This is a genomic window from Bacillus sp. CCNWLW194, from assembly GCF_037120585.1.
GTDB lineage: Bacteria > Bacillota > Bacilli > Bacillales > Bacillaceae_G > Bacillus_A > Bacillus_A basilensis.
Genome location: NZ_JBBBBL010000010.1, coordinates 1 through 57,671, shown reverse-complemented (window position 1 = coordinate 57,671; position 57,671 = coordinate 1). Strand labels below are relative to the sequence as shown.

The following is a 57,671-nucleotide window of genomic DNA, read 5'->3' as shown; positions in this document are numbered from 1 at the left end:
AGACGAACCAGTTACCGGTAATTGAGCTAGAGGTTGAAAAAGGGCAATGTATTGTTTTGCAATGTAATAATCATACAGCTAAAGTGTTGCACCGCATCATTATTGGTGAGGAAGAAGCTTCAACTGGAAATGTGCTATTTGAAGGTGAAGCGATTGGAAAGAAACATTATTCCCACATCGGCTTTTGTTTCTTGAAAGATGAGGCATATGATCGTTTGAAGGTAAAGGAATACTTCAAGTTCTTAATAGGACTGTATGAATCAAATATGAGCACAGAAGAAGTAGTGCAATATGTCGGTCTCTTAGATAAGCTAAACGTTAAAATAGAAAAATTATCATTTTCAGAGAAACGCCGTCTTCATATCGGGCGTGTTATGATTCATAATCCAGATTTAGTTGTTTTGGAAGAGCCAGAGCAAAATGTAGATATAGAGAGTACGATTATTATTCGAAAAGCAATTATGAAAATGAAAGAGCAAGGAAAGGCAATCTTTATCACGTCATCATTTCTATCGGATGCCCTTTCATTAACAGAAGATGTATACATATTAAACAATAATGGTGTGAAAAAAGTAGAAATTGAACAAGAGGAAGCAGAAGAAGTCGATGAAGAGAAGGTCGTTCAAATGATTCCGCAAATGAAGTTAGAAAGAATACCAGCGAAAGTGAACGATAAAATCATTTTACTTGATCCAATGGAAATTCATTTCATTGAAACGCAAAATGGAGTGACACATATTCACGTTCGTGAAGGGGATTTCGTATGCGCATTAACATTAAGCGAACTAGAAGCAAGGTTAACAGGTTTTGGTTTCTTTAGATGTCATCGTTCTTACCTTGTGAATTTACAAAGGGTTCGAGAAGTGATTACTTGGACTCGTAATAGTTTTAGTTTAATTTTGGATGACGAAAGAAAAAGTTCAATCCCGCTATCGAAAGGACGAATGGATGAATTAAAAGGTGTGATTGGGCTATAAAAGGTGCTCCAATAAGCTCAAAATACGATTCATTCACTGTTGAAAATACTCCTTTTACCGGTATTTTACTGCGCCTACCCTTTGTTTTTCATATGATTGAGTCAAGAAAAGCAAAACAAAAAACGAAAAGAGCTAAAGCGACTTTCATTTATAAAAGAGAAAAACAAAGGGGATGACGAGATGACATTGGCAATTGAAATGAAAGATGTAATGAAAAGCTTCAATGAAAAGACGGCACTTCGAAATGTAAATATTGAGGTGAAGCAAGGCGAAATTTTCGGATTCCTCGGACCGAGTGGATCTGGTAAAACGACAACAGTAAAGATTTTAACTTCTCAATTACTGCATAGCGTTGGAACGGTAAGAGTATTAGGGAAAGATATTACAGGGCCAAGCAACATCGATTACAAACGAATTGGTATTTTAACAGACAACAGTGGCTTATATGAAAGACTTAGCATTTATGATAACTTACTATTATTTTGTGACTTATACGATTGTAAAAAAGAACGAATCGATGAAGTGCTAGCGCAAGTGAATCTATTAGATGATAAAAAAACATTAGTAAAGAAATTATCAAAAGGAATGAAGCAGCGCGTTACACTAGCAAGAGCAATTCTTCATAAACCAGATATTCTCTTCTTAGACGAGCCAACATCAGCACTCGATCCAGTTAACGTACAAAACATTCATAAAATCTTAAAAGACTTAAATAAAGAAGGAACGACGATTTTCTTAACGACGCACAACATGGAAGAAGCAGAGACGCTTTGTAATCGTATCGCCTTTCTATGTGGCGGAGAAATTGTAGCACTTGATACGCCAGAGAACCTGCGCTTGCAATACGCTAAGGATCAAATACAAGTCGTATTAAAAGATAAACAAAAAGAAGTAGTGCAAAAAGACGAATTAGGCGCAAAACGTATTTCAGAATGGATGAAAAAGGGCGAATTACTATCTATTCATTCACACGAACCAACGCTAGGCGATATCTTTATTGAAGTTACTGGGAGGGGATTATAATGACATTTTCAATGAGACGATTTTCAGCTATTTTTCGGAAAGAGGTACAGGATATTAAAGCAAATGCATCTGTACTCGTAATGGCAGCACTGCCACTTGTATTTTCTTTTGTTTATCAACAGATGGATGGACCGAAAGAACAAATCGCTAATATGGTAACTTTAATGGCCTTAACAATGGTAGGAAGCTTTGTTCAAGCGGCTTTAATTGCGGAAGAAAAAGAAAAGCACACACTACGTGTAATGATGTTATCACCAGCATCATCGTTAGAAGTATTATTAGGGAAAAGTGCATTAACAGCTCTTATTACATTTGTAATTTGTATTAGTAACTTTGCTATTTTAGGTGTAATGAAGGGGAATATGGTTTTAATCACTCTATTTTTACTTGTTAGTATATTTTTCTTCCTTATGTTAGGTACGGCGATTGGATTAATAGCTAAAACAACGGCGTCAACATCAGTAGTAGGTATGCCGATTCTATTTGTTTTTCTTTTAGCTCCAATGTTCGGGCAATTTATTAAAAGTGATTTTGTAAAAAAAGCAATCGATTTTCTTCCAACGAAACATCTTGCGGATGCAATGCCAAAGCTGCTAGCTGGAAAAGGTTTTTCAACTGTTAGTGGTGATTTAATAAATATTATAATTTGGTGTGTGCTTTCAATTATTCTTTGTATTGTAATCTACAAAAAGAAACAAATGGACTAAAAACTGAGCTGAAACGCTCAGTTTTTTCTTTTTTCTATCATTTCCTCGGAAATTTTACAATTCTCATACATATTTTTACATATTTTGTCGAAAAGTAATTAGTTATACGTTGTATAGGATACGTGAATATTGTTCAAAATGATTGCTGAGGTGATGATGGAATGCGAGGAAGAAATAATAAAAAGTCGCAAAAGGTAGTACATTTATTTCAAAAAAGATGGGTGTTTCCGGCACTATACATTGCTTGTGCAGCAGTAATTTTAATGGTTGCGCTATGGTTCCAAGGAGCTAATCCGAAGAAGACTCCGAACCAAGATCAAGCAACACCGTATACACAATCGGAAGATCCAGCAGTACCAGTAACGAAATCTTCAGAAGTAGTGAAAATGCCAGCTGCCGCTAATGCGGAAGTAGTCGTGCAGAAGAAGTTCTATGAAGATGCAGCAACTGAGGCGGAACAAGAAAAAGCACTTGTCTTTTATAACAACACATATTCCCCAAACAAAGGAATCGACATTGCTGCGAAGAATGGAAAAGAATTTAATGTAGCTGCTGCTTTAAGCGGTACAGTAACGAAGGCTGAAAAAGATTCACTTCTTGGTTATGTTGTAACAGTTGATAGTGGAAATGGTGTAGCAGCTTCTTATCAAAGCTTAGGTAGTGTGAAAGTAGAAAAAGGTGCACGAGTTGTACAAGGTGAAGTATTAGGAACATCCGGTCTAAGTGCAATGAATAAAGAAGCAGGTTCTCACGTTCACTTTGAAGTACGTAAAGACAATGTGGCTGTGAACCCTGAGCGCTACTTAAATAAATCAGTAGCAGAAATTAAAGCCGATGCAGGTGCTGCAAAGGCAACGAATGCTTCTGGTAAAAAAGCTGATGACAAATCTCAAAAAGAAGAAAAGTCAACAAGCACGACACCAGAAAGTAAAACAGAAGACAAGTCTCAAAAAGAAGAGAAATCAACTAGCGGTTCGACTAGTGACAAAAAAGAAGAACCGAAGAAAGAAGAAAAATCAACAAATGGTTCTACAGAATCATCTAACAGTTCTTCTTCACAAGAATAAAAAAGTGAAAAAATCAGCTCTCCTAGGAGAGCTGATTTTTTCATTTTTATATAAAAATACTCGATTTCGAGAAAAAAGTTGCAATAACAAGGAAAAATGACGAGATTCTCGAATATATATTACAAAAAGGAGGGGATACTGTGTCATTTTTATTTGTTCTGTCGATTGCTATTATTTTATTGTTTGTTTTATTCACCTTATATTATTATATTGCCGGTAAGAAAGAGGTTCCCCACCATCAATTGTTAGAAGAAGAGTTGGAAAGAGAAGAATGACACTCTAAGAAAGAGTGTCTTTTTCTTTTTGTACACCTATTGGAATTTTTAAAGCTAGGCCGTATAATACTAATTGTGATTTTTTTACATAGGAAAACGATATTTGAGTACAGTAGGAATCTAAAATACTGTGTTTTTTTGTTGTGGTTGAGGGGGAAGTTTAATGAAATCTAGAGAGCGCAAAGGTTTTAACAAGGTTTTTATTTTCATCGCTATAGCAATTGTGTTAATTGGTACGATTGGGTTTGTTATTTTTAGTAAGGTTAGTAAAGATAGTAAAGAAAAAAAAATTCCAGTTTTGACTTATTATTATTTAGCAAAAGATAAGGATAAAAAGGTAAGTGCGGAGTTGAAAAATCGAAACACGGTTTTATCTGTTGAAGAGTTTGAAAAACAAATGAAGTATTTAGCTGATAATCAGTATCGTACTCTTACATTAAAGGAATTTAATGAATTTATAAAAGAAAAAAAGAAATTACCTGAAAAAAGTGTGTTAATCTCGTTTGATAATTCTTCAAAATCGAATTATTTATATGCATATCCTATTTTGAAAAAATATAAGATGCATGCAGTTTCATTTGCAGTTACTTCTAAAATTGTAGGTAAAGAACAAAATTTGGATGTTCAAAAAGTTCAGCCATTAAGTGAAGTAGAGATGGATAAAATGAAAGATGTTTTTGAATTTGGAAGTCATACACATAATCTTCGTGATGGCGCTGATGGTTCGGTGGCTTTAATAAGTAAATCAAAGGATGAAGTTAAAAAGGATGTAGCAAAGAGTCAACAAATTTTAAAAACAAAATATATGTCATACCCATTAGGGAAGTACAATAAAGAGACTATTGAAGTGTTAAATGAATTGAATATGTCTTTAGCATTTACTAGCTTACAAGGTTATGCAACATCAGAACAGAATCCATTAGAAATCAAGCGTTGGTCTATTTCTACAGATACTACAATGAATCAATTCTCTGAAATTGTTTCTGGGAAATACAAGGTTAATAAAAAATAAAATTTAGTCGATTTTAAAATTATATAGTTTACAGCTGGAAAACATATTTGAATTCTTTTGAATTCAAATATGTTTTTTTGTTATTTATAACAATAAAAATATTAGAAACATGGAATGTTCGCGATTTTTCACATAAGAAGTTTAAGTTTCTTAAAGTTAGTCTGCAAAAATACTGAACATGTAGCATATATCAGTAGTGCGGGCAATACAATGGTATAAACCAAAGCAAAGAGAGTGTTTGAGGTGAGAAATCGTGAATCATTTCATTATAAATCCAAGAATGTTTAACGCTTACAAACAGCACTCACACTTACTTCTTAGTCGTATGCAGCGAGGCTCATTTCACACTTCTCACATCCAATTTAGGGAGGCGAGTGGTGTGCACGATTACATCAAAGAGAGAACTATCAAGATTGGTAAGTATATCGTGGAGACAAGAAAGACAGTGCGTGTCATTGCAAAGGAATTTGGGGTATCAAAGAGTACAGTCCATAAAGATTTAACGGAACGTCTACCAGAAATTAATCCAGAGCTCGCAAATGAAGTGAAAGAAATTCTTGATTATCATAAGTCTATTCGTCATTTAAGAGGCGGAGAAGCAACAAAACAAAAGTATAGAAAAGAAGATGTAGAAAAGCCGGTACGTCAATAAAGGTACAATCGTGAACATTCCGTTTCAATTCGGTAATATTTTTCAGAAGAATTCTTTTTGCGAATATTACGTTTCTGTTAAATTTATGATAAAATCAGAAATTAGGTGTAAAAGAATTCGGGTGTAACCTGATTTTGAATATCGAGGAGGAAAAAACGGGAATGTTTGCGCGAGATATCGGAATTGACCTAGGTACGGCTAACGTATTAATCCATGTTAAAGGTAAGGGTATTGTATTAAATGAGCCATCTGTTGTTGCTATTGATCGTAACACAGGTAAAGTATTAGCAGTAGGTGAAGAAGCAAGAAGTATGGTGGGACGTACGCCTGGTAATATTGTAGCAATTCGTCCACTAAAAGATGGTGTAATCGCAGATTTCGAAATTACAGAAGCAATGTTAAAGTATTTCATTAACAAATTGGACGTAAAGAGCTTCTTTTCAAAACCTCGCATTTTAATTTGTTGTCCAACAAATATCACATCAGTAGAACAAAAAGCAATTCGTGAGGCTGCTGAACGTTCAGGTGGTAAAACAGTATTTTTAGAAGAAGAACCAAAAGTAGCCGCAGTTGGTGCTGGTATGGAAATCTTCCAACCAAGCGGTAACATGGTTGTTGATATTGGTGGGGGTACAACGGATATCGCTGTACTATCTATGGGTGATATTGTTACCTCTTCCTCTATCAAAATGGCTGGCGATAAGTTTGATATGGAGATCTTAAACTACGTTAAACGTAAGTATAAGCTATTAATTGGAGAACGTACTTCAGAAAATATTAAAATTAAAGTTGGTACAGTATTCCCAGGTGCACGCAGTGAAGAGCTTGAAATTCGCGGACGTGACATGGTAACTGGTTTACCACGTACAATTACAGTATGCTCTGAAGAAATTACAGAAGCACTAAAAGAAGACGCAGCTGTCATTGTACAAGCTGCAAAAGGCGTACTAGAGCGCACACCACCAGAATTATCGGCTGACATCATCGATCGCGGTGTTATTCTAACAGGCGGTGGAGCTTTACTACACGGTATCGACATGCTTCTAGCAGAAGAACTAAAAGTACCAGTATTAATTGCTGAAAACCCAATGCACTGCGTTGCGGTTGGTACAGGTATTATGTTAGAAAATATTGATAAATTACCACGTCGTGCTTTGAGATAAAAAATAAATTCAATTGTAAATAAAAAACCAGAAAGAAGCAATTCTTTTCTGGTTTTTTTATTTAATAAAATATATTGGAAAAACACTTACAAATTAGTATTGTTAGCGCTTTCTTTATGTATATATTACATAAAATGCATATTAATTGTAATAGTTGGTCAATAAAAATTATGTTATAATCGCTAGTGTGAATTTCGTGTGAACTTGATGTAAATAATTTGTAAATCTCGGTGATTTACATAGGGCTTTGTTATTTGAATAATGATGCGAGGAAGGTCCTATTGTTTTTTTTTATTTTTTAGAAAAATTTGCAGGGGGACAATTAAATTATGAAAAAGGTAATTACATATGGTACGTTTGATTTACTACATTGGGGACATATTAATTTATTGAAGAGAGCAAAGGGTTTAGGAGATTATTTAATTGTGGCTGTGTCTTCTGATGAATTTAATAAAATAAAAAATAAAAAATCTTATCATAGTTATGAAAATCGAAAAATGATGCTAGAAGCGATTCGTTATGTAGATGAGGTAATTCCAGAGTGTGATTGGGAGCAAAAAGTAAAAAATATCCAAGAACACGATGTTGATGTATTTGTTATGGGGGATGATTGGAAAGGCAAGTTTGACTTTTTAAAAAGCTACTGTGAGATTGTTTACTTGCCAAGAACGATAGGTATTTCTTCAAGTAAAATTAAACAAGAATTAATGTTAATTGCTAGGTAAGGTATGTTAAGAGAAATTATTGTAGCAATATACCTAGTTGTATTCAAAATTATATTTAGCATAGCAAACATAGCGCCACTTAAAAATAAAGTTACCTTTATTATGTCATATGGTGAAAATCTTATTTTTATTTATGAAGAAATGAAAAAGCAAAACGTAGATTGTGAGGTTGTTTTTTTATATAAATCAACTTGTAAGTATGAAGTGAAGAATTATCCAGATGTAAAGGCAGTGGCATTTGAAACAAAGGATATTATACAAACAATAAAAGCAATATATCATTTAGCAACATCTCGGTATGTTATTATTGATAATTATTTTGGATCATTATCTACGATACGTTTCAAAAAGAAGGTCGAATGTATTCAAATTTGGCATGCAGCAGGAGCACTTAAAAAGTTCGGGTTGTTAGCACCTGCCTTTAAAAAGCGATCCAAATATGCTCAGGCTAGGTTTTTAAGAGTATACAAAAATTTCCATAAAATTGTTGTAGGATCGGACGCATTGGCTGAAATTTATAAGCAGTCGTTTGGAGTGAAAGAAGAAAGTATATTAAAAACAGGTATCCCACGTACGGATTTATTTTTTTATGAAAATGACCAAAAAGTTATTATTAATAATCTGGTAAGTAGCAATCCAAACTTAACTAAGAAAAAAGTGATTTTATATGCCCCTACTTTTAGAGATAAAGAGCTAGAGGATTTTGATTTGGGTTTAAATATTGATGCAATGTATGAAGCGTTAAAGGATGAATATATTTTTATCATTAAACTACATCCTGCTATTAGAAATAACTTGAAACACAAGGAAACGTATAAAGGCTTTTTGTATGATTATTCTTTATATCCTAATATAAATGATTTGTTTTTGGTGACAGATATTTTAATAACAGATTACTCTTCTGTGCCTTTTGAATTCTGTCTGCTAAATAAGCCAATGATATTTTTTGCGTATGATTTAAATAAGTATGCGAAAAAAAGAGGGCTTATTGGAGATTTTGTATCAAATGTGCCAGGGCCAGTTGTGTATAGTTCGACTGAGATTATTAAGGAGATACAAACTCAGTCGTTTGATTTTAGAAAAATTGAGCGGTTTAATGCACAATGGAGCCAATATTCAAATGGGAATTCCAGTAGGGATTTAGTGCATTACTTATTTAACGATAATAATAGCAAGCTTTAAGTTAATTATAATTTATGAAAATCACTTAGTCTTCCGTTTGTGCGAGTGTTTCGAAGGGCTTTATTAAAAAGACATTTGATATGAAAAAGTAAATAGATAGCTACATGATTTTGTAAAATGGTTAAGCATAGTTAGAGGGTGTACGAATAATATGAATGTCATCAAAAGGATAAAAAATCATCGGTTGGTAAAAGGTTGTTGCAAAGTAATATTTATTGCTTGTAGCTACTTACCTGTTCGAAAGAAATTAGTTGTTTTTGAAAGTTTTTCCGGCAAACAGTATAGCTGTAATCCACGGGCTGTATACGAGTATATGGAAAAACAAAATTTAGGGTTTCATATGGTTTGGAGTGTGAATAACAGTTGCACAGCACATTTTGAAAAAGAAAACATTCCATATGTTAAACGTTTTTCATTTCGCTGGTTTATTTTAATGGCACGTGCTCAATATTGGGTTACAAATAGCCGAATGCCTTTATGGCTTCCGAAACCGAGGCATACAACTTATGTACAAACTTGGCATGGTACACCGCTAAAGAAACTGGCTTTGGACATGAAAGAAGTTTACATGCCAGGGACAACCACAGAAAAGTATAAGATGAATTTTCAAAGAGAGGTAAGAAATTGGGATTATTTATTGTCTCCTAATACGTACTCAACAAAGGTTTTTCAAAGAGCGTTCCAATTCGAAAAACATGTAGTTGAGTCTGGATATCCTCGGAATGATTTCTTATATGTAAATAATAATTGTAAGAAGATTGATGAATTAAAGAAAAAGAATGGCTTACCGCTAGATAAAAAAATCATTTTATATGCTCCAACATGGAGAGATGACCAATTTTATATTAAAGGACGTTATAAATTAGACTTGCAATTAGACTTAAATCTGTTACAAAAAAAATTGGGTTCTGATTACATTATTTTATTAAGAATGCATTATCTAATAGCAGAACAGTTCGATTTAGAACCGTATTTAGGGTTTGTTTATGATTTTTCTCATTATAGTGATATTAATGAACTATATATATTAGCTGATTTATTAATAACAGATTATTCTTCTGTCTTTTTTGATTACGCAAACTTGAAAAGGCCTATTATTTTTTATACGTATGATATGGATTCGTATCGTGATAAGCTGAGAGGCTTTTATTTTGATTTAGAGAAAGAAGCTCCAGGGCCGGTTGTCTTAACAACAGAAGGTGTACTAGAAGAAATTATGAAGTTTGCAAGACATGGATTAGGGGAGTTTGAAAAAAAATATGATGCTTTCTATGATAACTACTGTTACTTGGAAGATGGTTTTGCATCTAAGCGTGTGGTAGAGAAGGTGTTTTTTGGAGAGGCGCAATAAAATGAATGCAATGATTAAGGTATTAAAAGAACAGATAAATAGTCTTTATTTAATTAAACGTCTATCTATTTATCAAGTTAAAAGTTCAAATAAAGATAACTATCTGGGCATTGTTTGGGAAATGTTAAACCCTTTAATTCAAATGAGTATTTACTGGTTCGTCTTCGGAATTGCAATAAGAGGTGGTTCAGGTGTTGATGGTGTTCCATTTGTATATTGGTTAATCTCTGGTATAGCAGTATGGTTCTTCATTAACCCTGCAACTTTGCAAGCTTCTAAATCTATTTATACAAGATTAAATATGATTTCAAAAATGAGCTTTCCAATGAGTGTTATTCCTAGTTATGTAATTATGTCTAACTTATATCAACATCTAATATTAATAGGTATTGTTACTTTTATATTTTTAGTAGGAGGCCAAGGGATTTCACTTCACTATATTCAATTAATTTATTATATGTTTGCTACAGTTATGCTTGTTTTTGCATTTTCTTTAATAACCTCTACTTTATCTACAATTGTACGTGATGTACAAATGATCGTACAATCTTTAATGAGGATGTTACTCTATTTAACACCAATTTTGTGGACTCCTGAGAAGTTACCACATGCACTACAAAAAATTATGCAACTTAATCCATTATGCTACATTGTTGAAGGTTACCGAAAGTCCTTTTTGGGGACAGGTTGGTTTTATGAAGATATAAAGTATGCCCTCTATTTCTGGGGGGTTGTGTTTGTTATGCTATTGATTGGTACATCAATACATGTGAAATTTAAAAAACATTTTGTAGACTATCTATAATGAGGGTTATAAAAAATGAATTATTCAGTGAAGTTTCATAATGTAACAAAAAAATATAAAATGCATAGTAAAAACTCTGATAAGTTAAAGGATATTATATATCCTGGCGGATTTGGTGAAGACTTTTATGCGTTAAGAAATTTAAGTTTTGAAGCACAAAAAGGTGATGTAATAGGGATTATTGGTGTAAATGGATCAGGTAAATCAACAATGTCTAATTTAATTGCCGGTATTACACCCCCTACAGCAGGAACTATTGATATAAAAGGCAATATAGCGCTTATTGCTATATCTGCTGGGCTTAATAATCAATTAACAGGTCGTGAAAATATTGAGTTGAAATGTTTGATGATGGGATTGAGTAAAGAAAAGATTCAAAGTTTAACACCAAAAATCATCGATTTTGCAGATATCGGTAAATTTATTGATATGCCCGTTAAAAAATATTCTAGCGGCATGAAGTCCCGTCTTGGCTTTGCAATTTCGGTAAATATTGATCCGGATGTTTTAGTTATTGATGAAGCATTATCTGTAGGGGATCAAACATTTACAGATAAATGTTTGAAGCGAATGAATGAATTTAAAGAGCAGGGAAAAACGATTTTTTTTGTAAGTCATTCATTAGGGCAAGTGAAGCAGTTTTGTACAAAAGCATTATGGCTAGAGTATGGTGAAATAAAGGATTATGGACTTATGCAAGATGTGATGCCTAAATATGAACAGTTTCTAAAACAATATCGTGCTATGAGTAAAGAGGAACAACAAAAGTTTAAAGAAGAGGCACAGCGAAAACAGGCTGGCGAAGCGTTTCACAAAGAAGACAATATAAATATTACACCACCTATATATGGATATGCTTCACTAAGACGAAAAAAAGATAATAAAATGAAAAAAGTGATGATTGCTGCGACTGGATTAGCTTTATGCATCGGATTAGGAAGTGCATTTTACTTGAAAAAAGACTTAATATTGAATTCATCGCAAGTAGAAGTAGTAAATAAAAAGACAACAGCATCTAGTGAAAAGAAAAAGAATCCATTGGTGGACTTAGATGTGAGGTATGTAAAATCAGCAAAAGCACGTATTAGAGATATGCCAAATTTAAATGGAAAACCAATAAATTTGATGGAGTTTGGTACGCCATTTATTGTCAGAGCGCAGCAAAAAGATGAAAAGGACGATATAAATTGGTTAAAACTTGTATATGAAGATGGAACAGAAGGCTGGATCAGTGAGAGTGTGTCTAGTATCATTCCTTTTAACTCAGCTTTACAGTATGAGGCGATCTCTAACAAGTTAGAGGAGCTATCAGGCTCAAATCAAGATTTTAAGAGTGGTATATCTCTATTAGGGAAAAATCAACAAGATGTACAAAGTATAATAGGGAAGCCTAACAACATAGAAAATCTATTAGAAGGTACATTAAATAGTTATAAGAATATCAATGTCTTATACAACCATCAGTCCACTGTAAAACAGGTTATAATAAAAAATATATCTATTCCTAAAGAGGCGATGTTAGAGAAATTAGGTCAAGCACACTTAATAAGTGAAGATGGAGCGTCATTTATATACCGATCTGATAAATATGATTTTAAATTTTCATCTGTAGATGGTATAACTATTAATCGGATATCTGTATTTTTACATATTAATTAAATTGATGAAGTGTTTGCATGATTACGGTGGGGTTAAAACCTTCGTATATCGCTCATAGTTGAGTTACATCATACAATTTGCTTAGAAATCTAAGGTGCGTGGCGTGTATTTAACTATATGAATTTAATTCATTGAAATGCTGAAGAGAGTGTGAAACGAATGGTAGAATCCCCCGGAAAATTAATTAATAAAATACGAATAACATCGTTCAAGAAAAGAAAAGGAAAGTGGCAGTTTACTATAAGAGTAAACTGTAGAGACAAATGTACGATCCAAGGTATAACTTTAAAAAAAAGGAACGGAGATAAAGTTTATCAAATCCCATATCAGGAAAGTAACGTAAATGAAGTTGAAAAAAAAATTGTCTTTGAAGTAGAACTGAGTCAAATTGAGCTAGGTCCGTTTTTCTGGGATTTCTATGTGCATCTGAAATCTGATGAACTTAAAAGCTATCGAATTAAGCATCCGAGTTATATGGTTAATAGAAAAATAAACAATCGTTTACAGCATGACCATACTGAAGGTGAGTACGTAGTATATCCATATGTGACCGTCAAAGGTGGGCTCAGTTTACATTATCGAAAAAAGGGAACTTATGACCAGTTAAAATATGCCTTGAAAGAAAAGCTATCGTTAATTATATACTATACATTTAAATGGTATTGGGATCGAAAAGGTGTTGTATTAGTATATGAGAAATTTAGCCAAACAGCACAAGATAATTCTTATTATTTCTTTAAGTATTGCTATGATCATAAGAAAATTCCAAACCTATATTATGTAATTAATAAAAAGTCTAAAGACTATAAGATGCTTGATCAATATGAGGATAAAGTTATCGATTTTATGAGCGTTAAGCATATGATTTATCTTCTTGCTAGTACATTTATGATATCTTCCGAGTCAAAAGCACACTGTTATATATGGAAGGAAAACAGAGGGACGTTCAAGAAAGTTATACATGCTAAAAATCACGTTTTTTTACAACACGGTGTACTAGGATTAAAAAGGGTAGATTCAATTTTTAAAAAAGGTAGTCCGAATGGAACGAATCTATTTTGTGTATCTTCGGAATACGAAAAAGAAATCGTAAAACAATTTTTTAATTATAGGGAAGATGAAATAATTGTAAGTGGATTAGCACGGTGGGATTATTTGCAAAATGAAAGCGGGGAGAAAAAACAAATTTTATTACTACCGACATGGCGAGAATGGCTAGATGAGATATCAGAGGAAGAATTTTTAAATAGTCAATTTTATAGGCAATATGAAAGGTTATTAAACGATACAAATCTTATTGAACAATTAAAGAAACATAACGTTATATTAAAGTTTTTTATGCATCCAAGAATTCGTAATTCTATTCATTATTTCCAGCGCCATACTCCGAATATAAAGTTTGTTAAAGACGGAGATACAAAAATTAATGAGTTGATAATGGAATCTTCATTGCTTATAACAGATTATTCTAGTGTTTCTTGGGATATGTATTATTTAAAAAAACCAATTATTTTTTTCCAATTTGATGAAACAATGGATGGTTATTTGGATGTAGAGCATAAATTATTTGGAGATGCATGTACACATGTAGATGAACTAGTCCAATTATTAACCTTTTATATAAATAATGGTTTTAAGGAAAAGGAAAAGTACGGATTGCTAAGAAATCGTTTGTTTTCATATGTTGATCAAAATAATGTGAAGAGAATTGTTGAAGGCATTCGTTCAAAGGAAAAACAATTAAAAAACTAACACTTCTTTTTTTATTACTTGAGGATATTTTATTATATTGCCAATTAAGTAAATAGGTATACTGTGTTTGTCGTATTTAAATGTAATCAGGGTCTTGTTTCTTAATTACGACAGGTATAATAGTTTTTTATATAAGAAACACAACATCACTTGTAAATAAAAGAATGGATATAGTAGTAGGGGTAGTGAAGCTAACTGTTAACAGAGGAAAGGTGAGGTCGAATTGAAAGTAAAAATATTACTGGAAGAAATGAAGATTACTCAAAATAAAAATATTGAATTTGAAATCTCTATACAAACAGATGGAAATACTAAAGCTGTTTGTGAGAGAGTAAAGGGATTATATATTCATAAAGGAAATTCTAAAAAACAGTTATCACTATCTAGTATGAAAATCCATAATGATAGGATTATATTTGTTCTTCCGATTTCAGAGCTTTCTCAAATAATGAATTACGGAAAATTAAAAGTTTCCTTACAAATAGATAAAGACATTATTTTGCTCCATGTATATAACAATTTGAAAAAGAGTTTCTTTATATGTCCTGACAATACAAGTTTTCAAGTGACTGCGAGTAATTCAGTTGAAAAACTTGCTGAATTTAGTAGAAAAGATTCTGTAAGTATTGCTGTATCCACAAATAAAATTTTTGAAAATAAAGAGAAGGATTTTATTATACAAGGAAGATTCTCTCCAGAGTTTAAACGGAAGGAAGTACGTTTAAAAGAATTTTTCTTGAAAAATAATCTTACAAAAGAAGTTAGAAAACTAACAGATTTAAAAGTGAATGAGAGCATAAATGAATATCAAGTAATACTGAAATTAAATGGAAACCCTTTATATGAAGGGAATTGGGAACTATTTTGTGCAGGAATGCTTAATGGGAAACCTGTATTGGTAAAAGTTAGAAATAAACAAGAAAGAAAAGTAGTTGGAAGTTATTTTAGTTATTATGATCAATTACATTACCATATGTTTTCTCGTAATGATAAACATGAGCTCGTTATGAATATTAAAAGGAATACAGAGCGAATGGCCTCTACTAAAGTTGAAAATGTAAGTTTAGATCAGAATAAGCTTACTATCGAAGGCTCAGTTCAATTTAATTATTTGGTAGACATGAAAAACCAAATGGTAGAGCTACTATTTATTCAAAGAGATACAAAAAGGGAACAATCTCACCCTATCAGTATAACGAATGATTTGTTTAAAAAGACCATTGTTTTTGAAGAAGGCGACTTCTTTGAAGAAAAAGGAATTTGGGATGTATTCGTAAGCTTTAAAGTGCAAGGAATCAGAAATAAGATTCCATTAAATCTAGGTTCTAATCCGGATTCAAAAGCAGATTTTTTAATTATACCTAAGACATTTTATAACAAATCAGGTGCTATAAAGAGAATTCGTCCATACGTAACTCTAGATAATAATTTAGCAGTATTAATTAGAAATGAAGGAGTATACTGTGATGTTATTAGAGTTGACTATGAAGCGAGTAAGTTAATTGTAAAAGGTTTTGTAAGGATCTCAGATATCAATTATGTTTTAAAAGATGTGTATCTTTATGAAGAATCCTTAAATTTGAAAATGAAGTGTACAAATAAATTTTCAAAAGGAGATGGTGGCTACTATTTTAGTAGCTCATATGACTGGGATTCATTTGATATTGCTAAAATTGGTGAAGTGAATTTTAAATTTATGGTTCAGGTTGAGAGTAATGGTAATAACATTGAATTTAAATTAGCCTCTAATTTAAATGACATTAAAAATAAATCAAAGATAATGATTTATCCACCATTAAACAAAGACGCTAATGGATATCCAATACAAATTCGACCTTACTATACAAATAAAAATGAACTGTCTATTTCAATACGAAATTCTCTTCAAGCACATTGTATCATGATGGATGTAAAGAAAAGGCATGTGAAATTTACAATTCAGCTAACAATACAAGACCATTTTGTATTGCAAGGCGCAGAATTAGTCTTGAAGCATAGTCAAACACAAGAAATCGTAAAACAGCAGCTTCAGTCGAATAGTGAAAATGAATATGTATGTAGTATGGATCAAGCATTTATCAAATCTATTGAGTCATATGAACAAGGTAGGTGGGATATTTATTTTTCTGCACGAGTGAATAATAATATCGTTCAAGCAAAATTATTTGGTAAGGATTTAGATGTTATTAATAAGAATTCGACTTTTAAATCAAATGCGATAAAAGTAGCAGATGAGTTATATATGTCAATTTTCTTTGATACAAAGAGTAGAGTAATGTCACTTGAAACGCGAAACTTAAGGGTTCATGAGAAACCAAATGAGAAGATAAGATTTTTAGCGGCAAAAGGTGTCGCTAAATTATGGAGCAAGTTTAGAAAAAAAACGGTATGGCTTATTGGTGAGAATTTAGGAGAAGTTGCACAAGATAACGGATTTGCCTTTTTTGAATCTTGTATTAAGAAGAATGTCCAAGAAGAGACGTATTATGTGAGCAAGAAAAATAATAAAAATATCGACAATCTCTTACCATATAAAGATAAAGTTGTGCGATACGATAGCTTTAAACATCTTGTTTTATACTACTTAAGTGAATATACAATTGTAAGTCATGGAATTAGGGATGTTATTCCAAGTATTGTTCATAATAAGATGGCGAGTAATACAAAAAAAGTTATCTATTTGCAACATGGTATTATTGCCATGAAAAAATTGCAATTTAATAGAAATTCATATAATGGAATGATTAAAAAGTTTGTTGTTTCTTCCGAACATGAAAAAAATATCATGATCAATGAAATGAACTTTAAAGAGAAGCAAATCATGGTTACGGGCTTAGCTAGGTTTGATTCGTTGGTAGACAAGAGTAAAGATAAGAAAACGAGAGAAATTCTTCTTATGCCTACATGGAGAGAATGGGTGATTGGTTCAAAAGAAGGATTTTTAGCTTCTGATTTCTTTATAAATTACCATGGATTATTACAAGATAAAAAATTGCATGATTTGCTTGAAAAGCATGATTTAGTACTTAAGTTCTTCCCGCACATTGAAATTCAAAAAAAATATATGGACGAATTTGCATCTTTAAATGAAAGAATACAAGTTGTTAAATTGGGTGAAGAAAGTGTAAAAGAATTGATGCAAAACAGTTCTTTAATGATTACGGACTATTCAAGTGTTGTATTTGATTTTAACTATTTGAAAAAGCCAACAGTCTTCTATCATTTTGATGTAAATGATTATTTGAAACATAGAGGTTCCTATGTAGATTTAAGAAAAGATCTAGTTGGGGATATTGCACTGACAAGAGATGAAGTTATTAAATACGTAAGCGATTATGCTAAAAATGATTTCAAGTATAAACCGAAATATAATATAAATTCTAAAAAATATTATGCTTATCATGATAAGCATAACTTTGAACGGATTTATAATGAAATTGAGAAATTATCTAATAAAGTAACGACTAAATAGTGAGGTGAAAAAAATGAAAGTTACATTTCTTGTATATAATATTTATGGAATGGGCGGAACGGTAAGAACTGTTGTAAATACAGCAAATTACTTCGCTGCTAAAAACCATGAAGTAGAAATTATTAGTGTGAGAAGAACAAGTGCTACTCCGATGTTTGATATTGATAAAAAAGTAAAGATTATCCCCATCTTTGATGCAAGAAAGGGGAAATTATTTGGTAAAAACACACCGTTATATCAAAAAATCATTAAAAGAATACTAATGAAATTCCCTAGTGTCTTCATAGATAAAAGTGAAGATTTGTATCAGATGTTTAATTTATTTGTAGATTTTAAAATCATTGCAGCACTTAAAAAGATAAACAAAGGAATTTTAATTACGACAATACCCTCTTTTAATATTCTAGCTACAAAGTTTGTAAAGAAAGATGTAATCAAAGTTGGACAAGAGCATTTATATTTTGCTGGTCATGCACCAGGATTGCAAAATAAAATAAAGAAACATTATAAAAAGCTAGATGCTCTAACATGTTTGACAGACTCCGAAATTAATGACTATGAGCAGTTATTAAAGGGAAGTAAAGTGGATTTATATAAAATAGAAAATGCAACCGATATTCCAAAAGAAACAGCAAAGCTGGATAAAAAAGTAGTCATTGCAGCTGGACGTTATGCTCATGAAAAGGGATTTGATCTCTTAATTCCAGCTTTTGCTAATGTTATAAAAAAACACCCTGATTGGAAGTTGAAAATTTTTGGGTCTGGAGTGGAGGAAGAGGTACTTCGCGAAAAAATCTTTGAGGAAAAAGCTTATAATAATATTTTCCTTATGCAAAAGACAAATAATATTATCGATGAAATGCGCAACTCTTCGATATATGCTTTAAGTTCTAGATATGAATCCTTTGGAATGGTAATTATTGAAGCAATGTCCGTTGGGGTACCGTGTGTAGGTTTTGCTTGTACAGGCCCTAGAGAAGTCATTACACATAAAGAAGATGGTATTCTAGTTGAAGAAGGAAATCTAGAGGAACTAGCTAATTCATTGATGATGTTAATTGAATCCGAAGAATTACGAAAAGAGTACGGTCGAATGGCAAGAAAGAATGTTGAAAAGTATACATTTAATGTTGTCGGTGGAAAATGGGATCGTATATTAGAAGAACAAGTACAAAAAAAGTCAAAAAAGAACGTAAAAGAAATACTTGTGCAGACATCTATATAAATTAATTTGATATGAAAAGAGCTGACTCGCAAAGTTGATAAGGAGCTATTGACTAGAGTTAGCTCTTTTTTTGTGTAATTACGAAGGAAAGAAAGCTTATTTATCAAGTATAAAAGACAGCACACCAAGAGAAGTTTTAGTCTATTATGTCTCTTCTTCTTTACAAATAGATATTGTTTATTCAATATTAGATAACTTGAAAGAGAGATTTGGAAAAGTCACTAATCCTGAAACGTTTCTATATTTGGATCAAGGTATTCAATATATACACCTTGAATTTCAGAAGCGTTATAAGAGACATGAGAGTTAGACAATCTATGCCCCATAGAGGCAATTACTTAAACAATGCGAGGGTGGAACCCTTTTGGGGTCATATGAAAGATGAATGGGAGTATAAAGATTATCCAGCATTTGAATCTATGGAGCTCACCCAAAAGGATTATATGGAAGAATATAATTATACTCGTTATCAGTGTACATTAAAAAAGATAGCTTCGGTTGAATACCGGAACCATCTTGTAAGTGCTTGATTTTTTAGTTTTTTATTTCTGTGTATTGTATAATTGTGGGTTGAAGAACGTTTTTATTTTATCATCACACAAAAGCATACTTAAAATAGCAAGTATTTCATTCATTGTATTTACAACAACATTATTATGTCTAGTAACGTACGTTTCGTTATTTTCATAAATGAATAGATTGGAGCCGGTTTTATTTATTGATTCTATTAACGGAATAATATGATCATCATACAAATTGTCATGTTGTGATGTAACTAAATAAACATTTGGTTTATATCGACTTTCTTTAATTACATTCCCTAGATAATTATTATAAAATGCTTTTGTTTCCTCTGTAATAGTTTCAGGTAGAATATATGTTAGAAAACTTTTATATTGCTCAATAAAGTTATAAAGATGATATTGTGGCACGGCAGTTAATATATTTTCGACACCTAATTCATATCCGAAATTTAGTGCAGCATAGCCACCTTTAGAAGGGCCAAAGAAAATAATGTCTTCTTTTAGAATTTTGTATTCATTGATTTTTAGTTTTAAAAATTCGAGTACTGCATCATGAACATCAAATTTTCCGTTTAGGCCTAAATAGTAACTACCTACATGCCCTATATCGTCTTTTATATAAATTTTTCTACAGTTATAAAATTTTAAACCATCAATTAAAGTATAAGGATAGCGATGCCTAGCATCATCTGAATTTTCATTACCTAATGATTGGAAAATAACTAATAATTTTCGCTCACCTTTAAAGTTTTGCACTGGATAAGGATCTTCCATATAGGTTAGTTCAATGCCGTTTTTTGCTTTATAGTGTACTTCGATTTTGCCACTCATAGTATACTCCTTGAATCAAATTTTTAATTATTTTTATTAATTATATTTGCTGAAAATATAAATGTATAAAGACAAATAGATAAGAAAATATATATAGAAATAATAATATACAAAAATCATATTAAGTATACAATGTTCAAACAATATACACAACGAATAGTAATATTTGGGATAGACAAAAAAGTATTTTATAAATATTATATAAAAGGTTTTTATAGGTAAATGGAAAACAATAATGATATTTACACTGTTAGGTAGTATGATTAATTTGATATAGGAAGAAAGTATTATGCTAGGGATATTTAATAAATTACAGAAATTATTCTTTGTTGCTACTGAGTTGTATATGTTAATAAAACTCTAGACTTAGAAGAAGAGTGTATAATTAAAATGAGGAATATTTTAACGGAAAGTCTAATGATTATTTATTAATACTATGCATTTTAATTGCAAGGCATTACAATTTGTTATTTTTATCGTTATAGTCAAATATAATTTTTAAATGATATTTCACCTTGTCGAGAATGTGAAATGTAATGCGCATATTAACCTAACCAACTAGAAAAGGAAAATTGAATTGTAAACGATGGTATGAGAAATTGAATTATATCTGATTCTGATGGTAAAAAGAAATGATATACTGAGAGTAGCACAGTTTGTTTTATCCTTCTTATTGTTTATAAAATATAGGGGTCATAGTTATTTGTTAAAAATAATCAAAAATATCTCTTGTTTTTTTAAAATAGAAAAATATTTTATGCATTGTATGATTAAAAGAAAATCTTATAAATTAGGAGGAGTATCATTGAAAACAGTAAAAAAAGCCATTATCCCAGCAGCTGGATTAGGAACTCGTTTCCTACCAGCAACTAAAGCAATGCCAAAGGAAATGTTACCAATTGTTGATAAACCAACAATTCAATACATTGTAGAAGAAGCGATTCAATCTGGAATTGAAGATATTATTATTGTAACTGGAAAAGGAAAGCGTGCTATCGAAGATCACTTTGATCATTCTTTTGAGTTGGAACAGAACTTACTAGAAAAGGGTAAGCATGAAATCCTTAAGAAGGTGCAAGAGTCTTCTAAAATTAATATCCACTATATTCGTCAAAAAGAACCGAAAGGCTTAGGTCATGCTGTATGGTGTGCTCGTAAGTTTATTGGTAATGAGCCATTTGCTGTTTTACTTGGTGATGATATTGTACAAGCTGAAACACCATGCTTACGTCAATTAATGGATCAATATGAGGCAACACAATCATCGGTAATTGGTGTTCAAACTGTTCCAGAGACGGAAACACATCGCTATGGTATTATTGATCCACTAGTACAAAATGGTCGTAGTTATCAGGTTAGTAAGTTTGTAGAGAAACCAGATCAAGGAACAGCACCATCTAACTTAGCAATTATGGGGCGCTATGTATTAACACCTGAGATCTTCACGTTTTTAGAGAATCAACAAACAGGAGCAGGCGGCGAGATTCAGTTGACGGATGCTATTCAGCGTTTAAATGAGATACAAAGAGTATTTGCCTATGACTTCGAAGGAAAGCGATACGACGTTGGAGAGAAGCTTGGATTCATTCAGACAACAATTGAAATGGCATTACAGCATGATGAATTAAAGAATGAATTATTAAGCTATATGGAGAAGTTATTACAAAAAGAAATGGTTAATAATTAACTTTCAAAAAAACCATCTCGGAAATTTATTGCAAAATAAATTTCTGAGATGGTTTTTTATCACTGTTTCATTAATTTATCTGCCACTTTTTTAGAAAGTTGCTTTGTCATTTTAGGAACAAAGGGTTTTATTGCACTGTTAAAAACAAAAGATACTTTGCCAGTTGTTCGCAATTCTAACTGACTTGTTACTTTTGTGGTAGAAGGGGAGATTGATTCAGCGTGAAAAAAGCCGCTACCAATTAATTTTTTTGTTGGAGAAGTCATCGTAAAGCTAATTTTATTAGGCATTTGCCATTCAATAATTTCAACATTTAGACTAACGTCTCGTTTAATAAATCCTAAATCACCGTGCAAACGCCAAGTCGAATGTTTGTCATCAATAACTTTATGTTTAACATAACCTGTGACTAGTGGAGCCCAATTGTTTATATCACTAATAAATTTCCAAATTAGATCTGGTGAAGTATTTAACTCTATAGTATGTATACCTTTTGCCATTTTTTGATCCCTTTCTAAAAATAAAGGTATTTGAATAATTGGGTTAAAATCCCATGTTTATTTTATTATAATATAAGTATGTAAATTCTATTACAAGCGTTTTTTGCTTTTATTTTAATAATTTTTTATTAAAATTCATATTTCTAAATATCACATTTAAGAGAATGTAAGGAAAATAGAGAAATAATGAGTAATATTAGGGAATTAATACGAAAAAGGTCGAAAATTGGGTTTTAATTTCTTATTTTTGTCATATATAATGAATCTTGAATACGACATTAAGGCTTAATATATTTGATATAATTTGCCTTTCCCTAACTTGGGTATACACTCTTTTCAACCTCCGTGTCAGTGATAATACATATTGAAAAGAGTGTATACATTTTTTTATTTAGAAGAGAAATCTTGAAATCCTTTTTTATAATGACAAATGGGATTTAAGATGGGATAATGATAGTATAACTTCCGGTGGTATGACCAATCTTGTTTAAGGAGAGAAGTGTATGCTAGATATTCAACAAATTAAAGAAATAATTCCTCATCGCTATCCATTCTTACTAGTGGATAAAGTTTTAGAAGTAGAAGAAGGAAAGCGTGCTATTGGGATAAAGAATGTTACAGCTAATGAAGAATTTTTTAATGGACATTTTCCAGATTATCCTGTAATGCCGGGTGTTTTAATTGTGGAGGCTTTAGCACAAGTTGGCGCTGTTGCTATGTTGAAGAAAGAAGAGAATCGTGGTCGCTTAGCATTCTTCGCAGGCATCGATAATTGCCGTTTTAAACGACAAGTCCGTCCAGGTGACCAACTTCGTTTAGAAGTTGAAATGACACGTGTACGTGGAGCAATTGGAAAAGGAAAAGCAATTGCTACTGTAGATGGTGAAATTGCTTGTGAAACAGAAATCACGTTTGCGCTTGGTGACAAGAAAGAATAAATATATTAAGATATGTGATAGACAAATAACAATATATAATTGTTGTTTGTCTATTTTTTGTGGATTGCTATATTATTTGGTTTTATTAAGTTTTTTTTTTGTATAATAGGATTTATATGTATTGTAAGTTAGGCTTAAGAAAGAAGGTTACAATAATGAAAAAGAAAATTTTATTTTGGGTACTCGGTATTCTTGGGGTACTAATCATAGGTGGAGGAGTTTATGCCTATAATGTATATTCTTCTGTATCTAATACATTAAAAGAAGTGCATAAACCTTTAAAACGAGATCAAAACAACAGTAATGTTGGAGAAAAAGTTAGTAAGAGTGAACCCGTGTCAATTTTATTACTAGGGGCAGACGAGCGCGGTAATGATAAAGGGCGTTCAGATTCTTTAATGGTGATTACATTAAATCCTAAAAATAACTCTATGAAAACAGTAAGTATTCCTCGTGATACTTATACAGAAATTGTTGGAAAAGGTAAAAGCGATAAAATCAATCATGCTTATGCATTCGGCGGAGTAGATATGTCTGTAGCGACCGTAGAAAACTTCTTGAATGTTCCTATTAATTATTATATTGAAGTGAACATGGAAGGCTTTAAAGATATCGTTGATGCAGTCGGTGGGGTAGATGTAAATAATGATTTGGAGTTCTCTCTAGAAGGGAAGCACTTCCAAAAAGGGAATATTCATTTAACAGGTGACCAAGCCCTAGCATACACACGTATGCGTAAAGAAGACCCACGTGGCGACTTTGGACGTCAAATGCGTCAGCGTCAAGTAATGCAGGCTGTTATTAAGAAGGGCGCAAGCTTCTCTTCTTTAACAGGTTATGGAGATGTATTAGCAGCAATTCAAAAGAATGTGAAGACAAACTTAACGCAAGATCAAATGTTTGATATGCAAAAGAACTATAAAGATTGCTTGAAAAATAGTGAGGATATCCAAATCCCAGGTGATGGTCACAAGGCTGCTAATGGCATTTGGTACTACTATGTTCCAGATGCAGCAAAACAAGATTTAACGAATAAATTAAAAACGCATCTTGAAGTGACTAAGTAATAAGTAATAAGTAATGATTCAACTTCTTTAGACAAAGTGCTAAAGGCCACGAAGTTTGGGCACAATATGTAACGGATTATTTCGTTGCTAAGTAATAAAGGTACACAAAAGGTATACGAGCAATCGTATACCTTTTATAATAAGAGAGTGAATAAGAAATCCTAATATATGTAGGAGGAAGACTATGAATTCAATTCTAATCTGCGGCGGAGCTGGTTATATCGGTTCTCACGCTGTGAAAAAATTAGTAGATGAAGGTTTATCTGTAGTAGTAGTAGATAACTTACAAACGGGTCATGAGGATGCAATTACGGAAGGTGCGAAATTTTATAATGGCGACCTTCGTGATAAAGCATTTTTAAGAGATGTTTTTACACAAGAAAATATTGAGGCTGTTATGCATTTCGCAGCTGATTCTTTAGTTGGGGTTAGTATGGAGAAGCCTCTTCAATATTATAATAACAATGTGTATGGTGCACTTTGCTTATTAGAGGTAATGGATGAGTTTAAGGTAGATAAGTTCATTTTCTCTTCTACTGCGGCGACGTATGGTGAGGTAGATGTAGACCTTATTACTGAGGAAACAATGACAAATCCAACGAATACGTATGGAGAAACGAAGTTAGCAATCGAGAAGATGCTTCATTGGTATAGCCAAGCTTCTAATTTACGTTATAAGATTTTCAGATACTTTAACGTGGCTGGTGCAACTCCAAATGGTATTATTGGAGAAGATCACCGTCCAGAGACGCATTTAATTCCTCTTGTATTGCAAGTGGCGTTAGGTCAACGTGAGAAGATTATGATGTTTGGTGATGATTATAATACACCAGATGGTACTTGTATCCGTGATTATATTCATGTTGAAGATTTAGTGGCAGCTCACTTCTTAGGACTTAAGGACCTACAGAACGGCGGAGAGAGTGATTTTTATAACTTAGGAAATGGTAATGGTTTCAGTGTAAAAGAAATCGTTGATGCGGTTCGTGAAGTTACAAATCATGAAATTCCAGCTGAGGTAGCACCACGCCGTGCGGGAGATCCAGCACGTTTAGTTGCTTCTTCTCAGAAAGCGAAAGAGAAGTTAGGTTGGGATCCTCAGTATGTAAATGTGAAGACAATCATTGAGCATGCTTGGAATTGGCATCAGAAGAAACCTAATGGGTATGATAAATAGATATAATAATTGAAAGAGAGAGTATTGTCGTTCAACATATGTTCGACAATACCCTCTCTTTTTTTATAAGATTTTTGCTATACTAAACTGTACTATAATACAGGATGGAAGGAGGAAAATAATGAAAATACTTGTAGTGGATGATGAATCGAGTATTCGTAATTTGATTCGGATGCAGCTTGAGATGGAAGGATACGAGGTGTTGACTGCGGCTGACGGGAGAGAAGCTTTAGAGAGATGGAAGGAAGGGCCGGATGTATTGATTTTGGATGTTATGCTTCCAGATACAGATGGGTATGAGTTACTTCGTCTGTTCCGTGAGAAGGATAGGGATATTCCAGTACTCATGTTAACTGCGAAGAGTCAGATGAATGATAAATTGCTTGGCTTGCAGCTTGGGGCGGATGATTATGTGACGAAGCCCTTCAATTATGCGGAGCTTATTCTTCGGGTCAAGAATATGGCGCGACGTGTGAAGAAGAAAGAGGTAACGGTAAGTCATGAGGTAATCGAGGCGGGAGAGATAACGATCTGTCCTAAGGAAAGAAAAGTGCATGTTAGTGGACAAGAAATTCAGTTAACGTACCGAGAGTTTAATTTATGTCAGTTGTTTGTTTCCAATCCGCAGCGTGTATTTATGAGGGATGAGTTGCTTGAGAAAGTATGGGGGTTTGAGTATATCGGAAATACGAGAGCGGTTGATATTATGGTGCAAAGACTGCGGAAGAAGCTAGGGAATAGCGGGGAATATATTAAGACAATTTATGGCGTTGGCTATAAACTAGATTGTTAAGTGGTGATGGTATGTCTTTAAAAAGAAATATGGTGTTTGGAATAGTTGGACTGTTAATCCCAATTTTTGTTCTTTTGTACGGAGTTGTTTATATTACGTTAGAAAAGAATATGTATCATAACGCGGCAAATTCTTTAGAAAAGTTAAGTGTAGAAGCACAAATTTATACGATGAATTATTTAGAGAAGGAAGCAGAGGTGGAGACGCTCGGTCCGAATTCACTTTTAATTGCTTCGTATTTAGCAAAGCGCATGGATGTCCGTGTACAGATGATTGGGAAGAATGGAGATGTTGTTGCGGATACGCAAAAAGGAGCACTTCTCCATCGGAATATTGATATTGAGAGCTCTTTGAAGGGGAAGAAATCTTATGTTTTTGAAGAGGGAGACCCAGCTCCAATTCTTTTGTTTTCAAGCCCAGTTTATTATGGGAACGATGTCATTGGAAGTGTTCGTTTTATAAATGAGTTAACGGGTGAGAAGGAAGTTTTAACAAATGTCGGTTGGACGTTCTTAATGACGTCTCTTTGTCTCGTAGCTGCGGGTATTTTCTTTGCAATTCGTTTGGCGAAGTCTCTCCATAAGCCGATTGATCAGTTAAGACAAATGGCGCATCGGCTTGCGAATGGTGATTATAAAAGTAAGATTGAGTTAAATGAATATGTGGAAATTGCTCAGCTTTCCGCATCTTTTAATGCGATGGCTGATGGAATTGAGCTGCATATTAAGCAATTGAAAGAGGAGAAAGAGAAACAGAAAGATTTCTTAGACCGCATTACGCATGAGCTGAAAACACCGCTAACGGCGATTATTGGCTATGTGGATTTAATTCCGAAGTTAAAGGCGAAGGAAGATGTACAGGAGAGCTTGCGTTATGTGGCTGTAGAAAGTGAGCGTTTATTATCACTTGTAGAGGAATTACTTAAGTCTTCAAAGTACGGAACGAGTACGTTTGAAGTGTCACCTACAGTTGTGAATATAAAAGAATTAGCCGAAGAAGCAGTTTCAATTGTGAAACCTCGTCTGCAGAAATTTGAGATTGAAGTTATCAATGAGTTAACAGATGTACATGTTGTTGCGGATTTCGATAAGACGAAACAGATCTTCTTAAACGTGCTTGATAATGCGATAAAATATAGCGATGCTACGCACATTCGTATGAATGTAATTGTAAATGAACGTGAGGCAAAGGTTTTTGTTCATGATGATGGCATTGGTATAGATGAAGGTGTGCTTGCAGAGTGGAATGAATCGCCAGAAGGGAAGGTACTTCCTTCTAGTTACGGGAATGGTTACGGTTTGTATATTTGTCAGGAGATTATGGATAAGCAGGGCGGAAGTATGCGGATTGAGAGTAGTGAAGAAATAGGCACTACAATATTTATTACATTCTTGCTTCCGAGACGGATGGAAGACATAAAAAACTTGAAAGCGGTTAAATGATACATTTATGAAACAATTATGCGGTATTTTCGAAACAACGTTTTTTTATCTTGGAGGTAGGCAGAAATGAAAAGGCTATCATTTCAAATCCTTATGTTTGTCCTTTGTATAATCGTTTCTCTTATTTTGTTTTATGTGATGGAGAAGCAAATATATAATCGAATCACAATAGTGAATGACAAACAAACTGTTTTACAAAGAGTGAATGAATCCCTGCCTACTGAAATGAAGGTTAGGCATGAAAAGTGGGGAGAAATTGTTATAACGGATGAAGTTCGTTTGCATACGATTGTTTCATTCTTTGACCAAATTCAAATAAACCCGAGAGAAGCTAAGATTCAAGAACAAGTATTTACTGGAGAAGTAACGTACTTGAACGGACATAAACGTACTTTTGCAGTAGGTGACTTGTTCCAGTACGGGGCTGATATGTACGGAAAGAATGGTACGGATCCAATGATTTCAGCATTTCAAACGTATTTGTTAAGCCTGTATTACACACCAGAGCGTATTAGTGACTTTTTTGCGTCAGCACAGGATGTCATAGTACGCCAAGGTGATGTAGAACGTGCGATGAATCTTACGCACATACTTGATTCGATTCGGTACGCAAAGCAAATTACAGATTACGGAGAAATACAGAAATTATTACAATCACAGAATGAACCGATTGCTTATATTACCGCTTATAAAATAGGTAAGCGTATAAAGAATGAACGTGAAGACATTCTTACTATTTCTGTGTATCCGTCTTATTTTGTTGTGCAATATCTCGGTGATAATAATGGGAATGTCATGTATATGAAAAGCTCCCTCGCAAATTTATTTGTAAAGGAGAATGTGTCATGAGAAAGATAGCCTTTTTCTTCTTTTTGCTAGTAATTGGAGGAGCGATGTCTAGTTGCTCTCGAGATACAACCTCTATTAAATATAATAAAAGTGGTCTCCCTATTTTGGATGATCGTCATCTCGTTGCGTATGTAGCAGCCCGTGAGGAAGTTGGGGAAGCCTTGCTTTCATCATTTTGTAAACCGCGCGGCTGTACGTATGAATTTATTCGTCTTTCGACAGAGGAGCTTCTTCGGAGGGTAGAAGAGGAAGCTGGAAATCCGAAAGCCGATATTATTATTGGCGGTACGGTAGACGCGCATCAAATGATGAAGCAAAAAAATCTATCTATTCCTGTTACGAGTCAGCATGCGAATCGTATTTCAAAAACTGTTAAAGATAAAGACGGTTATTGGTACGGTTATGAGGTGGAGAAGCTGGCAATTGCTCTTAATAAAGAGCGGTGGAATGAAGAAATAGCGCCGCTCGGACTTCCCTATCCATCAAGGTGGAAAGACTTGTTAAATCCAGTATATAAGGGAAAGATTGTTATGCCGGATCCAAATGTTTCAGGTACAGCATATACGTTTTTTCAATCACTTATTGATACTTTAGGTGAAGGGGAAGCGAAGGAATATGTTAAGAACCTTGCAGGACAAGTTGGAGAAGTAACGGTGAATGGTTACATACCAGCAGAACTTGTTGCGAGTGGTGAATATATGATAGGCATCAATTTCATGGGAGATCAGAGAATGCTTCAAAAACAAGGCTTTCCTATTTTAAGTAACGAACCTGAGCAAACAGGATTATCTGTTAATGCGATTTCGAAACTAAAACGTGCACCGAATGGTATTATTGCAGATTTATTTATTGATTATTGTTTATCAGAAGAAGCGGGTCACATTTTAGAAAAAGTTTCGTTTGGCGTACCAACGATGTTTGCGAAGAATGAGAAAGAAATAGAAGGGCAGCCGGTTAGAAGAACGAACCAAAATATATCAAATAGCGGAATAATCGAGATCTGGAATAGACAGCGTCTCTCTCAGAAGTGAGAAAAGGAGACGAAAGAATATGTTTAAATGGCTCAAGCCAGCACCTGCAATTGAGAGATTGCCAGCGGATATGATCGACCGTGTATATCGATTACTACGTATTCGTGTGTTAATCGGAATTTCAGTTGGGTACGCTGCTTATTATTTAGTTCGTAGTAACTTTACGTTATCAAGTACGTATTTAGTACAAGAATATGGTTTTAGTACAGCTGAAATTGGTCTACTAGGCTCAGTAATGGCAATTGTTTATGGGTTTAGTAAGTTCTTTATGGGGAATTTGTCAGATAAAGCTTTCGCCCAGCGCTTTATCGCAGTCGGTTTATTCCTATCAGGGCTTGTAAATATTTGTTTCGGTTTTGCTTCATCCTTTGGGATGATTGTTACATTACTTGTTCTTAACGGTATTGTACAAGGTATGGGAGCACCACCTTGTAGTATCGTTATGACGAAATGGTTCTCAAAGAAAGAACGCGGTACGAAAACAGGCCTTTGGAATATTTCACATAACGTTGGTGGAATGCTTGTGCCACCATTAGTTGGAATTGGTGTTGGTATTTTTGGTGAAAATCATTGGCAAGGCGGCGTGTTTATATTCCCTGCAATTATCGCAATGGTAATTTCAGTTCTTGTTTGGATTAATGCGAAGGATACACCAGAATCAGAAGGTCTTCCTCCAATTGATGAGTATCGTAATGATTATGAAAACCTTGAAAAAGCAGATAATGCTAACAAGATGTCACCAAAAGAAATTTTAATGAAATATGTAGTGAAAAATAAATTTGTATGGTTCTTATGTATTGCAAATGCATTTGTTTATTTAATTCGTTTCGGTGTTATTAACTGGGTTCCACTTTATTTAACGACAGTTAAAGGCTTCTCAAAAAATGAAGCACACGCGGCGTACGCAATCTTTGAAGGTATGGCAATTCCAAGTTCATTAATCGTTGGTTTTTTAAGTGATAAATTATTTAAAGGAAAACGTATGCCATTATGTATCATTAGTATGGTTGGAGTTGTTATTGGTACGTTTATATATTGGCAAGCAACTAGCGTACTTGTTGTAAGTATTGCAGTTTCTATTATCGGTTGTTTAATTTATGTACCACAGTTCTTAATCGGTTTAAGTGCGATGGAATTAGTACCGAAATTTGCAGTAGGTACGACAGTTGGTATGTGTGGTCTGTTCGGTTATGTAGGCGGAAGTCTTGTAGCAAACGCAGCAATCGGTGTTATTGTTGATCGTTCTGGCTGGGATGGCTGCTTTATCTTACTATTAACAGGTGCCATTTTATCAACGATCTTCTTGTTCATCGTTCAACGTGGACACGAGAGCAAAGCTCCTAAAGCGGCGTAATATTTTGTTTGAAAAGCTATCCAATTATCATTTTGGATGGCTTTTTCTATATAATATAATCTTTCCTTAAATCTAGCTTAAAAGACAATATGTCATATTTCTAATCATTGGAATTTTTGTTACAATATAAATGGATGTGTAAAACTTTGTAAAAATAATGTAATAATATGTAATTCATTTTCAGAAAGTTTTATACAATTTTTATATTAAACTATTAAGTTATAAAAAGGAGAGAGACTATGGTACCAAATACGGTTCGTACTCCAAACAAGAAGAAGAAATGGATTATTATCGGGGTTATTGCACTAATTGTTATTGTAGCAGCAGTTAATATTTTTATTATGCAAGGCAAGAAAAAGGGAGCATCAACATCTGCTGATGCTGTAAGTTTTGAGAAAGTAACAGAGCGAAAGCTGAATAATACGAAGTTAATTTCTGGTCAGGTGAAACCTGGGAATATCGAAAGTTTTTATGCGGATCCGACTAAAGGAAAAGTGAAAGATATTGAGGTAAAAGAAGGACAAGAGGTAGAGAAAGGTACGAAGTTATTCTCTTATGATAATGAAGAGATTAATCTTCAAATGAAGCAAGCTGAGCTTGATCAGAAGATGGCAGATATGCGTTATGATCAAGGGAAGAAGAAGATTGATTCGTTGAAGAAAGAAATTAAGAAGGCGAAAGATGGCGGAGCTGGGAAAGAAGTAACAGATCCGATGGAAGAGCAAGTAAGTGAATTAGAGATGGCGCAAAAGACAACTGATCTGGAGAAAGAAAAAGGGAAGTTGCAGAAAGAAGAGTTAAGTAAAAAGCAGAAAGAGCTTACGATTTATAGTAATTTTGCTGGTGTTGTTCAAAAGTTAGATAAAGATGCGGCGCAAAGTTCATCTCAAGCGTTAGGTGGTCAAGGGAAAGCCTTCTTACAAGTGGCTTCTAAAGATCCGTTCCAAGTTCAAGGAACGTTAACCGAACTTCAAAAGTCACAAATTCAAAAGGATCAAACATTTACTGTAACTGCGAAAGCAAATAATAAGAAGAAGTGGACAGGTAAGATTACAGAGGTAAGTGAATTCCCAACGAGTGCAGAGATGGCTCAAGCTGGTGGTATGGGTGAATCGACTCAAAATATGTCTCAATATACATATAAAGCAAGCCTTGATAGTCAAGATGGTTTATCTCCAGGTTATCACGTTTCTCTGCAAGTAAATTTAGAGAATAAGACGATGGTTGCCGTTCCGACTAAGAGCATTGTAGAAAAAGATGATGATGCATTTGTTTATGTTGAGGATAAAGGAAAGCTTCGTAAACAAAATGTGAAAAAAGGTTCTACTGATGGAGACTGGACAGAGGTTGTAGAAGGCGTAACAGTGGGGCAAAAGGTGGTTAAAAATCCTTCCGACGATGTGTATGACGGAATGGAAGTGAAAGAGAAATGATCACGTTAAATCATATTGCTAAAACGTATTATCAAGGAAAATTGGCAGTGCCGATTTTGCACGGTATTAGTTTAACGATTCAAGGCGGCGAGTTCGTTTCGATTATGGGACCATCTGGTTCTGGTAAATCAACGCTTATGAATATTATCGGTTGTTTAGATCGTCCAACAGAAGGCGAATATATGCTGAATGATGTGAATATCTTAACAGCAGACGAGTCAAAGCTTGCTTTAATTCGTAATGAATATATCGGTTTTGTGTTTCAGCATTTTAACTTGCTTCCGCGTCTTTCGGCAGTAGAAAATGTTGAACTTCCGCTCGTATACGGCGGCGTGAAGAAGGCAGAGCGTCGCAAGCGTGCTTTAGAGGCGTTAGGTAAAGTCGGATTAGCGGACCGTGTGCATCATTTGCCAAACGAATTATCAGGTGGACAGAAGCAGCGTGTTGCGATTGCAAGGGCGATTGCGAATAATCCAACGTTCATTATGGCCGATGAGCCGACTGGTGCGCTTGATACGAAGTCTGGTGAGCAAGTTATGGATATTTTCACGAAGCTTAATGCAGAAGGTACGACGATTGTTATGGTTACGCATGAAGAGGAAGTAGCAGCGTATTCTTCCCGCCGCATTGTACTACGAGACGGGAAAATTACAGAAGATAGAAGGTGTGCGGTATGAGTTTACTAGATAGTATGAAAATTGCCTTATCGTCTATTTTAGCTCATAAACTGCGCTCGGCTTTGACGATGCTTGGGATTATTATCGGTGTAGGCTCTATTATTACCGTCGTTGCGATTGGGCAAGGCGGGGAAGCTGCACTGAAATCTCAATTTGTTGGGTCAGGTAATCAAACGGTTCCAATTCATTATAGTGCTGATATGAATGATCCTTTTGGCATGGGGATGGTAGAAGCACCGAAAATAACTGAAGAAGATATTTTTGAAATTAAAAAAATTCCAGAAATCTCACATGTTGTAACAACAAATTCAAGTATGGAACCACTTGATATTGAAGATAAAATAGAAATGGTGAGTATTACTGGATTAGACAATGAGTATTTTTCAGTAAATAAGGTAAAGTTGTTAAGGGGACGTTCTTTACAAGAATCAGATGTGGATCAAGGTAATAACGTTGTCATGATTAGTAAACAAATGGAAGAAAAGGTATTTAAGGATGCTAATCCAGTCGGTAAAATTATTGAAATGAAGGGTCAACCGATGCAAATTATCGGTGTCTACAAATCAGATAACGAGTTTATGGGAATGGGACCATCAGAAGCATTAATTCCAATTTCATTATGGCCGACACTGTATGGAAAAGATGAAATTCAAAATATTTCTGTTCAAGCAAAAAATGTAGATAACTTAGAAAACGCAGGTAAAAAAGCTGCAGATGTCTTAAACAGTCGTAAACCAAGTGATGCAACTGGTAAGTACGAAGTTATGAATTTAAAAGAACTTCAAGAAGGTATTTCAAAGATGACAGGTATTATGACAATGATCATTGGTGGCATTGCTGGTATTTCACTAGTCGTTGGTGGTATTGGTGTTATGAACATTATGCTCGTATCTGTAACAGAACGTACGCGTGAAATTGGAGTACGTAAAGCGCTTGGAGCAACGCGTAGTAAAATTTTATTACAGTTTTTAATTGAAGCAGTTATGTTAACGCTTCTAGGTGGTTTAATTGGAATTGGTCTTGGATATGGCGGGGCATATATCGTTTCCACATTCGCAAAATGGCCACCACTCGTTTCATGGGAAGTTGTCGTTGGAGGCGTACTGTTCTCTATGACACTTGGTATTATTTTCGGATTAATTCCAGCAAACAAAGCTGCGAAATTAGATCCAATTGAAGCGTTACGTTATGAGTAAGTAGTAGTGTAGTAGAGAGGGGGGCTCTCGACTGCAAATTACCGTTCTAGTGGGCGGTTCGTAGCCTCTATGTGAGGAAGTGAACCGCCCGTTAGAACGGGTTATATAAATAGAAGGAGGCGTTATAATGGAAGCAAATGTGAATACACAAAAAGCTGGCGGAGAGAAGCCATCGTTGTTTGGAATGATTACTTCTCCTGGTTTACAGTTTGAGAGAATGAAGACGACTGAGAAAGTTTGGGGTATGTTCTTCATAGTGGCGCTATTACAAGGACTTGTAGGTGGTTTAAATTCGTATATTACGTATACATCACCTGAGATGATTGAAATGCAAAAGAAATTAGGTGGTGCACTTGCAGAGCAGGGTTCGCTTGTATCAGATGTAATTTCTAGTACGATATGGGGAATAGTAGGTGTTATGATTGCGACATTAGTTGTTGCAGCTATTTATAAAGTGTTTATGATGTTTTACGGGAATGATACTTCTTATAAAAAAATAGTAATGATTATTGTATACGCGGATATTATTGTTATTATTGGTGGACTCATTAATGGTATTATAGCTTTAATTTTAGGTGCTGCACCAACTGCGTATACAAGTTTAGGTCCGTTATTTGAGAAAGGCTCACTTGCATATGGAATCGCTAATTCAATTGAAGTGTTCTATTTATGGAATTTAGTTTTAATTTGGTTAGGATTACAAGTTATAGCAGGATTAAGTAAAGTGAAAGCAGCTATTCCAATTATCGTTTTATTCATTATTAAGGCAGTATTCTTAGCTGCGATTGTTGTATTGATGGCAAAGTTTTTACCAGGTTTGCCGGTATAATATGATTGGACTAAAAGGTGGCTCTCCTCAGAGTCACCTTTTTTATTTTTACCCTTATTTCAAATACCACCAGCAGAATTTCAAATTCTACTTCATGTAATTTCAAATTTCAGCGGTAGTATTTGAAATTACTCACAGTGAAATCCTTTCTTTATTTTTATATTGTGAAGGTACCGCGGAATACTAGAAAGGTATACCTTTTAGAAACGGGTACTGTGTGAAGCCAGCGACTTTTACAGAGACAGTTGTTTTGTATGAAGGTATGATTGTGAATCAAATAAAGAAGCTAGGTATTTATCAAGATTATGAAGAGTATTATCAATGTGGGTTAATCGGTCTTTGGCATGCGTATGAAAAGTTTGATGCGGAGAAAGGGAGCTTTCCTGCATATGCAGTTGTAACGGTACGTGGTTATATATTGGAGAGGTTGAAAAAAGAGTTCACAGTGCGAGAAAAGTGTGTATGTGTAGGAGAGTATGAGGATATCTTTCATTTTGAAGATATTGCAATGAAAGTGAAGGATTTTATGAGTGTATTAGATGAGAAGGAGAAGTATATTATTTTTGAACGTTTTTTTGTAGGAAAGACGATGGGGGAAATCGCTTTAGAGACAGAGATGACCTATTATCAAGTGAGGTGGATATACCGGCAGGCGCTTGAAAAAATGCGAAATAGCTTGAGAGGATAAATAGTATCATAAGAATGGAAGGCAAGGGATATTGCTTTCCATTCTACTTATTTTGTTAAGGTAGTAAATGTAATAAGAGGTTTTTGAATTGTAGTGAATCTTGCATGTTCATACGTGATAATAGGTATCCAGCTTTTAATAATTGTTGTTTTAGCTTATGGGGACTGATATGTATTGTTGTAGTGGTACCATTTGAAAAATGAATGGTAGTTTTTTTACTCTTTTCGAAAAACTCTATATCATATATATGGTTATAAAATAGCCATATACAGTCTGGAGATGAAGGAGATTCTGTTGGGAAAGCACAAATATATTCTCTATGATTAATTGGAATTGGGGCATTCTGTTTGAATTTAAAGTTTGTTTGAACTGCATTACGTCTGCCTTGATAAGTAGAATGAACATTGGTTAGGCAAGATTGCTTGATGAGTTGAAGAGCAGTTTGACAGGAGTAAAAATGGTTCCCACTACTGTCAATAACTTTTGTGTGATAATAAGGGTGCTTGTAAGGCTCTAACATCATTGTAGAATTAGAAATAAAAATATCATTTTCGTCTTTCATAACTCTGAGTCCTCCCTTATAAAATATTATTAATATCATTATATACGAATTAAGTAAAATGAATATTAATCTTTTGTTTCGTATTGTAAATTTTGGCTATTCGTTTACAATCAATAGATGATAGTCTTTCTAATTTGCATCGCTTGTACATATATATGAAAATAGAAAAGAGTAGGCGGTGAGATAGTATGAAGAAAAGGTATATTGTTATGGCTCTAGTTGTTGTTCTTCTAGTATATTTAGCAAATAGTAACCCGAGTAAAGGTGAATATACGGACTGGGCAGCGAAGCAGTTTATGAAACGTAATGATGTGAGTAAGAAGCTAGACGAAGTTCAAAAAGAAAATGAAGAGGGTCTTCTTGGCGATTTAGCATCGGCTGGTAAGAAGTTGGCGAAAAAATATGTTGAGCCGCAAGTTGGGTTATTAATCGATCATTATACGAAGCGAGATGATTATATATTCTTCTCAACTTATAAGACTGAATTTGATATAGGCGGAGAACACTATAAATATGTATGCGTCGGGTTTTCAAAAATCTTTATCCCAATTGAAATGCCGAAGAAAAAAGACGAATCTGCAAAATGATGCAGATTCGTCTTTTTGTTTATAAGTTAATTGGAACTTCAGATACATTCCTTTCTACAAGACGAGCGCCTTTTTTTCGGGTATTTTCATTCATTGATGAAAATACAGATGAGGCAAGGATGGTATCCATTACTTGATTTACGACTTGTGCATCGACGGGTGTGATGGGGTTCTCGATAGAAAAAACAACGGTTTTTCCATCTTCTTTCGCGAAAATTAATTCTAGTACTTGCATGCTTTATTTCCTCCTTTTTATTTATCCAGCTGTTAGTGTTGGCTAACAATCAGAGGGGATGAACCCCCACTAATTAAAGTTTCATCTTATAGGCTAGAAAGATCTGATGTGCTAACAAGTTGTACAGCGTGAAGTGGTAATGCTTGTAAGGAAGCAAGGGCACGTGCTACGTTTTGTACTTGCTCTAAGTTTGCGTTTGTTTTTACGCGCTTAAATTGTTTGTTCTTAAAAACTGTTTTTCCGTTCTTATCTAATCCATTGTTTAAGACAAGACGTAAAGTTAAATCCATTACGATTGTTTCGACTGCCATGTTTATCACCCCCTTTCACTATATAAATAGGGCGTGAATGTCATGTTTTGGCGTGAAATGTATTCTTTTTTTTGGTACTCTTAAAAGACTAAGAGAGGGGTTTCGGAAGAATGAATCGTAAATGGTTATTTTGGATTCCTGTTTTACTATGGATGGGGCTGATTTTTTATTCCTCGGCACAACCATATAAAAAGCAGGATATGCGTTCGGATATTGAACAATATGTAAATGTGGAGTTTGTGAAAGAGCATTTTTCATGGGTATCTATCGATTACGGCGGTGGTACACCTGTTAGCATTGCAAATAAAGGTGTAGGCGGATTTATTGAGTTTTTCCTTCGTAAAGGTGCTCATTTTATGGTGTTCTTTATGCTCGGTTCATTGACGTATTACGCTTTTTATCGATTAGGTTATTCGAGAAAAAGGTGTTTTATATACGCTCTCCTTTTCGTTGCAGGATATGCAACATTTGATGAAATTCATCAATGGACTACGGGAGATCGTACACCGATGTGGCAAGATTCATTACTGGATACGTGCGGCGGATTAACAGGGATTATAATAAGTAATTGGTTTTGGAATAGAAAAAGGAGCTAATCTTTTGAGATTAGCTCCTTTTGTTTATACACCAAGCAATTCTTTTAGTTCATCTGTAGATAGTTCGGTCATCCAACTATCGCTTGTAATGACAGCGTTATTTAGTGATTGTTTTCTCTCTAACATTTCATCAATTTTCTCTTCGAGTGTCCCTGTTGTAATAAGTTTATGAACGTGTACGAAGCGCTTTTGACCAATACGATATGCGCGGTCTGTTGCTTGGTTTTCTACAGCTGGATTCCACCAACGGTCGTAGTGAATGACATGGTTGGCCGCTGTTAAGTTTAAGCCAGTTCCGCCTGCTTTTAACGATAAGATGAAAATGTCATACGTTCCGTTTTGGAACTGCTCGATCATTTTGTCACGTTCTTTCTTCGGTACGCTACCGTTTAAGAAGAGGACGCGCTGACCGAAATGTTCTTCTAATACATTTTTTAGCATGTTCCCCATACCAATGTATTGTGTGAAGATTAAGCAACTTTCATTTTGATCTTTTATATTTTCAATTAGTTCCATTAGTGTGCTCGTTTTCATGGAACGTTCGATGATGTCTTTTGGTTCTGCTTCTTTTAAATAAAGAGCGGGATGGTTACAAATTTGTTTAAGTTTGTTCAGCATTAGTAATATAAATCCGCGTCGTTCAATCCCGCTTAATCCTTCTACATTTTGCAATGTATCTTGAACAAGTTGTTCATATAAGGAAGCTTGTTCACCGGTAAGTGGACAGTAAGCTTTCTGTTCTTGTTTATCTGGTAAGTTTAGTGCGACTGTTTGATCCTTTTTCGTTCGTCGCAGTAAAAATGGTGAGATAAAACGTTGAACTTGTTGGATTTTTCCTTCGTCTCGATCTTTTTCAATCGGTGAGACGAAGCGGCGCTGGAATTGTCCTAAGCTGCCGAGATATCCGTGATTAATGAAGTCGAAAATAGACCAAAGCTCGGCAAGTCGGTTTTCCATCGGTGTACCGGTTAAAGCGATTTTGTGATTAGCTGGCAAGTTTCGCACTGCTTTTGACTGTTTCGTATGTGGGTTTTTAATATTTTGCGCTTCATCCAAAATAACAGCATCCCAGCATAACGTACTAAGTTCTTCTTCATCAAGCTGAGCCAATGCATAAGATGTTAATACAACATCTGCTGATTGAAGGAAGTCTTTAAATGATTCGCCTTTCGCTCGGTTACTTCCATAATGTAACTGAACACGTAAATTTGGTGCGAAACGTTCAAATTCTTTTTGCCAATTTCCAAGAACAGACGTCGGTGCCACGATTAAGGCAGGACCTGTTTGGAGGTTGTTCTCTTTTATATATAGTAAGTAAGTGATCGTTTGAATACTTTTTCCAAGCCCCATATCGTCAGCTAATAATGCGCCGAACCCAAGCTTCCTTAAATATAATAACCACTCAATGCCATGTTGTTGATACGGACGGAGTGTTGCATTTAGTGAAGAAGGGACATCTACTTTTGGAATATCTCCAATGTGCAATAATTTTTGGAATAGATCTTCATAATATCCATCTAGTTCAATTTCAATATCGGTAAACGGACTATCCTCTTCTACAATTTCTGTTTCAGCAGTGTTTGATAAATGTTGCTGAAGGACATCTTTCATTTCGAGTCCATACTTATCGGCGCGGTTCATGAGCTTTCGTACTTCTTCAATAAAGGCTGGATCTAGTCTCATCCATTGACCATTTATATTGAATAACCGTTTGTTTTGTTCAACGAGTTCGAAAAATTCGCTTTCTGATAAATCAATGCCGTTCGTTGAAATGCGCCAGTCAAAATTAACGAGTGTATTCATGCCGAAGAAAGATTGCGTTTGTGTGGCATTTTGCTTCAGCTGCACACGTAATTTTGGTTTTGTCGCTTTTAAATTTTGCCACCACGATGGTAATAAAATCGTAATACCTGCGGCAAGTAATTCGTTACTTGCTTCTGTTAAGAAGTTCCATGCTTCTGTTTCAAAGAGTTCACTTCGGAATGTATCACCGTCTTTTAACCACGGTACAAGTCTACTGAAGCCTTCTTGTGTTTCAAGAATACGTTCCTCATAATCGTGCCATCGTTTTGGCAAAGAATCGATCCTCTCATATACATATATGCGATGAGCCCCGCGCTTTGGTGTAACAATTGTTTCAAGCTTCCACATTTCAAATTCTTCTTGCGGCTCTTGTAGCCTTAGGCCAATTGTAAAGGGAAGGTCATCTTCAATGTAACCAATTTTTCGAAGCCAATCTTCTTCATGTAGTGCTGCGTCCAATTGTCTTTTCGTAAAGTCGTAATGTTCATAAAGTCTCTTTGCATCTTCCCATCCGTCGTTCGAACGGTTATCTTGTAATATGCTTTCATTTACCGCGGATGAGAAAAGAGATGCTAATGTGTCATCTTCAATCGGTGTATGTTGAACTTTCCAAGATGGTTGTTTGGGCCAACCCTCCATATCGGGTACGAAGCTACCGCTGACGAAGGCATCCCATAATTCATTTGCATCTTTCGTAAGTGCTGTAATAGGACCGTTCATTTGAATATGGGCAAAGGAGTTCATCGGTTTATTCGCGATGTATTCAAATGCTTGTGCGTTTGTTAGTATAACACCTTGTTTTCCTTCAAAGGTTGCTTCTTTTAGAAATGTACCGTAGAAGGAAGTAGAGTGCCATGTAAATGCATTTCGTTTCCAGCTTGTTACGGATAATGGAGTACCGCTGTCATCTTCTCCCCAAAGGAACCAACCTTGACTAACGTGCTGGAGCCTAATTGTTACTTCAGTTTGATTGATCATCGATTAATTTTCCTTTCCGTAATTCCTCTTGTAGTGCACGTAGACGTGAATGTAAGTTTGCGATGTGAATAATGAAAGCATCCCATTCATCGGTGCGCTTTAATCGTTTATATAATGTACGTAATTTCTTTAAGTAACGAACTGCACGTCTATATGATTTGCGATTTCGCTCTTCAATGGCCTCAGTAGCAGCAAGGTGATAAAGAGGGAGTGCCGCTTCTGGCGCTTCCTTTTCAATATCTTTCAGCGGCTCTTTCAAAATTTCAATTGCTTCAAACCCATGTAAGAGATGGAGTTCTGCCCATGTACGATACTGTTTTTTCGCGAGTACGTATTGTTCATAGTTTGCGAAACTATATGGTAATAGCTCTTGCAATATCATTTCGAATCCGGCTTGTTCGTTTGTATGGGTTGCATATGTTTCATACATGTTTACAAATAAGCGAACGATATCTTTGATAAAAACAGTATTTTCGTACTCATGTATCGTTTTCTTTACTTGTTTATACGTAAAGGAAAGCCAGTTTTTCGCACGATCCCATTGCATTGTATTTAATAGCTCTTCTAACCAATAGAAGTACAAACTTACAACAGAAGCAGGCTGTTTTTTGAGTAAGTCCATCGCTAGTAAATCTTCGTCATTTAAAAAGAGTAGATGAGAAGATGCTAATGCTTTGGAAAGTGGATTGATTTTCGTATCGATTCGTTTTTCTTCTTCGTGCAGTTGCTCTTTATTCTGTAAGAGTTCACTCCATATGTGACGATAAATAAAAAATCTCTCTTGCGTATAGGCGTCAGTGGAGAAGAATACTTCGTGAACGAGACGAGCTGTTTCTTGCAAAATTGATTCAGACTCTGAAGGAATCGCTTCTGATTGTAAGTCCCGAACGATGGATTCCACTTTATCTACAAATAGGCGAACGACATTGACAGGCTGATGATAAGAATACGTTTTATTTGCTTCAAAGTCCTGAATTTCTTCTAATAATTTTTGAAAGCAATAAAGCGCTGCATGTAGCCTGAACAACTCATGTATCGCAATGATACGCGGAGCTTTCCGTTCGAGTTTCGTATAGAAGTCTGTAAAAATACTCATAAGAAAATACATTTGTTTATAAGTAAGCCGAGCTTGTTCTTTTTTAAATGATTCATATTCGTTATCAAAATAGGATTGCCAACTTTTATAATCGCTTTCCTCAAAAGCTGATGATTGCAATACTTGTCTTGCAGTTCGAATAGGAGGAAGGGAAGGTTTTGTATTATTTTTGAATAAAGTTAATACATCTCCTACTTGCCCAAAACTAGACGCTGCAGACAATAATACAGCGAGCATATGCTCACATTGCGTTGGTGCGAAGCAATCGCAATAGCTTTCAGCGACGTTACGAATCGGGATATGGACGCTATATACGCTGCCTTCAGCATCTACAGTTCCTGATAGCGTATAACCATCAAAGTCAACGTTGTAGACAACACCACTACGATATAGGTGCCGAGCTGTAGCGACATGTTCCTGATCAGCTGTTTGCTGTGGATCTAGTCCTTGAACGAACTCATTCGCAATCATCATAATTTCATCTTTCGTAATCGAGTGTTGCAGCATAATATTCCTCCGTACACATATTTCTTTCCTTTACCATTATAAACAAAAAATGCTCAAAACAGAAAAAATGAAATTTGGATTACATTACTTGAAAATCATGGTAATATATAAAATGTTAATTTCGTATATTACTATATATTTATGGAGGGATTAAATTTTGTCAGATTTACAATCAAAGTTTGGTAGCGGTATGAACAAATTGCAAGAGGGAATCGAGCAAGGGAAGATGAAATTACAAGTAGCTCAAGAGGTTGCGCAATTAAAGAAAATTACGCAAGAGAAACTACAGGCGAAAACTGAAATTTTGCTGGAACTTGGTCAAACGGCATATATGCAACTCCGCAATGATGAAGTTCGAGTAGATGTGTTAAAAAATATTATAGAACCAGTACAAGAGCTGGATGTTGCTATTTATAACACGCGTAAGCAAATAGCTAATTTACAGAATCAAGGACAGAAAGGGCAATGTAGCTGTGGCGGCCCATTATCATTAAATGATAAATTTTGTGGACAGTGTGGAAAAGAAAATGAGTTACTCCTTCAATCAAAAGATGCTGAAAATGGGTCATGTACTTCATGTGGTGAACAAATTGCAACAGAGGCTACATTCTGTCCAGTTTGTGGTATGAAGCAAAGTAAGGAGTGAGGAACATGTATTGTAAAACTTGTGGTCTAGAACAATCGGATGTAGCGAATTATTGTACACATGATGGATCAAGTACAGGTAGTGTAGAAAGTGAAGTTATCTTAGCGCCGAAAGACTCAAAGTATTGCCGAACTTGTGGAGTTGAAAGTAAAGGGACTGCTACGTATTGTGAGAAATGCGGGGATTCCTTATTAGGTATTATGAAAAAAGAGATGAAAACAAGATTACCAGACGAAGGTTTACAATTACATGTAAGTCCATCTGGAAGCACTTTGAAAAAAGGTTTACTTGGTGGTGGGCTTGCAATCGTATGTATGTTTATAGCCGGTTGGATTGGTAGCTTAGTTGTCGATGCGGCGATTAACGACCTAGTGAGAACGATGCTTACAAATATGAACGGTATGTTGAATATGGGTACTATTAATCAATCTTTCGTTGGTATAGCACCATTAATTTTAATGTATCATTTAATAGGCCTTGAAGTTAGTGGGAGCGGGGAATATGCGATGTCATTTATCCTTCATTTCCCATTGTTCATCTTGTTAGCAATTCCAGCACTTATATTAGGTGGAATTGGATTCTTTTTAGAGAGAAGCAACCCTTCTGCTGTTTGGCGTGAGAAGTTACTAACATCAAGTGTTATCGGTATTGTATATGGAATTTTCTTATGCATCGTAAGCTTTATCGCAAGTTCTTCTACGACAATTTCTCAATTCTATAAAACGATGACCATCAGTATTGGTTATTCTCATGTTATTAGTTTATTGTATGGCATTATATTTGGTTTATTATTTACCTTTATTGGTATGTGTATTCAAGCAGGGCCACACCGTCTATTATCTTCTATGAGTCGAAGTGTTCCATATGCAACGTCTATTTATTATAGTGTGGTAACTGTATTAAAAGGATTGCTTATTACATTTGGTATTATACTTATTACAATTTTATTTAGCAGTTCAAAGTCAGTGGGACCAATTGATTTTCCCGAGAAAACATATAAAACATTCATTTCATTAGAAGCGACACCATACATGTGGAATATGGCTCACTTTGCTCCAACAGAAATTGAATGGGGAGATATGGATAGAGAAATGAGAAGATACTCAATTAAAAAAGGTCCATTGCATTTATCTTATACGTCAGGAATATCAATAAATGGTACGTCATTAAAAGATCTGGAAATTGCTAATGGAGCGAATCTTAAACGAGTAAAAGAAATTGATGATTTCAATTCCTATATGCACTGGTGGGGGGTATTAATTTTATTACCATGCATTTTACTATTTAGAGCTGGGATGAAATTGGCTCAATATCCGATGAAAAATATGTACGTAACTATTGCTGTGTTTAGTGCGGTGTATACTGTGATGATGCTTTGTGTAAATGCATTGGCCAAAATTCATATTGAGGCTTCAGGGAGTAAGGAAGTTATGAAGGAGTTTGCTGGGATTTCCGGACCATTGTTCTCTATTCAAAGTAGCACGCTGTATTTAATAGTAGGTAGTTTTCTTCTTTCGTACGCATTAACATTTGCTGGTATGAAGTTAGTAAAAAAATAAGGAGGAGAGCCATTTGAAGTTTTGTGGGAAATGTAATAAACAAGTTGCGGATCATTTGAACTTTTGTTCTGAGTGTGGAAGTAAGGTAGAAGTAATTGCTGATCAAACAGCTTCTTCTCGTTCAGAAGTACAACGAGAAATAAAGCCAGTGAAAAGTAAGAAAAATATAATGTTACTTATATGCTTTGTTGTTATCTTTGCTATATTGTTTGGTGCGTATAAATTTGGGGCAAGCAAGTTTTCAAAAGAAAAGCAAGTCAATGCTATGATTGAAGCATTCCAAAAGAAAGATGCGAATGCAATTGATGAGTTTGTAAAAGTAGATGATCCGAGTTTGAAAATGAAAGCTGAAGATATTAAGGGGTACATCCGTTATTTAAAAGAAAACCCTTCTTATAATAAAGAACTACTATCTTATTTACAAAGAGAGACAGTGGATCAAAAACTAGCAAGTGATAAAGCATCATTTAAAGATGGTCAAATTATAGAAGACGGGAAAGAATGGTTCTTATATCCGAAGTATAAACTTAATATGAAATCTTATTATATGAATGTAAGCACAACTGCGAAAAGTGCTGAAATATATGTGAATGATAAGAAAGAGACAGAGTTATCAAATGATAAAACTTCAAAAGAAGTTGGTCCGTACTTCCCTGGTTCTTACGTTGTAAAGGCAAAAGCGAAGACAGAACTAACTGAATTAGAAACAGAAAAAGAAGTGGACTTAGCAGATGAAAAAGAGGCGAAAGTGGATGTTAAATTATCATTAGAAGGAAATTATGTAACTATTTCTTCAGATGAAAATGATGCAACTGTATTTGTCAATGGTAAGAAGCGCGGGAAATTGAGTCACGGAAGTTATAAACTTGGTCCTGTACCGACGGATGAAACGGTAGAAGTACATTTAGAGAAAAACACTGATTTGGGTGTTATGAAATCTGAAAGTATTAAAATTGGAGACCAAAGCACGTATTATTTAAAATTCCCGAAAGAAACTTCAAGTTCGGCTGTTGGTGACTTTGTACGAAAGCATCTTTATGATAATGTGCGTGCGATTTCATTAAATGATTTTAGTCTAATTGAAAATAATTATGATAAGAGCGGGAAATCGTACAAGGAAGACCGTGATTATATACAATATTTACACAAAAAAGGAATTACAGAAGATTTATTAACAATGGAAATTCGCAATGTAGAGCGTCAAAGTGAAACGAAATATAAAGTAACGACATATGAAGAGTATCATATTCGTTACGGTGATGGCTCTGTGAAGTTTAAAAGCTTTAATAATGACCATATTGTTACTGTGAATGGAAATGGAAAGATATTGTACCATTCTCTTGGAGCGAATAATACGCTTAAGTCAGAGGAAGTATCTGGTCCGACTCGTTAATATAAAAAGGCTATCTCAATTATAGAGATAGCCTTTTTACAATTAGAAGCGCGTTTCCTTTAATATCGCTTGTACATATGGATCATGTAGTATTTGCTCTATAATTGGTAACATGTTTTGTTCGAATGGAATGTCGATAGGGAATGGCTTTTGTGAGCCGGGTTTGATTCCATATTGGACAAGTTTGTAATGTGTATGTTCTTCAGACTTGAGCACAATTAATTTATAGCGATTGTCATCGCCCGCGAGTGAAAAGTCAATGGAAGTAGCGTCGTATGTTACTTCATCTTTATATATATACGGTTTTGGTGTACCGATCCAGTCTACTTTTGCTTGTACATTCATGGATATAACCTCCTTATAGCTATTATAAAAAAATAAAAGCCAGCTCTCAACAAAGAGAACTGGCTTTAGCAGTCATTGGTTATTTTAAAATTTTCACTTTAACAGTTTTGCGTCCCCATTTTTGAGCAGCGCTATCTGATCCAAGTAGGATATCGATACGGTTACCTTTAATTGCACCGCCAGTATCTCCAGCGATAGCTTCTCCGTAACCTTCTACCCATACTTTAGATCCTAATGGGATTACTTTCGGGTCAACAGCGATCATTTTCATGTTCGGGTTCGCTGTTAAGTCATGACCCATTGCAGTTAATACACGGCCACCGTATGTGCCACCGTTTTCGCTCGGATGAGCTGTATATGCTGTAGCTACAACTGTTAACTCACGACCACCAGAAGGTGTGCTAGTTTCAGCAGCTTTCACAGCAGGCTTAGCAGCTGGTTTTGCTTGTGCTGCAGGTGCTTTAGCTGGTGCTACAGTTTTAGCAGGAGCAGGTTGTTCTTGTTTCTCGATAACAGGTGCTGTACCTGTTAAGAAAGGAACGTGAACATAAGCTGTTTTCCCGTTATATTCGAATTGTAACCACTCATTTTGTACTTGGTTCGTTGTTTCGATCATATCGTCTTTCTTCAGCGTCCCAAGAATTTCTGAGTTTGTGTTCGCTTCAGCACGTACGTTTAATACGTTAGCTGTTACGTAGTAGATGCTTTTTGTGAACTCTGCACTTACGAATGATTCTTTACCATTTAAAGTGATTTTTGACCATCCGTTTTCTGTATTTTGTACATCTATTTTATTACCGTTTAGTAATTTACCGACAACTTTTGATTCCGTAGTAGGGTTTTCGCGTACATTTAGTACGTCTGTTGTTACAACAGTTTCTGCATTAGCAGATGCGGTGAAAATCCCAAGACCAAAAACTGCTGCTGTTGCTATTCCAATTAATTTTTTCATGATAGCCTCCATTGCGTTTGTTTTCGTGTCCTCATTATAGCAACAGATTTTTTCGGATTTGGGGAAAACACACAATTACAAACCATTCGTAATAAGTCGTTAACATCCTGTAATATAACAAAAAATATAGGAAAGCGTTTTTCATTCTATATGACTAGTAGGTTTCTAATTATATTCAAAATATTTAATACAAAATATTTTTTGCGACGTAAATAAAGATGTTACAGGAGTGTTACAAAACGTTAACTAAACGATTACATTCCTTGAGTATTTTACCGTTTTATGGGTAATATAGTTATATAAACATAAACAATTCGTTTGTGAAACTATAAACACGTGCTATATACTAGCAAAAAAACCGCATAATTGTTACAAAAAGAAAGGGTTGCAAGGAAGAAAAATGCCCTTTTTTACATCTGTAACACATCCTTTTTTGGGAAAACACATTCCCATCCGCATTTTTCTCGCACATTTTGACAGCAGTATTCCTATCTCGTAGCTCTTGCAGAGTGAAAAGATTATACGGAAGGTAAGGCTGTCCATAAGAATTCGAATTGGTGAAGGTGAAGGTAAGAAAATCACCACAAAAATTATAGTTTTCTATCCGATTTTACATATCGGAATTTATGTTATTTACAAAAGTGAAACCTACGAAGGGGGATTTGATGAGGAAACTGACAAAAACATTCATCGTTTCATTAACATTATGTATTGCATTTACACTTTGGGGGATTATTCCCGAATCTATTATTGGAAAAGGTAGCCTAGGAAATGTAACAACCGCAATTCAAACTGCATTAGTTAGTAAGTTTGGATGGTTTTATATTATTTCTGTTTCTATTATTTTAGGTGTGTCTATCTTTTTAATTGTTTCGAAATACGGTTCTATTCGTTTAGGTAAAGATGATGATGAACCTGATTATAGTTATATGACATGGTTTGCTATGCTATTTAGCGCTGGTATGGGGATTGGCTTAGTTTTCTGGGGCGTTGCCGAACCATTAAACCATTTATACGCACCTCCGTTTGGAGAAGGGGCAACTGAGGAAAGTGCGCGTCTTGCACTGCGTTTTTCATTTTTCCATTGGGGATTACATCCTTGGGGACTATATGCGTTTGTAGCGTTGTGTATTGCTTACTTTACTTTTAGAAAAGGAAAAGCAAGTACGATTAGTGCAACAGTAGGTCCGTTATTTAAGGGCGGGGAACATGGGCGTATTGCTCATTCATTTGATGTGTTAGCTGTTTTCGCGACGGTGTTTGGTGTTGCGACATCATTAGGTCTTGGTGCGAAACAAATTGCCGGTGGTGTTAGTTATTTAACATCTATCCCGAATTCATTAACAACTCAGTTAGTTATTATTGCAATCGTAACCGTTCTTTTCATGTTATCTGCGCAGACAGGTCTTGATAAAGGAATAAAATATTTAAGTAATACGAACATTATTTTGGCATTTGCACTTATGATAATTGTATTATTTGCAGGTCCAACAAACTTTATTATGAATTACTTCACTTCAACGATTGGTTCTTATATTCAGGAATTGCCAAGTATGAGCTTCCGTTTAAGTCCATTAGATGAAGGCGGAAATCAATGGATTCAGTCATGGACAATTTTCTATTGGGCATGGTGGATTGCATGGTCACCATTCGTAGGTACATTTATTGCGCGTGTTTCACGAGGGCGTACCATTCGTGAGTTTGTTATCGGTGTGTTACTCGTACCAACCGTAATTGGTGCACTTTGGTTCTCCGTTTTCGGCGGAACTGGTATTCATATGGAGCTGTTTGGTGATGCACATATCTTTGAAAAAGTGAAAGAAATGGGAACAGAAGTAGGATTATTTGCTATGTTCGATCAGATGGGCAGCTTTGGATCAGCTTTATCGGTTTTAGGTATTTTACTTATTGCAACATTCTTTATTACATCTGCAGATTCTGCAACATTTGTTTTAGGGATGTTAACGACACATGGTAGTTTAAATCCACCAAACCGTATTAAAATGATTTGGGGTATCGTTCTAGCCGCTATAGCTTCTACCTTATTATATATCGGCGGATTAGAAGCCTTGCAAACGGCAGCTATCATTGCGGCATTCCCATTCGTCTTCGTTATTTTCTTTATGATGGCAGCGTTATTTAAAGAGTTACAAAAAGAAGGACGTATGAAGCGTCATAAATAATAGAAGGAAAAAGAGCTGATTATACATCAGCTCTTTTTTATATAGAAGGGATTTGAACTGCGAGTAAGGGAAATAAAATACTTTACTTTATAAGTAGTATGCCTTTTATACGAAGAAAAAACGAGGAATTTAGACAATGTTCGATATTTTACAAACTCTATTCATATTTTTGACAAAAAATTGTCGGAAATGTGTTGTCACGTTTATGTATATGTGCTATATTATTTCCTGTAAGCGATTTCAAATAGTTTTAAAGCGCATTCAAGGGGGACATCTAGAATAATGAAACGTTACGAAAGAAAGTGGAAGCATATTTGTTTGAAACGTGTGGCACATCGTAGTGTCCAAGAAAGCACGGAACCTAAGACTGAAACGCGCAAAGAACAGCAAGAGAAGCAATTGGTTCTACAAAAATAGCAATCACTTTTTCGTATATAAATGAAGGTCGATCGTTCGTTGGGGGATGGACGTGAAATTACTTTCAGCTAAGGGGTATTGTCTGATATATAATTTATACGGCAATAAATAAGCACAGAGCATACGGCGCTCTGTGCTTATTTTTATTTATCTTTTTTGAATCGAACTGTTTTATCCCAGCCAATGACTTGTTTCTTGCTCTTTGCACGTAAGTATAAAATTAAGCTACGAATGAATAAGTACGTAAAGAGCTGTGCGTACGTAAAGTACATGATAACACTAATAAAAATATTAGTTGGTGTAAAGGTTCGTTCCACACTCTGGGCACTAAATAATTGAGAAACATATGTAATATATGCGACATACCACATAAATAGTAGTGGAATGCTATATTGAATTTGGAATATACCGAGTAACCCAATTACGAACCAAACGTTCGAAATGATTAAGAATAGCCAAAATACAACATATACTAAAACTTGTTGTAAGGAATGGACGAGAAGTTTTCCTTTAAAGAAACTTAATGAAGAAAACATTTTTTCTAAAATGTACAAGTTCCCTTGAAGCCAACGTGTACGTTGCTTAATAAGGATTTTTAAATGCTCAGGTTCTTGTTCCCATGTAACCGATTCTGGAACGATTGGTAAGAGATAGCCTTTTTGTGTAATTCGTAATGTTAATTCAGCATCTTCTGCAATTGCATAAGGGTCATAGCCGCCAAGCTCTTCTAATGCAGAGCGACGAAGAAGCATGTTTGTTCCTGTCAGTGAACCCGTTTGGAATAGTAACCAGCGTCCGGATTGCATAAGGAGCTGGAAGATTTGAAATTCTAACGAAATCATTCGTGTTAGCCAGTTTCTTTTTTCATTTACAGTACGAACATGTCCAACTGCTCCAACAGCATCCTCAGTTGTTTCAGCGTGTTCTACAAGCATTCGCAATGCATGTGGTTCAGGCTGGTTATCTGCATCATAAACACAGAAATATTCACCATTTGAGATACTCAGACCATAGTTTAGTACACGCGATTTCCCTTTTGGTTCACCCGCCGGAACACGAATGTGACGAATGTGAGCATAAGCTTTGTCAAAATCGTCACCGATTTCAGGTGTTTCATCTTGAGAGTTATCATTTAATAAATAAACAGTTAGTTTGCCTGGATATTCAATCTTCGCCATCGCCTCTAAAGTATCTTTAATAACTACGCCTTCATTGTGGGCAGGTATTAAAATGTCGACACTTGGATAATGTTCTAACGTACGATCTTTTCGTTTCCTATTTCGGTGAACTAAGCCCGCAAGTGTTAAGAAAGAATAGTAAACGAGTAAGCCAGAGAACAGAAAAGCTGTAAAAATAAGTACATATTTAATTGAAAAGGTGATGCTAATCCAAAAAACAAGTACGCAAAACAAGAGGAATAAAAGGAGTATAACGAGTGTCATCATAATACTGTCGGTCCTTTTGTAGCGATTTGTTCTCGTTTAATCTTAATGTCTTGAATTGCCTCAACTGCAAGCCATTTTTCCATTTTGGGTTGTAGACGGTTCATTACAATGTCGGCACCAGCTTCATTTGTATTTTGTAATAAAATGACTAATGTGTTGTTATCATATTCAGCAGCAAGGTCAAAGTCAGCTCTTACCGTTTCAACTAATAATGAAGCTACACGATCCATAACACTTTCCTTCGTATATTTACTAAAGGAAGTGAAGTCGAAGGAAATAATAACACCTGTTTCATTGCGACGATTCATTGCAGTGATTAATAATGCTTGTCTTCTTTCGAACTCTTGTCTCGTTAATAATTTTGATTCTCCAATGTACTGTTCTAACGTTCTCACACGGTCGGTTAATTCTTTATTTTCATGAATAACCTTCTTTAATAAATGAGTTGATATATATACAATGAAGAAGTTTGCTGCCATTAGGAAGTGTGTAATAATGTATTCCCATTGTTCTGATGTACTCCATAAGTAAAGCCATGCTTGGTAGAATAGGTAGAACACCGAAATAATGGTTCCTAATATGAAGAAAACAAATGCAGTTTTATCAGCCAAAAATAGAAATAGTACATTAACAATTACATATATAATTGTAAAAATGAGAGCATGCTCGTATTGTGTTACATGTACAGTTGTAAAATAAAATAAGATTTGTAAAATCCACATAGAGAGGACTTTATAGAAGTTATCTTTCACAAAACTTTCCTCCTTAAAGATAATTCATGCAAGGATATTTGTAGTATGCGCAATTATTAAGAAATAGACCAGATGACTAGATTCTTTTGGAGAGAGCAACAACAAGTAGTATCCCTCTTTGGCAAGAAAAAATAAACAGACTTACTAATTATTGTATCATAATGTTTTTATATTTAGACGTAAAGTATTTAATATATATCGAAAAAATAAGGAGCATAATAAAAAGCCCCCCTCTTTAGAAAGAGGGGGGCTTTGATTTATTTTATAGGAACATCATACCTGCAACTGCTGCATTTAAGAAGTTAGCTAGTGTACCAGCGATAACTGCTTTAATCCCTAATTGTGCAATTTGTTTACGGCGAGTAGGAGCTAGCGTTCCTGTTACACCTAATTGAATTGCGATAGAAGAGAAGTTTGCGAATCCACAGATTGCGAATGTTAAAATTAGATTTGTTTTGTCAGAGAACTCAGCCATGTGCGGTCCTAAGTTTGCGTATGCAACGAATTCGTTGATTGCAAGTTTTTGACCGATAAAGCTTGCTGCTTGTATCGCTTCACCAGGAGAAACCCCGATTAAGATTGCAAATGGTGATAGTAAGTAACCGAAGATTAAATCAAGGCTAAGTTTAATATCGAACCAAGAACCAACCCATCCTAATAAACCGTTTAATAAAGCGATTAATGCGATGAAAGCCATTAACATTGCTGCTACGTTAATAACAAGTTGCATACCTTCAGAAGCACCACGTGCAGCTGCATCAATAACGTTTGCATCTTCACGTTCTGTAGAAAGCTCAACGTTATTATCTACTTTTTCTGTTTCTGGCATAATTAGTTTCGCAATTAATAAACTTGATGGAGCTGCCATAATTGCTGCTGCTAATAAGTGTTCTAACGGAATACCCATTGCTGCATAGCCGACAAGAACTGATCCGGCAACAGCTGTCATACCGCTTACCATAATAGTGAAGAATTCACTATTTGTTAAACGTGCTAAGTAAGGTTTGATTAAGATTGGAGCTTCAGTTTGTCCTAAAAATACAGTTGTTACTGAGTTTAAACTTTCTGCTTTAGAAGTTCCAAGAAGTTTGCTTAATGCGCCACCAACGACACTAACAAATCTTTGCATAATACCGAAATGATATAAGATTGCTACTAATGAACTAATAAATACAATTGGAAGTAGTGCTTGAATAAAGAATACAAATCCCCAAGGGCCTTTTGCGTTGACTAAATCCCCAGCAACGAACTTAATTCCCTCGTAAGAAAAATTAATTAATCCTTGAACGCCATCTGCAGCGTATTTTAAACCTGCTTTTCCGGCATCCCATCGTAATACGATAAATGAAAATGACATTTGTAATGCTAGCGCGATTAAAATTGTGCGCCAATTAATAGCTTTGCGGTTGGAAGATAGTAAGAAAGCGATTGCTAATACTCCAATCACGCCGCCAATTCCCCATAAAAGATTCATGCAGTGTATGCTCCTTCCTCATAGTAAAAAAAGTGTATAAACCAGTTGTCTATACGTTTACGAATATAACATCTTAAGTAACTTATCATAATGGACATCGGAGGTCAAACGTCTAACGAAAAGTTTAAATAAAAAGAAAATTCTTTGAAAAAACACATATAAAATAAATACACATGAAATAGGTTATGTTTTTTATGAAAATATATACATTATGATAACGTTATGGATTGTTTTTGTAGAATATGGTGTATGAAATAGGGAAATAGATACATTATTTTTTCGTGGATATAGGTGAAACATATTAAAAAGAGCCTTCTAGTAATCTAGAAGGCTCAAAAAATATAACTTAAGGTGCTTTTGTGTATCCTAAGAAATGGCTCTTCCAATAAGAGTTACTTAATGAAGCGATTGCTACACCTTTATCTCCAGCTTGGATAAATGATCCGCCCCCAAGGTAAATACCCATGTGGGAAGGACCCGATTTATAAGTGTTTTGGAAATAAATTAAGTCGCCTGGTTGTGGATTTGAAGTTTGTGGTAGGCTACCCCAATATCCCGCAACACTTTGTCGGCTAATGTTATGACCAAATTTCTTAAATACGTGGTAGATGTAACCACTGCAGTCAACACCAGTAGCAGAAGTTCCGCCCCAAACGTATGGTACGCCTTGCATTCCTTTTGCATATGCAAGTATGGAAGAACTGTTGCCGCTATTATTACCTGTATTATTGTTGTTATTGTTTTGATTGTTATTTTGGTTGTTGTTAGGCTTATTATCTACTGCGCCTCCAACTGGTGTTTTAGAAAGGTAACGTGTTCCGATATAACCAGTTTGGCCGTTGTAGTTAATTTTACTCCATCCAGAGTTTTCAGAGATTACTTGAACCTTCTGTCCCTGTGGAAGTGCGCCTATGATTCTATAATTTGTACCTTCGCCGCTACGTACGTTTAATGCAGAAGCATTAATGTAGTAGTCACCAATTGCACCTTGATTAGGTTGTTCAGGTTGTTTTGGTTGCTCAGGAGTAGTAGTGCCACCTTTAACGAATTTCATAAATTCGCTACTAACGTAGCCTGTTTTTCCTTGGTAGTTAACTTTAAACCAGCTACCTTCAGAGCCAATTACGTTTAATGTCGAACCATTTAATACGCCACCAATTACGCTATGGTAAGTAGCAGGGCCTGTGCGAACGCGTAGAGATGTTGCGTTAACAACATAAGTACCACCAGTTTGAACAGTTACATTATTGTTTTGATTATTATTTTGGTTGTTTCCTTGTGTAGCGTTATCGCTAGAACCGCCTTTTGTTACGTAGTCTTTGCTTACGTAAGCTGTTTGGCCTGCATAATTGATTTTGAACCAATCTTGCACTTCGCCAACAACTTGTACTACTTGTCCTTTTGTAACAGAACCTACAGTTGTGTGAGAAGTGCTAGGGCCTGTACGAACCCGAAGGGAAGATACATTTACTGTATAGTTTCCGCTTGCTGGTTTTACAGATTCTTGGTTGTTATTATTCGTATTGTTGTTTGAAGAACCTGCGTTAGAAGAAACACCAGATACGAATTCGCCACTTACATAGCCAACTTGTCCATTATGGTTGATTTTCACCCAACCATTTTCTTGACCGATTACGTTTAAAGCTTGTCCTTCATATACACGTCCTGAAACAGAACTAGAAGTGTTAGGAGCTGTACGAACACGTAATACATCAGCAGTAACTTTATTGTTTCCACTTGTATTACTTACATTAGAATTGCTTGCTCCATTTTTTGATACAAATTCGCCGCTAACAAAACCGGTTTGTCCATTAATGTTAATTTTGAACCAACCATTTTCTTGGCCAATCACGTTTAAGGATTGACCGTTATAAACGCGTGAGATGATGTCGTGAGAAGTACTTGATCCTGCACGAACATGTAATACGCTAGCGTTTACCGTATAAGATGAGCTGTTTGATGCAGAAGCTTGGACAGTTGTAGCAGCTTTTTGTGTATTTTGTTCTGGGGCAGCTTGAACACTATCAAGTGTAGGTGCTGCTCCTCCTGCTACAGACACTGCCGCAAGACCGGCAAGGTATTTTTTCATAATTTGTCGATTCCTTTCTGTCTGTAATGTAGTGAAGAAATATTTACCAACTGTTAAAAATTCTAAAGAGCATGTCGATTACTGTCAAGACTTATGCGGGAATCTGAATATGACAAAAAGATTACAAAAAAAATCAAGGCATAAATCTATACCTTGATTTCCATTTAAATATATATATTGAATGTAGAAAGAATAGAAATTATTCGTGTTTAAGAAGATGACATATTGGATTGTAACAAACTTTGAGAAAAGGATCTTTGTAGCATTTTAGTGATAGGGCCAACTTGACCATCTTGGATTGCGGTTCCATCAAGATGAGTCATCGGCAAAATTTCAATCGTCGTTCCTGTAAAGAAACATTCATCGGCTTGATAAACATCACGAACGCTGAAAAGTTCTTCTTGTACAGGAATGCGAAGAGTTTTCGCTAAAGAAAGGACATATTGACGAATAATGCCATTTAAAATAAGGTGATTGGCTGGGTGTGTGTAAAGCGTTCCGTTTTTGATTAGAAAGAAGTTAGAACAGCTTCCCTCAGTTACAGTACCATTTCGTACGAAAAGTGCCTCTTTACAACCTTTGCGCTCAGCTTTCGTAGCAGCTAATATATTTGGTAATAAATTTAATGATTTGATATCACAGCGTAGCCAGCGCGTATCTGGTTCTGATATAGCGCGTACACCATATTCAATCCATAATGCTGGTCTTTCTTTCTTTGTAATATAGGCATAGATTGTCGGAGGGACGTCATATGAGAATGTATGGGTACGAGCTTGTACACCACGAGATACTTGTAAATAAATAGTTCCATCTTCGTGGAAGTTATTATTTTCAATTAGTTTATAAAGTAGGGTAATAAGTTCTGCTTTTGAGAAAGGGAGTGTTAATTCTATTTCTTCCATGGAGCGATATAATCTTGTGATATGCGGATCTAATAAGTGAAAGTTTCCTTTATATAGGCGAATAACCTCGTAGACACCATCACCAAACTGCAAGCCTCTTTCTTCAAGCTCTATGTACGTTTTTTGTTTCATTGTATCAATAACTGCATCATTCCAAAGTACAAATCTTTCATATGCCAATTTTCGTCCCATCCTTTCGTAAGTGCATAAGTAAAGTGAAACTTTAATTCATAAAAATCCCTATAGTAATTTTTATGTGGGTAACTCCTTACATATGACGTATATGTATTTGTAAATGGTAGAGAAGTAGTGGTGATTTATAGCATTTTGTATATACAAATTCGAAAATAAGAAATAAGAATCCTGCTTTTAAATAAAAAAAAGCAACATTCTTATGGAATGCTGCACAAGGAGGGTAGCTATCTTTCATAGGGACATCGTCTTATTGAATGTTTTGTGTATGGAAACAAAACATATTGAAAGACAATTATAAGAAAGTAGAAATAAAACGATTCACATATTTCTTTAAGGGATCTTATTGCAGATGAGAGATAAGAAATATATAGAACCTCGTTTACATATTTTATTATAGAGATGTTTCGTTAACTCTATGTGAATATTTGGTAAAGGTTATGTAATGTTAAAGTTAATGAATATAAGTGATTGTATGGAGAAATATAAAAAAAAGAGGCTGAGATTATGATATGATCCCCTTATAGTAGACAGGAAAAAGAAAGCACATTAACCTGTTTACTATGGAGGGGATTTTTCTGTGG

The 57,671-nt window shown here is 34.8% G+C and carries 52 protein-coding genes (1 of these 52 running past the window's edge); 38 read left to right on the top strand and 14 right to left on the bottom strand.

The features are described from left to right. The 17 genes from V7S50_RS21715 to V7S50_RS34075 form a co-directional block, all read left to right on the top strand. Positions 1-977 carry the 3' portion of a LytTR family transcriptional regulator DNA-binding domain-containing protein gene (locus tag V7S50_RS21715; protein WP_242254253.1) on the top strand. 31 nt of this gene lie to the left of the window's left edge, so the window shows 977 of its 1,008 coding nt (coding positions 32-1,008); its start codon lies beyond the left edge, outside the window; the stop codon is at positions 975-977. Between the two features lie 180 nt (positions 978-1,157). After that, positions 1,158-2,000, top strand: a complete 843-nt coding sequence (locus V7S50_RS21710; protein WP_046960129.1) for an ABC transporter ATP-binding protein — start codon at positions 1,158-1,160, stop codon at positions 1,998-2,000. After that, positions 2,000-2,707 (top strand): ABC transporter permease, encoded by a 708-nt coding sequence (locus V7S50_RS21705; protein ID WP_000144424.1) that lies wholly within the window; start codon positions 2,000-2,002, stop codon positions 2,705-2,707. Before V7S50_RS21710 ends, V7S50_RS21705 begins: the two co-directional genes overlap by 1 nt. A gap of 161 nt (positions 2,708-2,868) precedes the next feature. After that, positions 2,869-3,774 carry a M23 family metallopeptidase gene (locus V7S50_RS21700; RefSeq protein WP_242254255.1) on the top strand — a complete coding sequence of 302 codons (906 nt, stop codon included), beginning with the start codon at positions 2,869-2,871 and terminating at the stop codon, positions 3,772-3,774. A 140-nt stretch (positions 3,775-3,914) separates the two neighbouring features. Beyond that, positions 3,915-4,049 (top strand): ABC transporter ATP-binding protein, encoded by a 135-nt coding sequence (locus V7S50_RS21695; RefSeq protein WP_242254257.1) that lies wholly within the window; start codon positions 3,915-3,917, stop codon positions 4,047-4,049. A 163-nt stretch (positions 4,050-4,212) separates the two neighbouring features. Continuing rightward, positions 4,213-5,061 carry a polysaccharide deacetylase family protein gene (locus V7S50_RS21690; protein ID WP_097950847.1) on the top strand — a complete coding sequence of 283 codons (849 nt, stop codon included), beginning with the start codon at positions 4,213-4,215 and terminating at the stop codon, positions 5,059-5,061. Between the two features lie 379 nt (positions 5,062-5,440). Further along, positions 5,441-5,713: a sporulation transcriptional regulator SpoIIID gene (gene spoIIID / locus V7S50_RS21685; protein WP_000544012.1), complete on the top strand. Its 273-nt coding sequence runs from the start codon at positions 5,441-5,443 to the stop codon at positions 5,711-5,713. A gap of 161 nt (positions 5,714-5,874) precedes the next feature. Continuing rightward, complete coding sequence (locus tag V7S50_RS21680; protein ID WP_016085501.1) at positions 5,875-6,876, top strand: rod shape-determining protein; 1,002 nt, start codon at positions 5,875-5,877, stop codon at positions 6,874-6,876. Between the two features lie 329 nt (positions 6,877-7,205). Further along, complete coding sequence (tagD, locus tag V7S50_RS21675; RefSeq protein WP_075309801.1) at positions 7,206-7,601, top strand: glycerol-3-phosphate cytidylyltransferase; 396 nt, start codon at positions 7,206-7,208, stop codon at positions 7,599-7,601. A 3-nt stretch (positions 7,602-7,604) separates the two neighbouring features. Beyond that, on the top strand, positions 7,605-8,783 hold the full coding sequence (locus V7S50_RS21670) for a CDP-glycerol glycerophosphotransferase family protein (RefSeq protein ID WP_097950845.1): 1,179 nt from the start codon (positions 7,605-7,607) through the stop codon (positions 8,781-8,783). Positions 8,784-8,934: 151 nt separating this feature from the next. Beyond that, on the top strand, positions 8,935-10,134 hold the full coding sequence (locus V7S50_RS21665) for a CDP-glycerol glycerophosphotransferase family protein (RefSeq protein ID WP_242254260.1): 1,200 nt from the start codon (positions 8,935-8,937) through the stop codon (positions 10,132-10,134). A gap of 1 nt (position 10,135) precedes the next feature. After that, complete coding sequence (locus V7S50_RS21660; protein ID WP_242254261.1) at positions 10,136-10,939, top strand: ABC transporter permease; 804 nt, start codon at positions 10,136-10,138, stop codon at positions 10,937-10,939. Between the two features lie 15 nt (positions 10,940-10,954). After that, the gene (gene tagH, locus V7S50_RS21655) at positions 10,955-12,598 is read left to right on the top strand and encodes a teichoic acids export ABC transporter ATP-binding subunit TagH (protein WP_242254262.1); all 1,644 of its coding nucleotides are present in this window, start codon (positions 10,955-10,957) and stop codon (positions 12,596-12,598) included. Between the two features lie 159 nt (positions 12,599-12,757). After that, positions 12,758-14,350, top strand: coding sequence for a CDP-glycerol glycerophosphotransferase family protein (locus tag V7S50_RS21650; RefSeq protein ID WP_242254264.1), 1,593 nt, complete (start codon positions 12,758-12,760; stop codon positions 14,348-14,350). A 223-nt stretch (positions 14,351-14,573) separates the two neighbouring features. After that, positions 14,574-17,822, top strand: coding sequence for a CDP-glycerol glycerophosphotransferase family protein (locus V7S50_RS21645; RefSeq protein WP_242254265.1), 3,249 nt, complete (start codon positions 14,574-14,576; stop codon positions 17,820-17,822). Positions 17,823-17,835: 13 nt separating this feature from the next. Further along, the gene (locus tag V7S50_RS21640) at positions 17,836-19,047 is read left to right on the top strand and encodes a glycosyltransferase family 4 protein (protein ID WP_242254267.1); all 1,212 of its coding nucleotides are present in this window, start codon (positions 17,836-17,838) and stop codon (positions 19,045-19,047) included. A 299-nt stretch (positions 19,048-19,346) separates the two neighbouring features. Then, complete coding sequence (locus V7S50_RS34075) at positions 19,347-19,577, top strand: IS3 family transposase (protein ID WP_336376475.1); 231 nt, start codon at positions 19,347-19,349, stop codon at positions 19,575-19,577. A 12-nt stretch (positions 19,578-19,589) separates the two neighbouring features. On the opposite strand, the gene V7S50_RS21635 is transcribed toward V7S50_RS34075, so the two are convergent. Beyond that, positions 19,590-20,402: a hypothetical protein gene (locus V7S50_RS21635; RefSeq protein WP_075309785.1), complete on the bottom strand. Its 813-nt coding sequence runs from the start codon at positions 20,400-20,402 to the stop codon at positions 19,590-19,592. An 805-nt stretch (positions 20,403-21,207) separates the two neighbouring features. Here V7S50_RS21635 and galU point away from each other — a divergent pair. Beyond that, the gene (galU, locus tag V7S50_RS21630) at positions 21,208-22,089 is read left to right on the top strand and encodes a UTP--glucose-1-phosphate uridylyltransferase GalU (protein ID WP_242254271.1); all 882 of its coding nucleotides are present in this window, start codon (positions 21,208-21,210) and stop codon (positions 22,087-22,089) included. Between the two features lie 59 nt (positions 22,090-22,148). Here the strand turns inward: galU and V7S50_RS21625 are convergent, their stop codons facing one another. Then, positions 22,149-22,589: a CoxG family protein gene (locus tag V7S50_RS21625; RefSeq protein ID WP_242254275.1), complete on the bottom strand. Its 441-nt coding sequence runs from the start codon at positions 22,587-22,589 to the stop codon at positions 22,149-22,151. Between the two features lie 503 nt (positions 22,590-23,092). Between V7S50_RS21625 and fabZ the strand changes: the two genes are divergently transcribed. The 13 genes from fabZ (at position 23,093) to V7S50_RS21560 (ending at position 36,063) form a co-directional block, all read left to right on the top strand. Next, positions 23,093-23,527: a 3-hydroxyacyl-ACP dehydratase FabZ gene (fabZ, locus tag V7S50_RS21620; RefSeq protein WP_000884318.1), complete on the top strand. Its 435-nt coding sequence runs from the start codon at positions 23,093-23,095 to the stop codon at positions 23,525-23,527. Between the two features lie 155 nt (positions 23,528-23,682). Next, complete coding sequence (gene tagU, locus V7S50_RS21615) at positions 23,683-24,594, top strand: polyisoprenyl-teichoic acid--peptidoglycan teichoic acid transferase TagU (protein ID WP_242254277.1); 912 nt, start codon at positions 23,683-23,685, stop codon at positions 24,592-24,594. Between the two features lie 184 nt (positions 24,595-24,778). Beyond that, positions 24,779-25,771: a UDP-glucose 4-epimerase GalE gene (gene galE / locus V7S50_RS21610; protein ID WP_001084646.1), complete on the top strand. Its 993-nt coding sequence runs from the start codon at positions 24,779-24,781 to the stop codon at positions 25,769-25,771. A 121-nt stretch (positions 25,772-25,892) separates the two neighbouring features. Continuing rightward, the gene (locus tag V7S50_RS21605; RefSeq protein ID WP_063221859.1) at positions 25,893-26,564 is read left to right on the top strand and encodes a response regulator transcription factor; all 672 of its coding nucleotides are present in this window, start codon (positions 25,893-25,895) and stop codon (positions 26,562-26,564) included. 11 nt (positions 26,565-26,575) lie between these two features. Continuing rightward, positions 26,576-28,006 carry a HAMP domain-containing sensor histidine kinase gene (locus tag V7S50_RS21600; protein WP_242254278.1) on the top strand — a complete coding sequence of 477 codons (1,431 nt, stop codon included), beginning with the start codon at positions 26,576-26,578 and terminating at the stop codon, positions 28,004-28,006. Between the two features lie 66 nt (positions 28,007-28,072). Beyond that, on the top strand, positions 28,073-28,855 hold the full coding sequence (locus tag V7S50_RS21595; protein WP_242254279.1) for a DUF3919 family protein: 783 nt from the start codon (positions 28,073-28,075) through the stop codon (positions 28,853-28,855). Further along, the gene (locus V7S50_RS21590; protein ID WP_098557143.1) at positions 28,852-29,886 is read left to right on the top strand and encodes an ABC transporter substrate-binding protein; all 1,035 of its coding nucleotides are present in this window, start codon (positions 28,852-28,854) and stop codon (positions 29,884-29,886) included. The genes V7S50_RS21595 and V7S50_RS21590 overlap by 4 nt, the downstream gene beginning before the upstream one ends. Before the next feature lie 19 nt (positions 29,887-29,905). After that, positions 29,906-31,240, top strand: coding sequence for an MFS transporter (locus tag V7S50_RS21585; RefSeq protein ID WP_098557141.1), 1,335 nt, complete (start codon positions 29,906-29,908; stop codon positions 31,238-31,240). Between the two features lie 239 nt (positions 31,241-31,479). Next, positions 31,480-32,673 (top strand): efflux RND transporter periplasmic adaptor subunit, encoded by a 1,194-nt coding sequence (locus tag V7S50_RS21580; RefSeq protein WP_242254281.1) that lies wholly within the window; start codon positions 31,480-31,482, stop codon positions 32,671-32,673. Then, positions 32,670-33,350: an ABC transporter ATP-binding protein gene (locus V7S50_RS21575; protein WP_063221853.1), complete on the top strand. Its 681-nt coding sequence runs from the start codon at positions 32,670-32,672 to the stop codon at positions 33,348-33,350. Before V7S50_RS21580 ends, V7S50_RS21575 begins: the two co-directional genes overlap by 4 nt. Beyond that, entirely contained in the window at positions 33,347-34,546 is a 1,200-nt protein-coding gene (locus V7S50_RS21570) for an ABC transporter permease (protein ID WP_242254283.1), read from the top strand. Before V7S50_RS21575 ends, V7S50_RS21570 begins: the two co-directional genes overlap by 4 nt. A 127-nt stretch (positions 34,547-34,673) precedes the next feature. Beyond that, complete coding sequence (locus V7S50_RS21565) at positions 34,674-35,375, top strand: Yip1 family protein (RefSeq protein WP_242254285.1); 702 nt, start codon at positions 34,674-34,676, stop codon at positions 35,373-35,375. Positions 35,376-35,592: 217 nt separating this feature from the next. Next, positions 35,593-36,063, top strand: a complete 471-nt coding sequence (locus tag V7S50_RS21560; RefSeq protein WP_242254287.1) for a sigma-70 family RNA polymerase sigma factor — start codon at positions 35,593-35,595, stop codon at positions 36,061-36,063. A 55-nt stretch (positions 36,064-36,118) separates the two neighbouring features. Here V7S50_RS21560 and V7S50_RS21555 read toward each other — a convergent pair whose 3' ends face one another. Then, the gene (locus tag V7S50_RS21555) at positions 36,119-36,625 is read right to left on the bottom strand and encodes a competence protein ComK (RefSeq protein ID WP_242254289.1); all 507 of its coding nucleotides are present in this window, start codon (positions 36,623-36,625) and stop codon (positions 36,119-36,121) included. Positions 36,626-36,813: 188 nt separating this feature from the next. On the opposite strand from V7S50_RS21555, the gene V7S50_RS21550 reads away from it, so the two are divergent. Next, on the top strand, positions 36,814-37,212 hold the full coding sequence (locus V7S50_RS21550; RefSeq protein ID WP_060632920.1) for a DUF4359 domain-containing protein: 399 nt from the start codon (positions 36,814-36,816) through the stop codon (positions 37,210-37,212). Between the two features lie 19 nt (positions 37,213-37,231). Here the strand turns inward: V7S50_RS21550 and V7S50_RS21545 are convergent, their stop codons facing one another. Both V7S50_RS21545 and V7S50_RS21540 read right to left on the bottom strand, forming a co-directional pair. After that, positions 37,232-37,447: a DUF2922 domain-containing protein gene (locus V7S50_RS21545; RefSeq protein WP_242254291.1), complete on the bottom strand. Its 216-nt coding sequence runs from the start codon at positions 37,445-37,447 to the stop codon at positions 37,232-37,234. 86 nt (positions 37,448-37,533) lie between these two features. Continuing rightward, the gene (locus V7S50_RS21540; RefSeq protein WP_242254292.1) at positions 37,534-37,758 is read right to left on the bottom strand and encodes a DUF1659 domain-containing protein; all 225 of its coding nucleotides are present in this window, start codon (positions 37,756-37,758) and stop codon (positions 37,534-37,536) included. A 110-nt stretch (positions 37,759-37,868) separates the two neighbouring features. Here V7S50_RS21540 and V7S50_RS21535 point away from each other — a divergent pair, with 110 nt between their 5' ends. After that, positions 37,869-38,354 (top strand): VanZ family protein, encoded by a 486-nt coding sequence (locus tag V7S50_RS21535; RefSeq protein WP_001080719.1) that lies wholly within the window; start codon positions 37,869-37,871, stop codon positions 38,352-38,354. A gap of 24 nt (positions 38,355-38,378) precedes the next feature. Here the strand turns inward: V7S50_RS21535 and V7S50_RS21530 are convergent, their stop codons facing one another. Further along, positions 38,379-41,135, bottom strand: a complete 2,757-nt coding sequence (locus V7S50_RS21530; protein ID WP_336376474.1) for a DEAD/DEAH box helicase — start codon at positions 41,133-41,135, stop codon at positions 38,379-38,381. Next, complete coding sequence (locus tag V7S50_RS21525; RefSeq protein ID WP_242254296.1) at positions 41,119-42,738, bottom strand: SWIM zinc finger family protein; 1,620 nt, start codon at positions 42,736-42,738, stop codon at positions 41,119-41,121. The genes V7S50_RS21530 and V7S50_RS21525 overlap by 17 nt, the downstream gene beginning before the upstream one ends. A gap of 157 nt (positions 42,739-42,895) precedes the next feature. On the opposite strand from V7S50_RS21525, the gene V7S50_RS21520 reads away from it, so the two are divergent. The 3 genes from V7S50_RS21520 to V7S50_RS21510 are packed head-to-tail and all read left to right on the top strand — an operon-like array spanning position 42,896 to position 46,336. Beyond that, positions 42,896-43,384 carry a zinc ribbon domain-containing protein gene (locus V7S50_RS21520; protein ID WP_063221842.1) on the top strand — a complete coding sequence of 163 codons (489 nt, stop codon included), beginning with the start codon at positions 42,896-42,898 and terminating at the stop codon, positions 43,382-43,384. A 5-nt stretch (positions 43,385-43,389) separates the two neighbouring features. Continuing rightward, positions 43,390-44,943 carry a hypothetical protein gene (locus V7S50_RS21515; RefSeq protein WP_242254298.1) on the top strand — a complete coding sequence of 518 codons (1,554 nt, stop codon included), beginning with the start codon at positions 43,390-43,392 and terminating at the stop codon, positions 44,941-44,943. A 13-nt stretch (positions 44,944-44,956) separates the two neighbouring features. After that, positions 44,957-46,336 (top strand): zinc ribbon domain-containing protein, encoded by a 1,380-nt coding sequence (locus V7S50_RS21510; protein ID WP_242254300.1) that lies wholly within the window; start codon positions 44,957-44,959, stop codon positions 46,334-46,336. Positions 46,337-46,378: 42 nt separating this feature from the next. On the opposite strand, the gene V7S50_RS21505 is transcribed toward V7S50_RS21510, so the two are convergent. Both V7S50_RS21505 and V7S50_RS21500 read right to left on the bottom strand, forming a co-directional pair. Continuing rightward, the gene (locus tag V7S50_RS21505; protein WP_242254302.1) at positions 46,379-46,681 is read right to left on the bottom strand and encodes a DUF3910 family protein; all 303 of its coding nucleotides are present in this window, start codon (positions 46,679-46,681) and stop codon (positions 46,379-46,381) included. A gap of 79 nt (positions 46,682-46,760) precedes the next feature. Then, a complete protein-coding gene (locus V7S50_RS21500) occupies positions 46,761-47,633 on the bottom strand; it encodes a cell wall-binding protein EntA (protein WP_242254304.1) in 873 nt (290 codons plus the stop codon). 665 nt (positions 47,634-48,298) lie between these two features. On the opposite strand from V7S50_RS21500, the gene opuD reads away from it, so the two are divergent. Together opuD and V7S50_RS21490 are read left to right on the top strand one after the other, a co-directional pair. Continuing rightward, the gene (opuD, locus tag V7S50_RS21495; protein ID WP_063221837.1) at positions 48,299-49,816 is read left to right on the top strand and encodes a glycine betaine transporter OpuD; all 1,518 of its coding nucleotides are present in this window, start codon (positions 48,299-48,301) and stop codon (positions 49,814-49,816) included. A 282-nt stretch (positions 49,817-50,098) separates the two neighbouring features. Next, positions 50,099-50,233, top strand: a complete 135-nt coding sequence (locus V7S50_RS21490) for a hypothetical protein (protein WP_000833067.1) — start codon at positions 50,099-50,101, stop codon at positions 50,231-50,233. A gap of 143 nt (positions 50,234-50,376) precedes the next feature. Here the strand turns inward: V7S50_RS21490 and V7S50_RS21485 are convergent, their stop codons facing one another. From V7S50_RS21485 to V7S50_RS21465, 5 genes are all read right to left on the bottom strand, one after another. Further along, positions 50,377-51,678, bottom strand: a complete 1,302-nt coding sequence (locus tag V7S50_RS21485; protein WP_242254306.1) for a glycosyltransferase family 2 protein — start codon at positions 51,676-51,678, stop codon at positions 50,377-50,379. Then, complete coding sequence (locus V7S50_RS21480) at positions 51,675-52,430, bottom strand: dGTP triphosphohydrolase (protein ID WP_242254307.1); 756 nt, start codon at positions 52,428-52,430, stop codon at positions 51,675-51,677. Before V7S50_RS21480 ends, V7S50_RS21485 begins: the two co-directional genes overlap by 4 nt. A 262-nt stretch (positions 52,431-52,692) precedes the next feature. Then, the gene (locus tag V7S50_RS21475; protein ID WP_063221834.1) at positions 52,693-53,904 is read right to left on the bottom strand and encodes a NupC/NupG family nucleoside CNT transporter; all 1,212 of its coding nucleotides are present in this window, start codon (positions 53,902-53,904) and stop codon (positions 52,693-52,695) included. A gap of 346 nt (positions 53,905-54,250) precedes the next feature. Continuing rightward, a complete protein-coding gene (locus V7S50_RS21470) occupies positions 54,251-55,993 on the bottom strand; it encodes a C40 family peptidase (protein ID WP_242254309.1) in 1,743 nt (580 codons plus the stop codon). A gap of 209 nt (positions 55,994-56,202) precedes the next feature. Continuing rightward, positions 56,203-57,087: a D-amino-acid transaminase gene (locus V7S50_RS21465; RefSeq protein ID WP_098557035.1), complete on the bottom strand. Its 885-nt coding sequence runs from the start codon at positions 57,085-57,087 to the stop codon at positions 56,203-56,205. Positions 57,088-57,671: the final 584 nt, after the last annotated feature.

What these genes read in the sequence shown, in the direction of transcription:
- V7S50_RS21465 (WP_098557035.1), bottom strand. Translation starts at nt 57,087, where the DNA reads ATGGGACGAAAATTGGCATATGAAAGATTTGTACTTTGGAATGATGCA.
- V7S50_RS21490 (WP_000833067.1), top strand. Translation starts at nt 50,099, where the DNA reads ATGAAACGTTACGAAAGAAAGTGGAAGCATATTTGTTTGAAACGTGTG.
- V7S50_RS34075 (WP_336376475.1), top strand. Translation starts at nt 19,347, where the DNA reads ATGAGAGTTAGACAATCTATGCCCCATAGAGGCAATTACTTAAACAAT.
- V7S50_RS21570 (WP_242254283.1), top strand. Translation starts at nt 33,347, where the DNA reads ATGAGTTTACTAGATAGTATGAAAATTGCCTTATCGTCTATTTTAGCT.
- V7S50_RS21635 (WP_075309785.1), bottom strand. Translation starts at nt 20,402, where the DNA reads ATGAGTGGCAAAATCGAAGTACACTATAAAGCAAAAAACGGCATTGAA.
- V7S50_RS21535 (WP_001080719.1), top strand. Translation starts at nt 37,869, where the DNA reads ATGAATCGTAAATGGTTATTTTGGATTCCTGTTTTACTATGGATGGGG.
- V7S50_RS21565 (WP_242254285.1), top strand. Translation starts at nt 34,674, where the DNA reads ATGGAAGCAAATGTGAATACACAAAAAGCTGGCGGAGAGAAGCCATCG.
- V7S50_RS21700 (WP_242254255.1), top strand. Translation starts at nt 2,869, where the DNA reads ATGCGAGGAAGAAATAATAAAAAGTCGCAAAAGGTAGTACATTTATTT.
- V7S50_RS21625 (WP_242254275.1), bottom strand. Translation starts at nt 22,589, where the DNA reads ATGGCAAAAGGTATACATACTATAGAGTTAAATACTTCACCAGATCTA.
- V7S50_RS21665 (WP_242254260.1), top strand. Translation starts at nt 8,935, where the DNA reads ATGAATGTCATCAAAAGGATAAAAAATCATCGGTTGGTAAAAGGTTGT.
- tagU (WP_242254277.1), top strand. Translation starts at nt 23,683, where the DNA reads ATGAAAAAGAAAATTTTATTTTGGGTACTCGGTATTCTTGGGGTACTA.
- V7S50_RS21680 (WP_016085501.1), top strand. Translation starts at nt 5,875, where the DNA reads ATGTTTGCGCGAGATATCGGAATTGACCTAGGTACGGCTAACGTATTA.
- V7S50_RS21650 (WP_242254264.1), top strand. Translation starts at nt 12,758, where the DNA reads ATGGTAGAATCCCCCGGAAAATTAATTAATAAAATACGAATAACATCG.
- V7S50_RS21600 (WP_242254278.1), top strand. Translation starts at nt 26,576, where the DNA reads ATGTCTTTAAAAAGAAATATGGTGTTTGGAATAGTTGGACTGTTAATC.
- V7S50_RS21595 (WP_242254279.1), top strand. Translation starts at nt 28,073, where the DNA reads ATGAAAAGGCTATCATTTCAAATCCTTATGTTTGTCCTTTGTATAATC.
- galE (WP_001084646.1), top strand. Translation starts at nt 24,779, where the DNA reads ATGAATTCAATTCTAATCTGCGGCGGAGCTGGTTATATCGGTTCTCAC.
- tagD (WP_075309801.1), top strand. Translation starts at nt 7,206, where the DNA reads ATGAAAAAGGTAATTACATATGGTACGTTTGATTTACTACATTGGGGA.
- V7S50_RS21580 (WP_242254281.1), top strand. Translation starts at nt 31,480, where the DNA reads ATGGTACCAAATACGGTTCGTACTCCAAACAAGAAGAAGAAATGGATT.
- fabZ (WP_000884318.1), top strand. Translation starts at nt 23,093, where the DNA reads ATGCTAGATATTCAACAAATTAAAGAAATAATTCCTCATCGCTATCCA.
- V7S50_RS21485 (WP_242254306.1), bottom strand. Translation starts at nt 51,678, where the DNA reads ATGATGACACTCGTTATACTCCTTTTATTCCTCTTGTTTTGCGTACTT.
- opuD (WP_063221837.1), top strand. Translation starts at nt 48,299, where the DNA reads ATGAGGAAACTGACAAAAACATTCATCGTTTCATTAACATTATGTATT.
- V7S50_RS21705 (WP_000144424.1), top strand. Translation starts at nt 2,000, where the DNA reads ATGACATTTTCAATGAGACGATTTTCAGCTATTTTTCGGAAAGAGGTA.
- V7S50_RS21470 (WP_242254309.1), bottom strand. Translation starts at nt 55,993, where the DNA reads ATGAAAAAATACCTTGCCGGTCTTGCGGCAGTGTCTGTAGCAGGAGGA.
- V7S50_RS21500 (WP_242254304.1), bottom strand. Translation starts at nt 47,633, where the DNA reads ATGAAAAAATTAATTGGAATAGCAACAGCAGCAGTTTTTGGTCTTGGG.
- V7S50_RS21590 (WP_098557143.1), top strand. Translation starts at nt 28,852, where the DNA reads ATGAGAAAGATAGCCTTTTTCTTCTTTTTGCTAGTAATTGGAGGAGCG.
- tagH (WP_242254262.1), top strand. Translation starts at nt 10,955, where the DNA reads ATGAATTATTCAGTGAAGTTTCATAATGTAACAAAAAAATATAAAATG.
- V7S50_RS21640 (WP_242254267.1), top strand. Translation starts at nt 17,836, where the DNA reads ATGAAAGTTACATTTCTTGTATATAATATTTATGGAATGGGCGGAACG.
- V7S50_RS21540 (WP_242254292.1), bottom strand. Translation starts at nt 37,758, where the DNA reads ATGGCAGTCGAAACAATCGTAATGGATTTAACTTTACGTCTTGTCTTA.
- V7S50_RS21575 (WP_063221853.1), top strand. Translation starts at nt 32,670, where the DNA reads ATGATCACGTTAAATCATATTGCTAAAACGTATTATCAAGGAAAATTG.
- V7S50_RS21515 (WP_242254298.1), top strand. Translation starts at nt 43,390, where the DNA reads ATGTATTGTAAAACTTGTGGTCTAGAACAATCGGATGTAGCGAATTAT.
- V7S50_RS21585 (WP_098557141.1), top strand. Translation starts at nt 29,906, where the DNA reads ATGTTTAAATGGCTCAAGCCAGCACCTGCAATTGAGAGATTGCCAGCG.
- V7S50_RS21660 (WP_242254261.1), top strand. Translation starts at nt 10,136, where the DNA reads ATGAATGCAATGATTAAGGTATTAAAAGAACAGATAAATAGTCTTTAT.
- V7S50_RS21550 (WP_060632920.1), top strand. Translation starts at nt 36,814, where the DNA reads ATGAAGAAAAGGTATATTGTTATGGCTCTAGTTGTTGTTCTTCTAGTA.
- V7S50_RS21555 (WP_242254289.1), bottom strand. Translation starts at nt 36,625, where the DNA reads ATGAAAGACGAAAATGATATTTTTATTTCTAATTCTACAATGATGTTA.
- V7S50_RS21475 (WP_063221834.1), bottom strand. Translation starts at nt 53,904, where the DNA reads ATGAATCTTTTATGGGGAATTGGCGGCGTGATTGGAGTATTAGCAATC.
- V7S50_RS21525 (WP_242254296.1), bottom strand. Translation starts at nt 42,738, where the DNA reads ATGCTGCAACACTCGATTACGAAAGATGAAATTATGATGATTGCGAAT.
- V7S50_RS21505 (WP_242254302.1), bottom strand. Translation starts at nt 46,681, where the DNA reads ATGAATGTACAAGCAAAAGTAGACTGGATCGGTACACCAAAACCGTAT.
- V7S50_RS21605 (WP_063221859.1), top strand. Translation starts at nt 25,893, where the DNA reads ATGAAAATACTTGTAGTGGATGATGAATCGAGTATTCGTAATTTGATT.
- V7S50_RS21670 (WP_097950845.1), top strand. Translation starts at nt 7,605, where the DNA reads ATGTTAAGAGAAATTATTGTAGCAATATACCTAGTTGTATTCAAAATT.
- V7S50_RS21530 (WP_336376474.1), bottom strand. Translation starts at nt 41,135, where the DNA reads ATGATCAATCAAACTGAAGTAACAATTAGGCTCCAGCACGTTAGTCAA.
- V7S50_RS21710 (WP_046960129.1), top strand. Translation starts at nt 1,158, where the DNA reads ATGACATTGGCAATTGAAATGAAAGATGTAATGAAAAGCTTCAATGAA.
- V7S50_RS21545 (WP_242254291.1), bottom strand. Translation starts at nt 37,447, where the DNA reads ATGCAAGTACTAGAATTAATTTTCGCGAAAGAAGATGGAAAAACCGTT.
- V7S50_RS21690 (WP_097950847.1), top strand. Translation starts at nt 4,213, where the DNA reads ATGAAATCTAGAGAGCGCAAAGGTTTTAACAAGGTTTTTATTTTCATC.